We start from the raw sequence: 56378 nt of genomic DNA, 5'->3' as shown, positions 1-56378 counted from the left end.
CGCGTGGGCGATGATGGCGCGACCGAGCATCGGCAGCGAAGCCTTGGTATACACCGACATGCTGTAGGCGCCGTAGGTCAACAGCAGTCCGCTGGCGGTGAGCACGGTCAACACCATGCCGCGCAACAACAGGCCGCTGACGCGACGGCGCAGCGCCACGGCCGGATCGACCGGTGGCGGCGCGGCACGTTCTTCGCCCGCACGCCGCGCGGCGGCGCGACGCTCGTTGCGGGCCCGGCGCGCGTCACTCACAACAGCGCGCGCGCGTAATCATCGATGGCGCGCTCCATCGCCTCCTGGCCCGGCACGAAGGCCGCCACCACCACCTGGTGCACGCCGGCATCTTCGTAGCGCTTCAACATGTCGCGATCGCAGGCATTGCCATAGGGCGACACGGCAATCTGCACGTCCTTGATGTCGCGGCCTTCGCGCTCGCAATGCTCTTTCAACATCGCGAGCTTTTCCGGCACCTGTTCGGGCAGCACGTCGACGCCGTACCAATGGCCGAATCGCGCCACGCGGCGCAGCGCCACGTGCCCCTCACCGCCGAACCACAGCGGCGGATGGGGACGCTGCACCGACTTCGGATACTGCCAACACTCGGGCAGGGTGTAGAACTCGCCCTCGTAACTGGCGGTGCCCTCGGCCCACAGCTTCTGCATCATGCGCAGGTAATCGTCCGAGCGCGCGCCGCGTCGCTCGAAAGGCACGCCCAGCGCTTCGAATTCTTCCGCCAGCCAGCCAACCCCGATGCCGAAATCGAAACGGCCGCCCGACAGCACGTCGAGATCCGCCGCCTGCTTGGCGGTCAGGGCCGGATTGCGCTGCGGCAGCACCACCACGCCGGTGGCGAGGCGGAGATGCGTCGTATGCGCGGCGATGAAACACAACAGGCCGAAGGGTTCGAGGCCGAGCAGCTTGGGGTCGACCGGAAAAGATCCGTCCTTGGCATAGGGGTAGGCGGAGGAGATGACCTTGGGAATGAGTATGTGGTCGACCGCCCACACCGCATGGAAGCCGCGCTCTTCGAGGCCGCGCGCGATACGCGCGACGTAATCCGGTGCCGATGTTTCTCCGCCGAACAGCGGCATGACGCCTACTTGCATGATGATGGCTCCCCTTGAACTGCCATGGACCAGCGTCGAAGTCTGCCGCAAGCGCCGCCTTCGTGCACGCGCTCGGGCTGCCGGGATGCGCGACTCGCGTTAGAATCCGCCGGCGTTCAATCCAGCAGCGAGAATCCCATGTCCCAGTTCGACAATGTCAGCGTGATCAAGAAAGCCAACGTCTATTTCGACGGCAAGTGCGTCAGCCACACCGTGATGTTGGCCGACGGCACCAGGAAATCCGTGGGCGTGATCCTGCCCGCCACCCTTACCTTCTCGACCGGCGCACCGGAAGTGATGGAACTCGTGGGCGGCCGCTGCCGCGTGCGCCTGGCGGGTGATGCGGCGTGGAAGGACTATGCGGGTGGCCAGAGCTTCAGCGTGCCGGGCAACAGCAGCTTCGATATCGAGGTGTCGGAGGCGGTCGATTACGTGTGCCATTTTGGGTGAGGCGGCATCGCCCACGTGAGTAATGTCAGATTGAAATCGCACCTACAGAAACCTAAGCCGTGGGCGAGACTGACCCGCCTGTGAGGTTCGAGCCTTTATTTGGTCGGACTTCAGTCTGACGCCCTCGCGACTACAGCTTCCCCGCCTCGCGCAACGCCCTGACCTCGGCATCCTGCGCCATCGCGCCGCTGGCATAGAGCGCCGCAATCTGCTCGGCGCTGTAGCCCAGCTGCCCCGCCAGGATCTCCTCGTTGTGTTCGCCAAGGTAAGGCGCGCGAAACGGGATGGCCATCTCCAAGGTCGACAGCCGGAACGGCGAGCGCGCCACCGGCGTCGGGCCGAGCACGGGATGCGGCAGGTCCTGGAACACTTCGCGCGCGGCGTGCTGCGGATGCTTGGGCACGTCGACGATGTCGAGGATCGGCGCCGACGGCACGCGCGCTTCGGCCAGCGCCGCCAGCGCCGCGGCATCGTTGTCGAAACTCTGCAGCCAGGCTTCGACGATGGCGCGCACTTCCGGGCGCCGCGCGCAGCGCGCCACCTGGGTCGCGTAACGTTCATCGGTTTCGAGATCGGGCCGGCCCATGGCGCGCACCAGCGCCGGCCATTGCGGCTCCAGCACCGCCAGCACCACGTAACCGTCCTTGGAGCGGTAAGTGCCGTAGGGACAGATGGACCAGAAGTCGCCGCCGAAACGCGTGGGCTGCATGCGCCCTTCGCTCATCATCGCGAGCGGAATGTTGATGTAGTCCATGTACACCAGCGCTTCGAGCTGCGAGATGTCGATGTACTGCCCTTCACCGTGCAGCGCGCGATGGTAGAGCGCGGCGGCGATGGCGAAGGCCGCGTGCACGCCGGCATTGGGGTCGCCGAAATAATTGCCGACGTATTGCGGCGGGCCGTCGGGGTCACCGGTCATGGCCATCACGCCGCTCTGGGCCTGGGCGATGATGTCGAAGCTGGTGAAGTTGGCGTAGGGCCCCTCCTGGCCGAAGCCGGAAATGGAACACATCACGAGCTTGGGATTGATGGCCTTCAAGGTCTCGTAATCAAAACCGTATTTCGCCATCACGCCCGGGCTGTAGTTTTCGATCACGACGTCGGCGTCGCGCACCAGTTCGTGCACCAGCTTGCGCACCTCCGGCTTGGCGAAATCCACCGCCAGGGATTTCTTGCCGGCGCAGGCGGCGAGAAAGAACGCGCTGACGCCGGGCGCCACGAAATGAATACGTCGACCATGATCGCCGCCCGGCGCGCGTTCAATCTTGATGATGTCGGCGCCGAACTCGGCCAGCAGACGGGTCGCGGCCGGGCCGGCCAGGTACTGGGTGAAGTCGAGCACCTTGATGCCGGACAGCATCTTGCGAACGGGTGACGCGGCGGACATGGCACAACCTCGGGCAAATGGGGCAGCGCCGTCGATTATGCGTGGCACGGCCGCGCGTCATCAAATGCCGGTGCGCGACACACACCATCCGGTGGGTCGGGCGCGCCGATCATGCGCCTGACAATCGAAAACCCGGCCGTATAATCGAAGCGCGACATTCAATGGGCCAGCCGTGAGGAGAAGCACCGTGAGCACGAGACTCGATGAGCATTTGTCCAAGGCCGTGGCGAGCGGCGCGGTGCCGGGCGTGGTCGCCCTCGCCGCCGATGCCAAGGGCATCATCTACAGCGGCGCCTTCGGCCAGCGCGGCCCGACCGATAGCGGCGCGATGGCGCTCGACACCGTGTTCCGCATCGCCTCCATGACCAAGGCCATCACGTCGGCGGCGGCCATGAAACTGGTCGAGGAAGGGCGCATCGCGCTCGATCAGCCGATGAAGGAAATCGCCGCCGAGATTGGCGAGGCCCGCGTGCTGGAAGGCTTCGATGCCAACGGCAAACCCGAGACCCGCGCGCCGAAGCGCGACGTGACGCTGCGTCATCTCCTGACCCACACCTCGGGCTATTCCTACGACCTGTTCAATACCCAGGTCGGCAATTACATGCAGTACCACCAGCTGCCGTCGATCGCCACCTGCAAGTACGATTCCCTGAAGGCGCCGTTGGTGTTCGATCCGGGCGAACGCTGGGAATACGGCATCGGCATCGACTGGGCCGGTCGCATCGTCGAAATCGTCAGCGGGCTGAAACTCGCCGACTATCTCGACAGGCATTTCTTCAAGCCGCTGAAAATGAACGACACCAGTTTCGTGCTGCGCGACGACATGAAGGCGCGCCTCGTGCAAGCCGCGGCGCGCACGCCCGACGGCGTGCTGTCGCCACTCGACTTCGAGTTCCCGTCCGATGGCGACTTCCACATGGGCGGCGGCGGTCTGTATTCCACCGGTCCCGATTACCTGCGTTTCACGCGCATGATTCTCGGCGGCGGCACGCTGGACGGCGCGACGGTGCTGAAGCCGGAAACCGTCAAACTGATGGGCCAGAACGCCATCGGCGACATCGCCGTGCCACCCTTCGTCAGCGACAACCCGGCCATGGCCTTGTCGGCCGATCTCTTTCCGGGCCAGGTAGCGCGCTGGGGCTTGTCCTTCGTCATCAACACCGAGGACATTCCCGGCTGTCGCGCCGCCAACAGCCTGGCCTGGGCCGGCGTGCACAACACTTTCTACTGGATAGACCCGACCAACCAATTGACGGCGGTGCTGATGATGCAGCTCTTGCCGGCCAACGATCCCAAGGTGCTCGGCACCCTGGTCGGTTACGAACAGGCGCTCTACGCATCACGCGCCTGAGTTTGATGATGGGCGACGCGTGTTCGATGCGTGGCCCGCACGAGAGGAGAACAATCGATGTCGATCACCAACAACAGCGTTGGCGTATTTCTTTATCCGGATAATTTCTCAGGTGCGGAACTGGCGGAGGCCGCGCGGCGCATCGAGGCGCTGGGCTACCAGTCGATCTGGTACCCGGAAGTGTATTACTACGAGAGCTTCACGCTCGGCGGCTTCCTGCTGAGCCACACGCAGAACATCACGGTGGCGAGCGGCATCGCCAACATCTATGGCCGCGACCCCATGACCTGTGTGCAGAGCGGCCGCAGCCTGCACTCTTTCTATGGCGACCGCTTCGTGATGGGTCTCGGCGTCTCGCACCCGTCCATCGTCAGCGGCGCCCATGGCCATGAATACGGCAAGCCGCTCACCACCATGCGCAACTATCTCGACGACATGGAGCGCGCCAAGGCGCACCTGCGTGGCAGCGACCCGGAGATGGTCATCGGCGCCATGGGCTGGAAGATGATCGAACTGTCGGGCGAGCGCACCGCCGGCGCGCATCCCTTCAACTCGCCGCCCGAACACACCCGCCGCTCACGCGAGATCCTCGGCCCCGACAAGTGGCTGTGCACCGCCCAGCACGTGATCTGGACCACCGACGCCAAGGCCGCACGCGCCGCCGCGCGCAAGGCGCTGGAGTTCTATTTCGTCACGCCCAACCACTACAACAACTGGCTCAGGCTCGGCTACACGCGCGAGGATCTCGAGCACGGCGGCAGCGATCGCCTGATCGACGCGCTGGTGGTGTACGGTACGGAAGCGCAGATCCGCGATCGCGTGCAGCAGCATTTCGATGCCGGCGCGACCCAGGTGATCTTGAACACCATCCGCCTCCTGCCGCCCGAAGAAACACCGAAGGTGCTGGCGGCGGGCGTCAATTACCAGTCGATACCGGATTGGCAGGCGCTGGAGGCGTTGAAGCCGAGATAGGCGGTCAATCTCGGCTTCATTGTGGGTCAGACTTCAGTCTGACATTCGATCCAGAGGCACTCGTGAATGTCAGACTGAAGTCCCTGCTTCACCTTGCGCTGCGCCGGCCCCTTCTTCGCGCGCCAGCGATTCATGCCTTCCAGCCAGCGGTCGATGTTGCTGACCTTGCGCTGCATGTAATCACGCACCACCGGGTGCGGCAGCATCAGGAATTCTTCCTTGGCCATGGTCTCGATCACGCAGTCGGCGAGCTGCTCGGGCTCGATCATGCCATCGACGCTCGCCACCGAGGCGCCGTCGGGCCGGTCGGTCATGGGCGTGCGCACCGCCTGCGGCGCCAGCACCGACACGCGTATGCCTTGGTCGCGATACTTGATCGACACCCATTCGGCGAAGGCCACCGCCGCATGCTTGGTGGTCGAATAGGTGGCCGACTGGATATGGCTCAACAGGCCCGCCGCCGACGCGGTGTGGATGAGATAGCCGCCGCCGCGCGCCACCATCTTCGGCGCCACCGCGCGCACCGCGTAGACATGCGCCATGACGTGGATATCCCAGTTCAGCTGCCACTCCTCGTTCGGCACGTCTTCATCGCCGAGCCGTGCAATGCCGGCATTGGAGACGAAGATGTCGATGGGACCGAGTTCGGCTTCGACGCGCGCGACGAGGTTCTGGATCTCGCTTTCCTTGGCGACATTGCATGGCACCGCCAGGCCGCCGATGTCCGCCGCCACCTGCCGCAAGGCGTCGACCTGCAGGTCGGCCACCGCCACCGCCTTGGCGCCCTCGGCGTGAAATCGTCGCGCCAGGGCCGCGCCTATGCCGCTCGCGGCGCCGGTGATGACGGCAATCTTGTCTTTGACCTGCATGCGGAATCCTTGGGTACGGTGCGATCTTGGCAGCGATACGGTGAACGGTCGGGCGCGGCGCCGCGACGGGCGCCGCGCCGCGTGACCCGCTGTTACGGGCAGGTGGCCGCGAGGTGCTTCATGGCGCTGATGCTCATGGTATGCACGGCCGCGTCGGCGCCCTTGACGGTGGTGCCGGTCAACTCGACCTTGTGGCCGACGTGACCGGCCAGGTCGACGCTGGAGGCGGCGATGGACACGCTTTTCGGGCCGTCGGCCAGGCCGAGATCGGTCAATTCGTAGGTGCCGGCGGCGGCGCCCTGGCGCAGGCAGCCGGTCATGCCGTGGGGCGCCTCGTCGGCCGCCTGGGCGAGACCACTGATGGCGAGCGCGCCGGCAATCAGGCCCGCGCGAGTAAAGTTCGAATATCGCATGGCGAAGCTCCTTGAATGGGGACCAAAGACATGCGCGACGCGGACGCAATGCCGGCGCGGCATGGACGCTGGAGTATAGCCGCTCAGGCCTGGTAAAAAATCAGCGCCGCGGTCTCGGCATCGGCGGGATAGAAAGCCTCGATGTGCAAGTCCTGCAAGGTGATGTCCTGCGGGCCGGACAGCGTGGTCATGGTGCTGAACATGCGCGCGTTGCGCGCGTTGTGCGCGGCGCCGAGCAGGGTCTTGGCCACTTCCTGCCAGTTGACGATGACCTTGCGCAGCGGCCCGTCCTCGAAAATGAGATGCAGCACGTTCAAGCGCGGCGCGGCCAACACCTCGTAGGGTGAGAGCCCCGCCGCGCGCGCACCGACGGTATATCGCAGGAAGGCCAGGTAGGCGTCATTGGCCATCACCAGGTTCCAGTAACGGTCGCAAGCGAAGGCGCTGTACGGCTCGTGCTGCCGCAAGATCAGGGGGGGGGGGGGGCGGGCGGCGGGCGGGCGGGGGGGGGGGGGCGCCGGCCGGGGGGGGGGGGGGCGGGGGGGGCGGGGGGGCAAACAGGGCGGGGGCGGCGGCGGCCCCGGCGGGGGGGGCGGGGCGCGCGCGGGGGGGGGCGGGGCGGGCCGGGGGCGGCGCGGGGGGGGCGGCGCGGGGGGCGGGGGGGGGCGGGGGCAGGGCCCCCGGGCGCGCGCGGCGGCGGGGGCGGGCCCCCCGGGGCGGCGGGGGCCCCCGGCCGGGCCGGCCCCGGGGGGGGCCGCCCCGGGGCCCCCCCCCCCGGCCCCCCCCGCCCCGGCCCCGGGGGCCGGCGGGCGGGGCCGGGGGGGGGGCGCCGGCGGGGGGGCCGGCGCCGCGGGGCGGCCCCCCCCCCGGGGGCGCCCCCGGGGGGGGGCGGGCGCGCCCCCCGCGGGGGGGGGCGGGCCCCGCCCGCCCCCGGGGGGGCCGGCGGGGCGGCGCCGCCCCCGGGGCCCCGCGGGGGGCCCGGGGGGGGGCCCCCGGGCCGCGCCCCCGGCGGGGGGGGGGCGGGGCCCCCGGGCCCGCGGCCCGGGGGCGCGGGGGGCGGGGCGGGCCGGGGGGGGGGGGGGGCCGATGGGCGCGGGGGGGGGGGGGGGCGGGGGGGGCGGGGGGGGGGGGGGGCGCCGGGGGGGGGGGGGGCGCGCGGGGGGGCGGCCCCCCCCCCCGGGGGCCGGGGGGCCGCCCACTCAATGACGCGCGAGGTCATGTCGCGCCGTCGGCGGCGCCGCGATCGGCGGCCCAGTAGCAAGCGTGCTCGGCGCTGGTACCGCCGAGCCGGTCGAGCGCGGTCAGGCGCCGCAGCTGGCGTCCGAGGGCAAGCTCGGCGGTCAGGCCGATGGCGCCGTGCAATTGCACCGCCTGGCGCGCCAGCGCCCGCCCCTCGTCGCCGCAGGCGGCCTTGGCCGCGGCAATGAAGGGCGCCGCCTGGCGCGGTCCGAGTTCGTCGCAGCGCGAGCGCGCGACATCGAGCAGCGATTCGAGACGCGTGAGCGTCAGCAGCATGTCGACCAAGCGATGTTGCAGCACCTGCATCTCGATGAGCGGCCGACCGAACTGGGTCCGCTGCACAAGGTACTCGTGACTGGACTTCAGCATCGCGCGCAGCACGCCCACCGCTTCGGCGCTGAGCAGCAGCGCGTGCAGCCACGCACTGTCGGCAAGCACACTCGCCACGTCACGGGCAAAGCCCAGGCGCGCATCGGCATCGACGCGCACATCCTCGAGCGTGACGTCACGGTGGCCGCGGCCATCGATGCTGTCGCGTGCGGTCAGGCGCAGGCCGGGCCGTGACGCATCGATGATGAACAGCGCCGTCTGCCCGTCGTCGTCCGTGGCCGACACCAAGAGGCTGTGCGCGATGCCGGCGTCCAATGCCCGTGTCTTGTGTCCTTTGATGACATGGCCGTCGGCCACGCGGCGACAGCGCGTGTCGAGGGTCGCCGTATGCCACGGCGTCGCGTAATGCTCGGCGTGGGCGAGCGCCAGCAGCCGAGAGCCGGCGCGCCACGCGGCCAGTGCCTGGTCGCGTCGCGCAGCGGGGCGCGCCGCGTCCAGCACGTAAGCCACTTCGGCCCACTGCGCGGACAGCGGTTCGGCGGGCACCGCCGGCGCCAGCGTTTCCACCACCGCGCTCACTGTCGACCACGGCAGGGCGAGGCCACCGCTCGTATCCGACAAGGGCGCCGCCAACCAGCCGAGCTCGGCGAAGTCGCGCCACAGCGTCGCATCGAAAGGCCGCGCTTCGTTGGTCTCGTAGCGCTCGCGCGCCAGACGCGCGGCGCTGTCGGCGAGGGCCAGGCGTTCTTCCGACGGCGCGTAACTCGCGTGGGTCATGGCTCAGCCCCACGCGCGGCGCATTTCGCGAAACACGAGATTGCGCTGCACTTCGTTGGAGCCGCCGTAGATGGTGGCGGCGAGATTGTTGAAATAGCTGGCCAGCGCACCCGGCATGCCGATCTCGCCTGCTTCCAGCACGCTGTGGTCGGCGTGCAGGGCGGCGGCGCCGGCCAGCTCCATGTCGAGTTCATCCATGCGTTGCAGCAGCTCGGTCCATTCGATCTTGATGAGATTGGCGGCGGCGCCCTGCATCGCGCCGCCGAGATTCAGACTGCCGAGCCTGAGCTCGGTGTGCTCGTAGGCCAAGAGATCGCGCGCGAGACGCGCGAGGCGCGCATCCGTCACCGCATCACAGTGCGCCGCCCGTGCACGCGCCTCGATGCGGCGCAAGCGTCGGCGCAGGCGGCCGCTGAACACGAACGAGCCGCGTTCGATCTCGAGCAGGAAGCGCGCGATCGCCCAGCCCTGGCCTTCGTCGCCCAGGCGATCCTCTTCGCCCACCTCGACCTCGTCGAAAAACACCTGGTTGAATTCATGATCGCCGGTCAACATGCGGATCGGCCGCACGCTGACGCCGGCGGTCTTCATGTCGACCAGGAAGAAGCTCATGGCATCGCGCGAGTCGTCGCGGCGCGTGCGCAACAAGAGAAAAATCTTGTTGGCATGATGGGCATCGGTGGTCCAGATCTTCGAGCCGGTGATGACATAGCCACTGCCGCGCCGTTCAGCGAAGGTCGCGACGCGCGCGAGATCCGAGCCCGCGCCGGGCTCGGAAAAGCCCTGGCACCAATGGTCGCGGCCATCGAGCAGCGGCGGCAGGAAACGCGCCTGCTGGGCGGGCGTGCCGTAGCGTATGAGCGTCGGCCCGACATAGGCCAGGCCCATGGGCGGCGGCGCCGGCGCGCCGGCCAGGCCCTGTTCGTATTGCAGGATGTAGTTCTCGATCGGCGCGAGACCTGCGCCGCCGTGCTCGCGCGGCCACAGCGGCGCGTGCCAACGCCGTGGCCGCAGCCGGTCTATCCAGCGGTTGCCGCGTGCGTGATGGGCCACGAAGCTGCGCTGGTCATCGTCGGCCGCGACCAGCGCCGGCTCGAGTTCGGCGGCGAGGAAGGCGCGCACCTCGTCGCGAAAGGCACGTTGGTCCGCGCTCAAGCTCGCCAGACAATGCATGGGCTTGGCCTCAGTTGCCGTCGCCGCTCTTGATGCCCAGCGCGCGGCGCGTCGCTTCCGGCAGGCCGCTCGGGTCCATCAGGAAATCGTAGAGTTTCAGCCAGTGGGTGTGGGCGAGCTGGTGCAGATGGAAGGCGTTCTGCATGGCGACATCGCGGCCCTGCGCATCCTGCGCGCCGTTGATGGCCTTCTTCGCCATCTTCAGCGCGAAGCGCGACTTGGCCGCGCACTTGCGCGCCATCACCAGCGCCGCTTCCTCGAGTTCGGCGCGCGGCACGATTTGATTGACCATGCCGAGCCGCAGCGCGTCCTCGGCGCTCAAGGCGTCGGACGTGAACAGCATTTCCTTGGCCTTGCGCGCACCGACTTCCCACAGGTGGTTGAAGAACTCGACGCCGCCGACGCCGAAACTCACGGTCGGGTCGGTGAAGCTGGCATCGTCACTGGCAATGATGAGATCGCAGGGCCACGCCAGCATCAAGCCGCCGGCGATGCACTTGCCCTGCACGGCGGCGATGGTGGGCTTGGGGATATTGCGCCAGCGCTCGCTGAAACCGATGTAGATCTCTTCCTCGCGCGCCATCTGCGCCTCGGCGCCGGCGCAGGTGAAGCCACACATGGTGCCGACGGTCGGGTAATCGTGCATGGCGGCGTGCCAGTTCTTCTCGCCGAGATCATGGCCGGACGAGAAATGCTTGCCGCGCGCGGCGAGAATGATGACGCGTATGTCCTCGTCGTGGGCAGCCTGGTCGAAAGCCGCGTTCAATTCGTAGAGGAAGCGGGTGTCCTGCGCGTTGGCGGTTTCCGGCCGGTTGAGCCAGATGCGCGCAATGCCATCCTCGGGCGTCTCGTACTGGATGAAGGTGAATTCGCTGATGGTGTTCAAGACCGTGCTCCCGCGTGTGTCAAGGCGTGCCCTTAATGTACACGCTCGCGGCGCGGCGCTGGACCGCCCGTGCGCCAGCATCAATAATCCGCGCTGATCCCTTCGTGTCGCGGAGTCAGCGTGCAGTCCGGTCTGTTACATCGTTTCCTGTTCGAAGGCCTGCCGGTGCGCGGCGCGCTGGTGCGCGTCACCCACGCGTGGCGCGAAGCGCTGACGCGACGCCAGGTGAGCGGCGGCTATCCCGCGCCGGTGCGCGCGCTGCTGGGCGAGATGGCGGCCGCCGGGCTGCTCATGCATTCCAACATCAAGTTCGACGGCGCCTTGATCCTGCAGCTGCACGGCCTGGGCGCGCTCAAGCTGGCGGTCGCCGAAATCAATGCGGACCTCACCTTTCGCGCCACCGCGCAGGTGACGGGCGAAGTGGCCGACGATGCCGACCTGGCGCAACTGGTGGACCACGGCGGGCGCTGCGCCATCACGCTCGATGCGCGCGACCGGCCGACCGGCACCCTGCCCTACCAAGGCATCGTGCCGCTGTACGGCGACGAGGGCCAGCCGCTGCACGCCATCGCCGAAGTGCTGGAACATTACATGCTGCAATCCGAGCAGCTCGACACGCGCCTGGTGCTGGCCGCCAATGACGACATCGCCGCCGGCCTGCTGTTGCAACGCATGCCGCGCGGTGGCGCCGCCAATCTCGGCGACGAGCGCGACGAAGACAGGATCGGTCTCGACGAAGACTTCAATCGCATCGCCCATCTCGGCAGCTCGTTGAGCCGCGAAGAACTTCTCGGCCTCGACGCCGACACCATCTTGCGGCGCTTGTTCTGGCAGGAAGACCTGCGCCGTTTCGAAGCGCAGACCGTCGGCTTCCGTTGCACCTGCTCGCGCGAACGGGTGCAGGCCATGCTGCTCGGCCTCGGCCGCGCCGAGCTGGACGGCATCCTCGCCGAACGTGGGCATGTCGAAGTGGGCTGTGATTTCTGCGGCCTGCTCTACCACTTCGACAACATCGACGTCGGCGGCATGTTCACGCCGGCGGTGGATTTGTCGGCCTCGCCCGGCACGCTGCAGTAAGCGCGCCTCACTGCCGCGCCGGTCGCCGGCGCAGGCTGGCGCTGACGACGATATCCACCGACTCGGTGTTCGCATCGAACACGATGCGCGCTTCGCCGCGTTCGAGCTGGCGCAACACCTGTTGCACCTTGTCTTCCAGGCTATGGTGGGTCTCGCCGTAATCAGTGCCTTCGCGCAGTACGAAGGCTTCGATGACACCGCGTAGCGCGCTGTCCGACAGTTCGCGGAACGGGATCTCCAGCGCCTCGGCGGCCTGTTCGGATTCGCGGGTGTAAGTCATGAAAGAGAGCGGGCAGCCTCGGGCAACTGGCGCGCCGCGCACAAGGATGTGCGGCCGTGGATGGGTTGGCGCAGTCTACCCGACCACCAATTACCGCAGTAGCGCCGCGCCTACAGCGCCGGCTTTTTCCTGCGCCACGGCTTGGCCTGCTCGAAGGCGCTCGCGGCGCGAAACACCCGCAGGTCGTCGAAGGGCCGCGCGACTATCTGCATGCCGGTCGGCACGCCGGATTTGCCGAAGCCGGTAGGCACGCTCATGGCCGGGCATTGGCTGACGAGGTTGAAGCCGTGGGTCATGATCCAGCCGACGTAGGCGTTCACCGGCTTGCCGTTGATGGTGTAGCTGCTGCTGAATTCGTCGTGGTCGGTCTTGACCGCCGGCACCGCCAGGGTCGGGCACAAGAGCACGTCGTACTTGTTGACGATGGGCGCGAGCTTGCGCCACATCTCGCCACGCTTGAGATTGCACTGGTACAGGCGCATGCCGTCGTGGCCACGGCCCTTGTCGAGCAGGTTGACGACGAAGGGATCCATTTCATAGCGCCAGCGCGGCAGGTATTGCGCGGCGACGCCGGCAAAGAGGCCTTCCCACCAGGTCAGCCAGCAGTCGAGCACGCCCCAGTCCCAGCCGAGATCCACTTCCTCGACCGTGCAGCCGAGCTTGCGAAACACCTCGGCGGCGGCGCGCGTGTTGCGCTCGACTTCCGGGTCGACCTGCACATAGCCGAGATCGATCGACAGCGCGACCTTCCAGCCCTTCAGCCCGTCGAAGGACTCGGGGATGACGAGCTTGTCGGGCAGCGAACACAGGTCGTCGGCATGCGGGCCGGACATCACGTTCTGCATCAAGGCCGCGTCGGCCACGCTGCGCGTGATGGGGCCGTAATGCAGCAGTGATTCGAGGGGATGATCGCGATCGAGGGGATTGCGACCGAAAGGCGCCTTGTAGCCGACCACGCCGCAGGCCGAGGCTGGAATACGGATGGAACCGCCGCCGTCGGTGCCGTCGGCGAGCGTGGTCATGCCGGACGCCACCATCGCGCCGGCGCCGCCCGAGGAGCCGCCGGACACGTAGTCGAGATTCCAGGGATTGCGCGTCTGCCCCCACAGCGGGCTGTGGGTGTTGCCCGAGTAGGCGAACTCCGGCGTGGTGGAGCGCGCATGCATGATGGCGCCGGCCTTGAACAAACGCTCGACGGTGGCGGCGGTGTAGTCGGGCCGATTGTGTTCGAAGATCCTGGAACCGAAAGTGGTGATTTCACCTTTGACCGGATGGAAATCCTTGATCGCGACCGACACGCCTTCCAGCGCACGCGGTCGCGGCTTGCGCGCCGCGTAGACCTTCTCCGCCGCGCGCGCCTGCTTCAAGGCGCGCTCGTAGAAATCGTAGGTGATGGCATTGACCTTGGGATTGACCGCCTCGCAGCGCGCAATCACGGCCTGCATGAGTTCCACCGGCGAGAGCTTCCTGTCCTTGAAAGCCGCCAGTGCTTCGGTGGCGGTGAGATAGCAGAGATCGGAAGTCGAGGTGGCCATGCGCATCACTCCCCCAAGTCAGCGTCAAGCTCGATGCAATACAGCATGGTGATGATTGGAATTCAAGACCGAAGCTTTTGTGGGTCGGACTTCAGTCTGACATTGAACTTGGTATTTCGACTCGAATGTCAGACTGAAGTCTGACCCACAAGGCTTTGCCCCTCATGGAGCCACGCCACCCCCCAACGCCTGCATCAGGGCCGCGCTCGCCGCGAGGCGACGGCCTTCGATCGCCAGCGCGCCGCGCGCGGCCTCGAGGGCGTTGGTCTGCGCCGTTACCACGTTGAGATAGCTGACGGTGCCGGCCTTGTATTGATTTTCGGCGAGCTGCCGCGATTCGGCGGCACTGGCGGCGGCGCGTGCCTGCACCTCGGCTTCGACCGCCAGCACGCGCAAGGTCGCGAGCTGATCTTCCACTTCGACGAAGGCGTCGAGCGCGGTCTGGCGATATTGCGCGGTGGCCTGTTCGAACGTGGCCACGGCCTCGGCCTTCTGGCCTTTGCGCAAGCCGCCATCGAACAAGGTGCCGGCCAGCGCCGGGCCGACCGACCAGAAGTGATAGGGCAGCGACATCACGTCGATGAGATTGGAGTGTTGAAAGCCGGCCGAGGCGCCGAGACTCAAACTCGGAAACCACGCCGCCTCGGCGATGCCGATGGCGGCATTGGCGGCCGCCACGCGCCTTTCGGCGGCAAGGATGTCGGGCCGGCGTTCGAGCAGGGTCGACGGCACCGTCGCGGCGATGGCCGGCACCGCCGGCGGGCCGGTGCCCTCATCCAGCGTGAACGCGGCCGGCGCCACCCCGACCAGGTTGGCCAAGGCATGTTCAAGCGTGGCAAGGCGCACGCCGACATCGACCGCCTGGGCTTCGGTGCTGGCGAGCTGGGTTTCGGCCTGGCTCACATCGAGGCGCGCCGCCACGCCAACGCGGTAGCGGTTGCGCGTGATGTCGAGCGCGCGTCGCAGCGCGCGGACATTGTCTTCGAGCAGACGCCTTTCGGCCTGCGCCACGCGCAACGCGAGATAGGTGCTGACCGTCGAGCCGCGCAGGCTCAACTGCAAGGCGGCGAGATCGGCGGCGCTGGCGGCGGCGTTGGCCTTGGCCTGTTCGACGCTGCGCCGCACGCGGCCCCACAGGTCGAGTTCCCAACTCAGCGAACCGGCGACCCGCGCCAGCGTGCGCGCGCTGGAACCGCCGCCGGCGGTGACGGCGTTGCCGCTGTTCTGCGCGCCGCGACTGCGCGTCAGTTGCACATCGGCACCGACGCTGGGCAGCCACGCCGCGTGCGCGGTCGCGACCGCCGCCTGCGCGGCGCGATGGCTGGCTTCGGCGGCGGCGAGCGACTGATTGGCCAGCGTCACGCGTTCGATGAGTGCATCGAGCGTCGCATCGGCATAGGTGCGCCACCACTCGCCGGGCGGCGGCGGATTCGACTGCGCCGGCTGCCACGCGCCGCTTTCCTTGTAGGCCGCCGGCGTCGCGAGCGTCGGGCGCTGGTAATCGGGTCCCAGGGTGCAGGCGCCGAGCAGCGTCGCCAGCGCCATCAAGCTCAGCCGTGCGCGCCTCATGCCCGCGCGCTCCGCGCCCGGCGCGCCGCGAACACGCGTTGCGGCCAGTTCGCCAGCCGGTCGAGGTAAAGATAGATCACGGGCGTGGTGTAGAGCGTCAGCACCTGGCTCAAGGCCAGTCCGCCGACGATGGACACGCCCAGCGGCCGGCGCAATTCCGCGCCATCGCCCGCGCCCAGCGCCAACGGCAGGGCGCCGAACATGGCGGCGACGGTGGTCATCAGTATCGGCCGGTAGCGCAGCACGCAGGCTTCGCGTATCGCCGCTTCAGCGTCGAGGCCGCGTTGATGGCGTGCGTCCTGCGCGAAGTCGATCATCATGATGGCGTTCTTCTTGACGATACCGATGAGCAGGATCACGCCGATCAGGGCAATCAGGCTGAAATCCATGTGATACAGCTCCAGCGCCAGCAACGCGCCGACGCCGGCCGACGGCAGGGTCGACAGGATCGTGAGCGGATGGATGTAGCTCTCGTAGAGGACGCCGAGCACGATGTACACGCTCACCAGGGCCGCGATGATCAACAGCACCTGGTTGGCGAGCGCATCCTGGAACACCTTGGCCGTGCCTTGGAACGAGGCCTCCATGCCGGCCGGCAGCGCAAGCCGGGCGAGCGCCTGGTGGATGTCGCGCGTGGCATCGGACAGTGACGCGCCCGGCGCCAGGTTGAAGGTGAAGGTGGTGGCGGCGAACTGGCCCTGGTGGTTGACGTTGAGCGAGGTCGGCGACGACTCGACGCGCGCCACTTCACGCAGCGCGATGGTGTCGCCATTGGCGGTCACGAGATGCAATTGCTCGAGACTCGCGCTGCTGGCGGTGACGGCACGCTCGCCCTCCAGCACCACGCGGTACTGGTTGCCGGGCGTGTAGATGGTCGACACCAGGCGTTGGCCGTAGAGATCGTTCAGCGTTTCGTCAATCTGGCGCTGCGTGATGCCGAGGCGCGCGATGGCGTCACGGTCGACCACCACTTGCACTTGCTCGGCGCGGTCCTGTTGATCGGAATTGAGATCGGCCAGCGCCGGCAGCTTGCGCAGCGCTTCCAGCACGCGCGGCGCCCACACGCGCAAATCGTCGACGCTCTGCGCACGCAGCGTGTACTGGTATTGCGCATTGCCGGCGCGACCGCCGGCGCGCACGTCCTGCACACTCTGCAGATACAGGGTGGCGCCGGCCACCTTGGCGAGTTGCGGGCGCAGGCGCGCGATCACTTCGCTGGCGCTGTGCTCGCGTGCCGCCAGTGGTTTCAAGGACACGAACACCAGCCCACCGCCGCGTTGCCCACCGACCACACCCATGGAAGTTTCCACTGCCGGGTCGCGGCCGATGATATCCAGCATGGTGGTCAGCTTGTCGCGCATGGCCTGGAAGGAAATGCCCTGGTCGGCCTGCAGGGAGCCGAACACCTTGCCGGTGTCCTGCTCGGGCATGAAGCCCTTGGGCACCGCGGTGTAGAGATGCACGTTGAAAGCCACCGTCGCGAAAAAGCTCAACAGCACCAGGCGGCGATGCGCCAGCGCCCAATCGAGGCTGCGCCGGTAGCCATCGAGGCTTCGTTCGAACAGCCACTCCAGCGCCGCCATGCAGCGGCCCTGCGGCCGGCCATCGTGGGCGCGCAACAGCCGCGCGCACATCATCGGCGTGGTGGTGAGCGAGATCACCAGCGATACCAGCACCGCCGCCGCCAGCGTCACCGAGAACTCGCGCAGCAGGCGCCCGACCAGGCCGCCCATCAAGAGGATGGGAATGAACACCGCGACCAGCGAGGCGCTCATCGAGATCACCGTCGATGCCACTTCGCGCGCGCCCTTCAGCGCCGCGTCGCGCGGGCTGTCACCGGCATCGATATGGCGCGCGACGTTTTCCAGCACCACCACCGCGTCGTCCACCACGAAGCCGGTCGCGACCGTCAGCGCCATGAGCGAGATGGTGTTGAGGCTGAAGCCCGCGACCTGCATCACCGCGAACGTGCCGAGCAGGGACACCGGCACCGCCACGCTCGGGATCAAGGCCGCGCGACCATTGCGCAGGAACAGGAACACCACCGTCACCACCAGCACCGTCGCCAGCGCCAGGGCGTGTTCGACTTCGTTGAGCGAGGCGCGGATGGTCGGCGTCCTGTCCATCACCACCGACAAATCGACGTCGGCCGCGATCATGGTGCGCAGTCGCGGCAAGAGTTCGCGCACGCTGTCCACCACCTCGATGATGTTGGCGCCCGGCTGACGGTTCAGGATCAACAGCACCGCGGTGCGGCCCTCGGCGAAGCCGGCATTGCGCAGGTCCTGCACCGAGTCTTCGACTTCGGCGACATCGCCGAGGCGCACCGCCGCGCCCTGCCGATAGCTCACGATCACGTTGCGGTAGTCTTCGGCGCGCTCGAGTTGCGTATCGGCTTCGAGCTGCCAGCGCCGCTCGTCATCGGACAGCGCGCCCTTGGGCAGGTTGACGTTGGCGCCGGTGATGGCCTGCCGCACGTCGGCGGTGCCGAGACCGAGATGATTGAGCGCGGCCGGCTTCATCGCCACGCGCACCGCCGGCAGGGCGCTGCCGCCGACCGTCACCTGGCCGATGCCTTCGACCTGCGAGATGCGCTGCGCGAGCACGCTGGCGGCGATGTCGTAGAGGCGGCCCTGGGTCACCACCGAGGACGTGAGGGCCAGCACCATCACCGGCGAATCGGCGGGGTTGATCTTGCGATAGGTCGGATTGTTGGGCAGGCCGCTGGGCAGCAGCGCGCGCGCCGCGTTGATGGCGGCCTGCACGTCATTGGCGGCGCCCTCGATGTCGCGCTCGAGATCGAACTGCAGGGTGATGTTGGTGGTGCCGAGCGCGCTGGACGACGTCATCTCGGTGACGCCGGCGATGCGGCCCAAGGTCCGTTCCAGCGGCGCCGCCACGGTCGAAGCCATGGTCTCGGGATTGGCGCCCGGCAAGGCGGCCTGCACCATGATCGAGGGAAAATCGATCTGCGGCAGCGGCGCGACCGGCAGCTTGAGGAAAGCCAGCACGCCCGCCACCGCGATGCCGAAGGTGAGCAAGGTGGTCGCCACCGGCCGCGCGATGAACAAGGCAATGAAGTTCATGCGCGCGCCTCCGCCACCGCGCGCGGCGAGGTGTAGCGCGCGAAACAGAGATAGATGACCGGCGTCGTGAACAAGGTCAGAAGCTGGCTGACGAGCAGCCCGCCAACCATGGTCAGGCCCAGCGGCTGGCGCAGCTCCGCGCCCACGCCCTGGCTCAGCATCAGCGGCAGCGCCGCCAACAGCGCGGCGAAGGTGGTCATGAGTATCGGCCGCAGGCGCAGCAGGCAGGCTTGGTGGATGGCCTCGCGCGGCGCGAGCCCGCGTTCGCGCTCGGCCACCAGCGCAAAGTCGATCATCATGATGGCGTTCTTCTTGACGATGCCGATCAGCAGCACGATGCCGATCACGGCGACGATGCCGAGCTCCGAGCGCGCCGCCATCAAGGCCAGCAGCGCACCGACCGCGGCCGACGGCAAGGTCGAAAGGATGGTGATGGGGTGGATGTAGCTTTCGTAGAGCACGCCCAGCACGATGTACATCACCACCACCGCGGCCAGCACCAACAACAGCGTGCTGGACAGCGACGCGTCGAAGGCCAGCGCCGCGCCTTCCAGTTCAGTTTCGATGCTGGCCGGCAGCGCAAGCTCGCGCTTGACGCTGTCGATGGCGTCGAGCGCCGCGCCCAGCGCCACGCCGGGCGCGAGATTGAAAGAAATGGTCGCGGCCGGAAATTGCGCGCTGTGATTGATGGCCAGCAAACCCTGCCGTTCCTCGATGCGCACCAGCGACGACAGCGGCACCGCGCGGCCGTCGCTGCCGACCAGGTGCACGTGCTCGAGCGCCGCCAGGCCCTGCTGCCAGGGCGGCGCCACTTCCAGCACCACGCGATACAGGTTGTTTTGGGTGAAGACCGTCGACACCAGGCGTTGACCGAAGGCGTTGTACAACGCGTTGTCGATGTCCGCCGAGCTGATGCCGAGACGACTGGCGGTGTCGCGATCGATGGCGAGGTGGGCGATGAGGCCGTCGTCCACCAGGTCACTCGCCACGTCGGCCAGTTCCGGTCGCGCGCGCAGGCGCTCGAGCAGCGGCGGCACCCACTGCGACAACTCGTCGAAGCTGCCGGCGCGCAGGCTGAATTGATACTGGGTGCGTGACACCCGCGTCTCGATGGTCAGATCCTGCACCGGCTGCAAATAGACTTCGATGCCGGGCGCGGCAAGCAGCGCCGCGTCGAGGCGATGCATGACGGTCAGGGCATCCTCGGCCCGCTCGGCGCGCGGCTTGAGATTGATGAGCATGCGCCCGCTGTTGAGCGTGGGGTTGTTGCCGTCCACGCCGACCAGCGACGACACGCTCGCCACCGCCGCGTCGGCCAGCACGATGCGGCTCACGGCCTGGCTACGTTCGGCCATCGCCGCAAACGAAATGGAGGCCGGCGCCTGGGTGGTGGCCTGCAGCAGGCCGGTGTCCTGGATGGGAAAGAAACCCTTCGGTACCGCCAGGTAGAGCAGCACCGTCACCGCCAGCGTGGCGACCGCCACCAGCAAGGTGACGACGGAATGATCGAGCACGCCGTGCAAGGCGCGGCCGTAGCCCGCGGTGAGACGCGCGAACGCGCCGTCATGCCGCGCGTGTCCGTCGGTCCGTGCGCGCAGGAAACGCGCGCACAGGGCCGGCACCAGGGTCAGGGCCAGGAACGCCGAGATCAGGATGGCCATGCCCAGTGTCGCGGCGAATTCGAAGAACAATCGCCCGACCACGTCCTGCATGAACAGCAGGGGGATCAGCACCGCCAGCAGGCTCAAGGTCAGCGAGATGATGGTGAAGCCGATCTCGCCGGCGCCGTGCAGCGCGGCTTCCAGCGGCGATTCGCCGGCCTCGACATGACGCGCGATGTTCTCGATGACGACGATGGCATCGTCGACCACGAAGCCGGTGGCGATGGTCAGCGCCATCAGGGTCAGGTTGTTGATGCTGAAGCCGGCCAGGTACATGCCGGCGAAGGTGCCGATCAGCGACAGTGGAATGGCGATGCTTGGAATGAGCGTGGCCGGTGCGCTGCGCAGGAACAGGAAGATCACGCCCACCACCAGCGCGATGGACAGCAGCAGTTCGTGGCGCACGCTGTCGATCGAGGCGCGAATGGTGAGCGTGCGGTCGGACAACACCTCGAGCTTGATGGCGGCCGGCAGGCTGGCGGCAAGCTGCGGCAACAAGGCCCGGATGCGGTCGACCGTGGCGATGACATTGGCGCCGGGCTGGCGCTGCACGTTCACGATCAGGGCCTCGGCGCCATTGGCCCAGGCCGCGAGCTCGGCGTTCTCGGCGCCGTCGCTGACACTCGCCACGTCTTGCAGGCGCAGCGCAGCGCCATCGCGATAGCTCAATACCAGCTTGCGGTACTCCTCGGCGCTGCGCAGCTGATCGTTGGCGTTCAGGGTCGCGGCGCGCAGGGGGCCATCGACGCTGCCCTTGGGCGTGTTGACGTTGGCATCGACGATGGCGGTGCGCACGTCGTTGAGATTGAGGCCATGGGCGGCCAAGGCGCGCGGATTCAATTGCACGCGCACCGCCGGCTTCTGGCCGCCGGCCAGGCTCACCATGCCGACGCCCGAGACCTGCGCGAGCTTGGGCACCAGGCGTGTATCGATGACCTCGTGCACCTTGGGCAAGGGCATGCCCTCGGCGGTGATGGCAAGTGTCAGGATCGGCGCGTCGGCGGGATTGACCTTGTTGTAGACCGGCGGCATGGGCAGGTCATCGGGCAGGAAGCTGGTGGCGGCATTGATGGCCGCCTGCACCTGTTGCTCGGCGACATCGAGGGCGAGGTTGAGGGTGAAGGTCAGCGTCACCACCGAAGCGCCGGCCGAACTCGTCGACAGCATCTGCTTCAGGCCCGGCATCTGGCCGAACTGGCGTTCCAGCGGCGCGGTGACCGTCGAGATCATGACCTCGGGACTCGCGCCGGGATAGAGCGTCGTGACCTGGATGGTCGGGTAGTCGACCTCGGGCAGCGCCGCGCTCGGCAGCAGGCGATAGCCGATGAGCCCGGCCAGCAGGATGCCGACCATCACCAGCGATGTGGCGACCGGCCGCAGGATGAAGGGACGCGAAGGATTCACGGCGCTTTGGCTGCGGCTTCCTCGTTACGGGTGGCGCGTGCCACCTGCATGGGCGTGGCGGCGACGGCGATGCCGTCACGCAGCTTGTCGACACCTTCCACCACCAGCGCTTCGCCTGCCTCGAGGCCGCTCTCGGCCACCACCTCGTCGCCCATCGCGGCGCCGGTCACTATCGGGCGGCGGCGCGCCAGTCCTTCCTCGTCGACCACGTAGACGAAAGCGCCGCCCTGGCCGCGCTGCACGGCGGCGCTCGGCAGCAGTACCACGCCCTGGCGCGTCTCGACATGCAGCGCGACGTTGACGAACTGGTTGGGGAACAAGGCGTCGTCGTCATTGGCGAATTCCGCCTTGAGCTTGAGGCTGGCGGTGGTGGTGTCGATCTGGTTGTCGAGACTGGCGAGACGGCCGCTGGCCAATTGTCGCGCGCCATCGCGATCGAGCGCCTCGACGTTCAACACGGCGCCGGCGCGCAAGCGCGCACGAATGGCCGGCAGTTCATCGGAAGGCACGGCGAACACCACGCTGATGGGACGGGTGGCGGTGATGACGGCCAGTCCCGTGCTGTCGCTGGCGCGCACCATGTTGCCGGCATCGACCAGGCGCAGTCCGATGCGCCCGGCCAGCGGCGCGCTGATGCGCGAGTAGTCGAGCTCGAGACGCGCGTTGTCGACGGCCGCGCGGTCGGCCTGCACCACGCCCTCGTATTGATGCACCAGCGCGACCTGCGCATCGACCTGCTGGCTGGCGATCGAATCCTGTTTCAGCAGTTCGCGGTAGCGCGCGACATCGAGGCGCGCGTTGTCGAGCAGCGCGCTGTCGCGCGCCAGCTGCCCCTCGGCCTGGGCCAGCGCGATCTGGAAGGGGCGCGGGTCGATCTCCGCCAGCAGATCACCGGCCTTGACCTCCTGCCCTTCGCGAAAATGCACGCGCAACAGTTGTCCGTCCACGCGGCTGTGCACCGTCACCGTGTCGCGCGCGGTGACGGTGCCGAGCGCGGTGACGATGATGTCGACATCGCCACGACGGCTGGGCGCGACGCTCACCGCCAGGCGTCGCGCGGGGGTGGCGGCGACAGCCGTGGACGGCGCCGCGTCGGCGCCCTCGAATGGAGACTTCAGCAGCAAGGTGGCACCCACCGCCAGCAGCGCGACGAGGCCCATGACCAGGGCCGCGCGGTTCCGAGTGAATTTCATGCGGACTCGTTTATTCTCCCGATTGAGGGCAGACCGCGGGTGCACGGCGTGTGTTCCTGCGGAGGGCCTCGAAGCATGCAGTATCCATGAATGGCCTGCGCGCGTCGTGCCGGATGAGGCCAGGCCACGCCAGCATAGAAAACGAGGATGGACAAATGGTGAAGATGATCGTGTGCGCAGTGCGCAAGGCCGGCATGAGCCACCAGGAATTTGATCGCTACTGGCGCAACCAGCACGCGGCGGTGATCAAGAGCGTGCCGGAATTCACGCGTCACGTGCGCCGCTACGTGCAGTGTCACCTGGCTGACAAGGACACGCCGTTCCTGGCCGCGAGCGGCTACGACGGGGTCGCCGAACTGTGGTTCGACGACGTCGCGGCGGTCAACGCCGCTTTCACCGAACCACGATATCTTGAGGTGGTACGCGCCGACGAACTCAAGTTCGTGGATATGGAGCGTACGGTGTCGCTGATCACCGAGGAGCTGGAGGTGATCTGAGCGCCGGACCTGGCTCGTCCTCAAGCCGCACCCGCCGCTGCCGTTATCTTACCAATCGCGCGAGCAGCGTCTCCCAAGCGTTGATTCTTGCTGATAAAAATACTGGCAGGGCGAGGCCGTGCGGCGCATAATCGAAGGCATCAAACAAGAAGGAGCCCGGTATGAACCTTCGCACCCTGACCCTCATCTCGGCCGTGAGTGCGGCGAGTTTCACAGCGTCGATGGTGTCGGCCGCGCCGCTGACCGATCTCGGCAAACCGCACGACTCCACCCACGTCTTGCCGGGCGAGCGCTACATCGTCGGCCCGGAGCGCGACGTGGCGCTGCTCAAGCGTGCCGCCACCGACACCATCACCACGCCGGTCACCATCGCCCACCAGGTGCGCGATGAATACCAGAGCTACGGTCCCCTCGGCGTCATCAGCGGCGCGGTGCGCGGCGGCATCAAGGGCGGCATCCAGTTGCTGGGCGGCGCCGTGAAAGGCACGGTCGGCATCTTCGATGTCGTCACCGAGCCGATAGGCGGCATCGAAAACTAGGGTGGGGGCCCACGTGCCGCACTCAAGAGGTGCGGCCCAATCTGTTGTTTCAAGCAACGCCGGCATATCGCCGGCGTTGTCGTTTGCGCGTGCGATTGCTGGCGTCCTTACCCGTCGTGACGTTGCGGCGCGCCGGTCATCCCGATATGGTCTCGCGCTCGATTCGAATTCAAGCCAGCGGGGAGCGCGACAGTGGCAGGCATACTCAAAGACAAGGTAGCGGTTATCACCGGCGGCGCGAGCGGCATCGGCCGCGCCACGGCGCTGGCGATGGCGGCGGAAGGCGCGCGCATCGCCATCATGGATCTCGGCGCCGAACGTGGCCAGGACGTGCTCGCGGCGATCGCCGCCAACGGCGGTGAAGCACGCTACTACCCGACCAATGTCGCGCTCGCCGACGAGGTCAACGCGAGCTTCGACCGCGTCATCAAGGATTTCGGGCGCATCGACTGCGCGTTCAACAACGCCGGCGTGGCTGGCGACAATGCCATGCTGGCCGACACCAGCGATGAAGAATTCCAGCGCGTGGTGGGCGTCAACCTGAGCGGCGTGTTCCTGTGCATGCGTCGCGAGATCCAGGAAATGCTGCCGCGTGGCGGCGGCGCCATCGTCAACACCGCGTCGGTGGCGGGCCTGGTCGGCTGGAAGTTCGCGGCCGCCTATTCCGCCACCAAGCACGCGGTGATCGGCCTCACGCGCTCGGCGGCGCTCGAATACGCCAAGCGCAACATCCGCGTCAACGCGGTATGCCCGGGCGTAATCGAGACGCCGATGGCGGCCTCGGCCCAGGACGACGAAACCATCCGCGGCATCATGATTGCCAAGCACGCCACCGGCCGCCTCGGCAAGCCCGAGGAAGTGGCGGCGGCGGTGCTGTGGCTGTGCTCGCCGGCGGCGTCGTTCATCCACGGCCACGCGATGGCGGTGGATGGCGGTTACGTCGCGCGCTGAGTTCGTGGTCGTGCCGCGCGCCCGTTCCCATGTCGCAGCAAAGTGCGACCCACAAGGTTTTCCGTTTGGCGAATAAGCTATGAGCGTCATGAGTTCCGGCCCGACTTCCCACACCTTCTTCTCGCAGCGCCTGCGCCTGCACTACGTGGACTGGGGCAACCCCAGCGCGCCGCCGCTGCTGATGGTGCACGGCGGACGCGATCACTGTCGTAACTGGGACTGGCTGGCGGAACGCCTGCGCGATCGCTGGCATATCATCGCGCCCGATCTGCGCGGCCATGGCGACAGCCAGTGGTCGAGCGAAGGCAGCTATCGCATGGACAACTACGTCTACGACCTCGCGCAGCTGATCCATCAGCAACAGTTGGCGCCGGTCACCATCATCGCCCACTCGTTGGGCGGCAACATCGCGATTCGCTATACCGGCATCTACCCGGAAACCGTCAAGCGGCTGGTCGCCATCGAAGGCCTCGGCGCGTCACCGCGCACCGTGCAGGAACGCGCCAAGCAGCCGCTGGACGAGCGCATGCGCATCTGGATAGACGAGCAGCGCAAGCTCGCCGGGCGCCTGCCGCGCCGCTACCCGTCGGTCGAAGAAGCCTTCAAGCGCATGCAGGACGAGAACAAGCACCTGTCACCAGAGCGCGCGCGCCATCTCACCGAGCACGGCGTCAACCAGAACGAGGACGGCAGCTTCTCGTGGAAGTTCGACAACTACGTGCGTTCGTGGCCGGCCTATGACATGGCCGTGGCGGAAGTCGAGCAGCTATGGTCGCGCATCAGCTGCCCGACCTTGCTGGTGTATGGCTCGGAAAGCGGCGCGTCGAACCCGAGTGTCGATGGCCGCGCCAGGCATTTGCCGAACGCGACGGTGGTGAGCATCGACGGCGCCGGACACTGGGTGCACCACGATCAGTTCGAGATCTTCACCAAGCTGGCTTCGGACTTCATCGACGGCGATTGATAACGGTCCTGTAGGTGCGATTTCAATCGCACATCGGGACGCTGCACCGCGCCCTTCAATGTGCGAATAAATTCGCACCTACAAGAGAGCCTTACCCCACCCGCGCCAGGAACTCGCGCAGGTCGGCATTGAAGGCCGGCGGCTTCTCCAACTGGCAGAAGTGCCCGACATCCTTGTAGACCTTGATCTTCGCGCCGGGGATGTTGTCGGCCAGGAACTGGTTGTGGGCAACGGAGGTCGCGCCGTCTTCCTCGCCGGCGATGACCTGGGTCGGGGCCTTGATGTTCTTCAGCCGGTCCGAGATGTTCCAGTTGAACACGCCGTTCGGATCGGCGGCGCTGGCCCAGAACACGCCCTCGGTGAAATTGGTCTCGTTGCGGAAGCAGCCTTCCATGAAAGCCTGGATCTCGGGACGCTCGGTCTTGGACTTGGCCGAGATGGCCGAGGCCAGCAGGGCGCTGAACACCGCGCGCCAATCCTTCTGCATCGCCTCGCCGACTTCCGGCGGCGTGTCGGCGCCGATATTGGTGCCGCTCGACAGGATCAGGAGACCCGCGACGCGCGCCGGCGCGTCGAGCGCGGTCTGCATGGCGATCATGCCGCCGATGGAATTGCCGACCAGTACCGCCTTGTCGACCTTGGCGTCGTCGAGGATGGCGACCACGTCGGCGGCCATTTCACCGATGGCGTAGCCGCTGGTGGGCTTGTCGGACTGGCCATGACCGCGGTGGTCGACCACCAACACGCGGTGGTCCTTGGCGAAATCGTTGACCTGGTAGGCCCAGATGTAATGGTTGGTGGTCCAGGGGTGCAGGAACACCAGGGTGCGGGCGCCTTGGCCGAAGCTTTCGTAAAAGACCTTGACGCCGTTGCGCGTGATATGGGGCATGTCGGGGACCTCGCTGTCGTATTGTTGTGACGCGCCGCGCGTTGCGCGGGGCCGGGCCGGTGATGATCGACCGAATCGCGGCCCGTGGAAACTGCCCGATAGGGGCATCGCGAATTGCATGGCGGCACGCGGCACGGCACTATCGACGATGCCGCTGGCGCGCCGGTCCCGGCGTGGCCCCGCATCCCATGAGAACCACAGCCGAGAGGCCCTTGCCGTGTCCGCACTCGATCAATTCCGCGCCGAAACGCGCGCCTGGCTGGAAGCCAACTGCCCGGCGTCCATGCGCACCCCCATGCCCGAGGATGAACGGGTATGGGGCGGGCGCAATGCGCGCTTCAGCAATCCCGACAGCAAACTGTGGCTCGCGCGCATGGTGGAACGCGGCTGGACCGTGCCCGGCTGGCCCAAGGCCTACGGTGGCGGCGGCTTGTCGCGCGACGAACTGCAGGTCTTGAAGGAAGAGATGAACCGCCTCGGCTGTCGCTCACCGCTGTTCAGCTTTGGCATCAGCATGCTCGGCCCGGTGCTCCTGAAGTACGGCACCGAGGAACAGAAGCAGGAGCATCTGCCCAGGATCGCGCGCGGCGAGATCCGCTGGTGCCAGGGCTACAGCGAACCGGGCGCCGGTTCCGATCTCGCCGCGCTCGCCACCCGCGCCGAGGACCAGGGCGATCATTACCTCGTCAACGGCCAGAAGATCTGGACCTCCTACGCCAACTACGCCGACTGGATCTTCTGCCTGGTGCGCACCGACACCAGCACCAAGCAGGCCGGCATCAGCTTCCTGTTGTTCGACATGCGGAGTGAAGGCGTGGAGACGCGGCCCATCACCCTCATCAGTGGCGCCTCGGTGTTCTGCGAAACCTTCCTGACCAATGTACGCGTACCCAAGGGCAACCTGGTCGGGCGCCTCAACGGCGGCTGGGAGATCGCCAAGGAACTGCTGCAGCACGAGCGCGGCATGATTTCCGACATCGGCAAGTCCATCGGCGGCATCGTGCCGGACGTCGACGTGGTGGCGAAGAAATATCTCGGCGATGCCGACGGCCGTATCAGTGACCCGGTACTGCGCGACGCGGTCGCGCGCCATGTCATGGACGACCGCGCCTTCGGCTTAACCATGCGCCGCGCCGCGCAGGAGTCGGAAGCCGGCACCGCCAACGGCGGCGTGTCATCGATGTTCAAGCTGTTCGGCACCGAGCAGAACAAGCGCAAGTTCGAATTGATCTTGAAATGCGCCGGCACCGATGCGCTCGGCTGGGAAGGCGCACCGTTCAGCGAAGAGGCCTTGACCTTGTGCCGCACCTGGCTGCGCTCCAAGGGCAATTCCATCGAGGGCGGCACCTCGGAGATCCAGTTGAACGTGATTGCCAAGCGCGTGCTTGGCCTGCCGGATTGAGGATAGCGACGATGAACCTGACACTGAACGAAGAACAAACCATGCTGAAGAACGGCGCGCACGAGTTCTTCAAGGAACGCATGCCGGTCAAGGCGCTGCGCGAACTGCGCGACAAGGACGTGCCGGACGGTTTCGATCGCGCCCTGTGGGGAGAAATGGCCGGCCTCGGCTGGGCCGGCATCCTCATCCCCGAACAGTTCGGCGGCGCCGACTTCGGCTACAAGGGCATGGGCCAGGTGCTGGAGGAAGCGGGCCGCTGTCTGGCCGCCTCACCATTATTTTCCAGCGCGGTGCTGGCCGCGCCACTGCTGCTGAAAGCCGGCACGGACGAGCACAAGCAGGCCCTGTTGCCGACGCTGGCCAGCGGCGAACTGCTGATCGCGCTCGCCCATGACGAGTCCCCGCGCCACGCGCCGACGCGCATCGCGACCCGCGTCGAACAAAGCGCCGACGGCCTGGTGCTGAACGGCGCCAAGACCTTCGTGGTCGACGGCCATGTCGCCGATCGTTTCATCGTGGTCGCGCGCAGCAGCGGCGAGCGCGATGCGCGCGACGGGCTGACACTGCTGCTGGTCGATGCCAAGGCGCCCGGCGTCAGCGTCACCCGCATGCGCATGGTCGACAGCCGCAACGCGGCCGCGGTGCGCTTCGACAAGGTCGCGCTCGGCGCCGATGCCTTGCTGGGCAAGATCGGCGAGGGCCATGCGCCCTTGGCCGCGGTGCTGGACGGCGCGCGCGCCGTGCTCGCCGCCGAAATGCTCGGCAATGCCAGCGAAGCCTTCGAGCGTACGCTCGCCTATCTCAAGCTGCGCAAGCAGTTCGGCGCCGTGATCGGATCCTTCCAGGCCTTGAAGCACCGCGCCGCGCACATGTTCTGCGAGCTGGAATTGACGCGCTCGGCGGTGCTCGGCGCGCTCGATGCCTTGGACAGCCGTCATGCCGACAGCGCCGCGCTGTGCAGTCTCGCCAAGGCCAAGGCCTGCGACACGCTGGAACTGGTGAGCGCCGAAGCGGTGCAGATGCACGGCGGCATCGGCATGACCGACGCCGAGGAGATCGGCTTTTTCTTGAAGCGTGCGCGCGTCGCGCAGCAGTGGCTGGGCGACGCCAGCTTTCATCGCGATCGCTACGCCACCCTCAAAGGCTTCTGAGCGCATGAACGAATACGAGGTCACCATCGTCGAGAACGGCCAACCGCGCCGCGAGACGGTGATGGCGGCCTCGGCCACTGCCGCGCGTGACGAAGTCGAGGAACGCTCTGACGGCGAGGTGACGGCGGTGCGCTTCGTGCGTGCCGTCGGCTTCAGCTGCGCCATTCGCGACGGGCGCTGAAGATCACGATCTCCTGTAGGTGCGAATGAATTCGCACCTACAGGAGAAGCGCCGGGCGAAGGTGGCGCCACCACCCCCAATCCGCGAATTGCCCGCCCCCGGCCCGCCATGCTCTGATCGCTCCTCGCGTATCGCAACGAGGGTGAGCCCATGAAATTCGGTGTGTTCTACGAACATCAGCTGCCGCGGCCGTGGACCGAGCACTCGGAATACGAGCTGATGCAGAACTCGCTGACCCAGGTCGAACTGGCGGACAAGCTCGGCTACGACTACGCGTGGCAGGTCGAGCATCACTTCCTCGAGGAATACTCCCACGCCTCGGCGCCGGAAGTGTTCCTGGCCGCCGCCAGCCAGCGCACCAAGCGCATCCGGCTCGGGCACGGCATCATTCAGCTCACCACCAATCAACCGCATCGCGTCGCCGAGCGCGTGGCTACGCTCGACCTGGTTTCCAACGGCCGCGTCGAATTGGGCCTCGGCGAGGGCGCGGGGCCGGCCGAGCTGCATCCGTTCAACGTGCGGGTGCGCGACAAGCGCGAACGCTGGGAAGAGGCGGTACGCGCCATCATCCCGATGTTCACCAGGACCGACTGGGAGTTTCACGGCCAGTATCACGACTTCGGGCCGCGCAACGTCATTCCCAAACCGCTGCAGAAGCCGCACCCGCCGCTGTGGGTGGCGTGCTCGAACATCCAGACCATCGCCGAAGCGGGCGCCTGGGGCATGGGCGCGCTGGGCTTCTCGTTCGTGTCACCCGATGCCGCGCAGGCCTGGGTCAATCGCTACTACAACACGCTGTTGAACCAGCCCAATCGGCTCGCCGATTACCCCGCCAATCCCAACATCGCCATCGTCAACGGCTTCATGTGCGCCGAGACCGACGAGGAAGCGCTGCGTAAGGCCTCGGGCTGGACCTTCTTCATCTTCGCGCTCTCCCATTACGGCCGTAAGGGCATCAGCGCGCCCGGCACCGGCAACCTGTGGGACGAGTTCCAGGCCTGGCGCGAGACCGACAAGGCCAAGGCCGCGCTGAGCAATGGGCTCATCGGCTCGCCGGAGACCATACGCAAGCGCCTGCGCCAGTTCCAGGCTGCCCACGTCGACCAGGTCATCCTGCTCAACCAGGCGGGCAAGACCAGCCACGAAGACATCTGCGACAGCTTGAAACTGTTTGCCGAGGAAGTGATGCCGGAATTCCATGCCGACGAGGAAGCGCATGCCATTTGGAAGCGGGCGGTGCTGAATCGCGGCATCGTGCTGCCGGAACTCGACACCACGCCCTACGATCTGTACAGCCACCAGAACGAGGACATCGTGCGCGAGAGTCCCGCGCAGTTGAAAGCGCGCATGGCGGCCAAGGAAGCGGCGCACCAGCAAGCCGGCGGCTGACGGGCGCACCTGGCGGCCGCCCGCATCGCGCGCGACGATGCGGCGGCGCTCAGGCTCGACTCAACCCTGCGAGGGGATGACGGTGCCGAGACCGCGCAACAGCCCGGCGGCCGTGTGGTTGTCGACGAACTGCCTGCAGAACTCGACCAGCTTCAACTGGCGCGCGCGCGCCGCGAACAGCACCATTTCGAACGCTTCGGTTTCCTCGATGCCATGGCGTTCCATGGCCATGCCCACCGCCACGCTGACTATCTTCTTGAGGTTGAAGTCCGCCGACAGCCGCTCGACGCTGCGCTCGAGCTTGTAGGTTTCGCGCGCGCGCACCAGCGCCACGTCGACCGCCAGGCTGAGCTGCGCAGTGCTGCTCGGCTTCAGCAATACGTTGAACGCACCGGCGGCTATCGCGCGGCGCAGGATCTCGGGGTCGTTGCCATCGGCCAGCAGCAGGAAGGGAATGCGTCGTTCCTGGCCGAGGTGCTGGCCGAGCACCAGCGCATCGCCGTCGGCGAGGGCGGTATCGACCAGGGCCAGGTTGACCACCCGCGAGGCGGCCACGCCGCGCGCGGCGGCGGCGCTGGATACGACATGGTGGCGATGTCCGGCGGCGCCCAGGGCGGACAGGATCTCGGCGCGCAGGTGGGCATCGTCGCACACCACCAGCACCACCTTGTCGACGCCGTCGCCAAAACCGCCGGCCACTTGTTCGAGTGTCACAAACTACTCCTTTGTCACCGATATTGAGCGCGGCCCGCGCAATGGGGACCACGAACAGGTGCGGAAGCGGAGTTGCGGCTTCGACCCAAAATTGTGCAGGGAAGCCTACCGTTACGCTCGGGACTTGCCTAGGGAGTGCCCAGGAAATATGTAAGAGAATTCCCAAAAATTTTGACAGGCACTGCTGACATTCCCTTTTCGGGGGATGTCCCGCCCCGGCTAGGCGCTGGGGTCGGGCGGCGATATTCTCGGCCTCCCGGGTCGACGCCGACCCGCCTCGCACAGGAACCCGCAGGATGATCAAAGGTATCGCTCTCGCCGTACCCAAGGCCGGCATGTCGGCCGAGGCCTTCCATCGCCATTGGCGCGACGTGCACGCGCCGCTGGCGCTGCGCATCCACCAGATCCGCCGCTACGTGCAGAGCCATCGCAAGGCGCTCGCGGTGCCGGGCTTCGACGAGGTGCGCTACGGCGGTGTGGCCGAGGTGTGGTTCGACACCCTGGCCGCTCTTCATGAGTTGCCCGCCATCCCCGAGTACATCGCGGGCGCGCAGGCCGATGAGCCCAATTTCCTCGACATGGCGGAACTGAAATTCCTCGCCACCCGCGAACACGTGTTCATCGATGAAATCGATATCAAGAAAGACACGCCGCTGACCAAGGCCATCTTCCTGCTGCGCCGGCGGCCCGACATGAGCGTGGCCGAATTCCAGGACTACTGGGTGACCGCGCATGCCCCGCAGATCCCGCGCGACGCCGGTGTATTGCGCTACGTGCAATGTCACCAGGTGGCGGAAAGCTATGCCGATGGCGAACCGCCCTACGACGGCGTGGCGGAATTGTCTTTTGCCGACGACGACGCCTTTCTCGCCTACTGGACCAGCCCACGCATCCAGGCTGTGTTCGCCGCCGACGCGCCGCGTTTCCTCGATGGCGCCCGCTGCACCGCGTTTCTCGCCGAAGAGAACCGCGTGCGCTGGCCGAGCTGAGCACGCCGCCATGGCCCGCGTACCCTATCTCGAAGCCAAGGACCTCGCGCCGCAGAATCACGATCTGCTGGCGCGCAACCTCAACCTGTACCGCGCGCTGGTGAACAGTCCCGACACCGCGCGCAGCTTCATGGCGCTGGGCCTGCACATCCGCTTTCACATGAAGCTCGACGCGCGCCTGCGGGAACTGGCGATATTGCAGGTCGGTTACACCACGCGCTCGCCCTACGAGTACGCCCATCACGTCGAGCTCGGCAAGCAGTTCGGCGTGAGCGATACCGACATCGCGGCCATCGCCATGGAAACGCGCGGCGAGAGCAGCAGTCTGCCGGCGCTCGATCGCGCGGTGCTGCGCGCGGCGCGCGAACTGACCACCGGCACCACGGTCAGCGACGAGACCTTCGCCGCGCTGCGCGCCGGTCTCGACCATGAGCGCGTGACCGATCTCATCGTCACCATCGGCTTCTATTGCGGCGTGGTGCGCGTGCTCGGCGCGCTGCAAATTGACGTCGAGCCGGAAGCGCAGCCGATCCTTAAGGACTACCCCCTGCCGTCCGCCTGAGCGGCGCCGCGGCATGCATGCAAAGTGATCCTGCCCGCTGGCGGAGCACCGTCCCTCGGTTACCATGGGCCAGGACTTTCGCGCACAAGACAGCCTCATTTTGACTTCCGACACCCCGAGCGCCGTGCCGCCGGCATCGCGCCGCCTGCTCATCGCCATCCTGCTCGCCTCGGTTGCCTACGGCCTGCTGGCGATGACCGCCTGCCTGCCGTCCATGCCGAGCTGGGCTGGCCTGTTCGGCGTCGAACAGGCCAGCGTGCAGCTGACGTTCTCGGCCTTCGTCATCGCCTACGGCGGCGCGCAGGTGTTCTATGGTCCCTTGTCCGATCGCCACGGCCGGCGACGCCTGCTGTTGTTGGGTTTCGCCCTGGCGGCGCTCGGTTCGCTGGCCTGTGCGCTGGCCACGCAGCTGCCGATGTTGATCGCGGCGCGCGCGCTGCAAGGCGTGGGCGCGGCGGCCGGCATGGTGATCGGGCGCGCCATGGTGCAGGATTTTTTCAGCGGCGCCGACAAGCCGCGCATGATGGCCTATACCGGCATGGTGCTCGGCATGTGTCCGCCGACCGCGACGCTGCTTGGCGGACAGATGGAAGTGCATTTCGGCTGGCGCGCCAACTTCGCGGTGCTGACCGTGCTGGCGCTGGTGCTGCTGGTGGCGGCCTGGCGCGTGCTGCCGCGCAGTGAGCGCAAGGTCAGCGTGCATGAACACTGGCTGGCGGAGATGTTCGCCGCCTACCGCGCACTGGCGAAGCAACCGGTGTTCCTGGGCTATGGCGTGATCCTCGCCATGTGCACCGGATCGTTCTACGTGTTCCTGGCCGGCACGCCGCTGGTGCTGGCGAGCTACGGTGTCGGACCGGCGCGCGTCGGCCTGTTCATCATGGCGGTGCCGCTGTCCTACATCGCCGGCAATTTCGTCGTCAGTCGCCTGCTGCATGCGAAGAACGAAGCGCGGCTGGCGCTCATCGGTCAATGCGCGGCCTGCGCGGGGCCGCTGCTCGCGCTGGCGCTGGCGCTGGCCGGGGTGCGTTCACCCTTGGCGCTGGCCTTGCCCTTGACCCTGCTCGGCTTCGGCCACGGCCTGCTCATGCCCTCGACCCTGAGCGGCACCATAAGCGTCATCCCGACGCTGGCCGGCTCGGCGGTCGCGGCATCCGGGACTGGCCCAGCAACTGTTCGGCGCCCTCGGCGGCTGGCTGGTGGGCCTCGTGTCCCATGACGATGCACGCTACATGGCCGCCATGATGCTGGTATTCATGTCGCTGGCGCTGGTGATGCAGGTGCTGGTGATGCGGCTGAAAGCGGCAGCCTCGTGGGTGCAGACTGAAGTCGGACCCACGGCATGGTGAGAACTCTGGGTCGGACTTCAGTCTGACTGATGAAGCCGCATACATTTCGAGCCATCCTATTGCTGGAGCCGTGCCATGAAACACATCGTCGTCGTCCTCACCGAACCGACCGCCGGCCGCGAGGCCGAATACAACGATTACTACGAGAAGCTGCATCTCGATGAAGTGCTGGCCACCACGCTCATGAGTTCGGCGCAGCGCTTCAAGCTCAGCGACGAACAGGGCGCCAAGTGTCCGCTGCCCTATCTTGCGCTGTACGAAGTGGAAGCGGACGAGCCCAAGGATGTACTGACCAATCTCAATGCCACGCGCGGTGAACGCGTGCAGAGCGATGCCTTGAACAAGCGCACCGCAGGCGTGTGGGTGTTCAGCGAGATCGGGCCGCGCCACCAACGCGATTGAGCGCCCACCTCACTGATAGCGTGTCGAAGCCGCGCGGGAAAGCTGGCACCATGCCGGCCATGCGCGTCGGCCTTCGCGGCGCGACGAGGAGGGACACCCATGCGCTTCGGCTATACCGACGAACAGGAACAATTCCGCGACATCGTCGCGCGCTTCTTGCGCGAACGCTCGCCGACCAGCGAAGTGCGCAAGCACATGGCGAGCGACGCCGGTTACGACCGCGCGCTGTGGCGGCAACTCGTCACCGAGCTCGGCTTGACCGGCGTGCATGTGCCGGAGTCGCTGGGCGGCCAGGGCTTCGGTTACGTCGAGCTCGGCATTGCGTTGGAAGAAATGGGGCGGGCCTTGCTGTGCGCGCCGTACTTCGCCTCCAGCGTGCTCGCCACCGAAGTGCTGCGCACCGTCGCCACCGAGACCGAGCAGGCCATGCTGCTGCCGGCGCTGGTCAGCGGCGAAAAGCTCGGCACGCTGGCGTGGGTGGAACGTGGCGGGCAGTGGGACGTGGCGGCCACCACGCTCACGGCCCATGGCCAGGGTGAGGCCTGTCGCCTCGATGGCCACAAGAAATTCGTGCTCGACGGTCATCACGCCGACTTGTTGCTGGTGGTGGCGCGCACCCGCGGCAGCGTCGGCGATGCCGGGCTCGGCGTGTACGCCGTCGATGCCGAGGCCGTCGGCATCACGCGGCGCCAGCTTGCGACCATCGACAGCACGCGTCGCCAGGCCGAGATCACTTTCAGCGACACCCCCGCGCGACGCCTAGGCGGCACCGAATCGGCGGCCGTGAAACTGCGCCAGAGTCTCGATCGCGCGACCATCGCGCTGGCCTGCGAGATGGTCGGAGGCGCACGCGCGCTGCTCGATTCCGCGGTCGGGTACGCCAAGCTGCGCATGCAGTTCGGGCGCCCCATCGGCTCCTTCCAGGCCATCAAGCACAAGTGCGCGGAGATGCTGTTGGAAGTGGAGCTCGCGAGCTCGGCGGCGCGTTACGCGGCGGCGGCCATCGACGACAACGACAGCGAAGTGCCGGCGCTCGCCTCGCTGGCCAAGGCCATGGCCGGCGATGCCTACATGCACGCCGCCATCGAATGCATACAGATCCACGGCGGCATCGGCTTCACCTGGGACGAAGACACGCACCTGTGGTTCAAGCGTGCCAAGAGTTCGCAAGTGATGTTGGGCGACGCCAGTCACCATCGCGAGCGCTACATGGCGCTGACGGAGGCGAGCGCATGATCACCCACGACGAAGCAGAAGTACGCGCCGAACTGCGCGACTGGCTGCGCGCGCACTGGGACGTCAATCGATCCTTGGTGGCGTGGCGCAACCTGCTGGTCGATTCGGGCTGGGGCATGCCCCATTGGCCGCGCGCCTGGCATGGTCGCTCACTGCCGATGGCCTTGCTGCCCGCGGTGGAAGAAGAATTCGAGGCCGCGCAGGCGGTCGGCGTGGCGCGCATCGGCATTCGCCTGCTGGCGGCGGCGACGCTGCTCGAACATGGTTCGAATGCGCACAAGGCGCGTTTCCTGCGCCGCATCCTGACCGGCGAAGACACCTGGTGTCAGCTCTTCAGTGAACCCGGCAGCGGCTCGGACCTGGCCGGCGCCACCACCCGCGCCCACAGCGACAGCGATGGCTGGGTGATTAACGGTCAGAAACTGTGGACCACCAGCGCCCATCACGCCGATTGGGGCCTGCTGCTGGCGCGCACCGACTGGGATGCGCCCAAGCACAGCGGCATGTCGTACTTCATCATCGACATGACCCAGCCCGGCGTCGAAGTGCAGCCCCTGAAGCAGATGAACGGCCACGCCTCGTTCAACCAGGTGTTCTTCACCGATGCCAAGGTGCCGGCGGAAAACCTGGTCGGCAAGACCGGCGACGGTTGGAAGATAGCCATGACCACGCTCGCCCACGAGCGCCGCAATGCCGACGCCTTGCGCCGCTGGGGCCATGCCTCTCCCTACGCGGGCGCCATCTACGACCAAGAGCGCGCCGAGATAGCGACGGTGATGGAACCCTACAAGTGGTATCCGCAGCGCGCCGGTCGCGTCGACTTGATCATGAGCCGCGCCCGCGAAACCGGTCGTCTCGCCGATCCCGCGCTGCGCCAGGACATCGCGCGCCTCATGATGCTGTCGCGCAGCGCCGAATGGCTGGCGCACCGCGCACGCCAGGCCAAGGTTGCCGGCAAACCGGAAGGTCCGGAAGGCTCGCTAGGCAAACTGGTGGCGAGTCACGTGGCGCGCGCGGCGTCCCACGTGCATACCCTCATCAGCGGCGCGGACGCGATGCTGGCCGGCGCGGACGGTCCTCACGACGGCCTCATCGCCGAGATCCTGTTATCGGTGCCGGCGACTTCGATCGCCGGCGGCACCGATGAGATCCAGCGCAACATCATCGGCGAACGCGTATTGGATCTGCCGCGCGAACCGCGCATGGATACCGGCCCGTTCCGCGATGTGCCGAGGAATCCGACGCGCGGACGCTAGGGCGCATCGAATGTCAGGCTGAAGCCTGACCCACAGCACTGGCCGATGTATTTGTGGGTCAGGCTTCAGCCTGACATTCCTGCATAGCGCGAACGCTGCACCTGTAGGTGCGAATTCATTCGCGCACTTGGAGATGCCGCAGCTTGTCCGGATTCCTCTGCACGTAGATGGCGGCGATGCGGTCCTGCGTATCGAGTTCGAAGGCCATGGTCTGCAGCACCTGGCCGGCCTCCGCAGCAGGCCCGTGCCGTTCACCCGACGAACTCCGCAGTCCCCCCTGGCAAGCCCATCGCCGGCAATCGTCGCCGCCCACAAGGGCAACACCGCCGCGACCTTGCCCCGCCATCAGAGAACACCGCGTCCTGGCCAGTAGCGCCTCAGTCTCGGTCGCCGCCGACCCCGGCGAATGCCGCAGGCGCCGGCCGTCTCGCGCGCGACAAAGCGCGCGCGCTCCGGATGTGCTGGCGTGCCCTGCAGTTGGCGCCCCCGCAGGGTCGCGGCGAGGTGTCGAAATCGACATCGAACACGTCGAACAGGAACGCCCCCGCAGGCTGTCGAGCGTGCGCAACAGGGCAAAGTCAGGTCACGCGCCAATTCATGGGCGACTTCCGACCGGCTGCCAGGCGTCAGCTGGCCAGCAAAGGTTCGGGCAACCATTGGCCGACGTACTGCTCCCCCCCCTCGGCGATCCAGGCACAGGTGTGACCACCCCAGGTGCGCCGATTTCCCCCCCGCCCCCAGCGCAGCCCCCCTGCACGATGTCGTCGGCATCCCGCCCAGCGCGATAGGCAAGTCCACGCAGTCGCGCGCGATGACTTTCGAAATCGACCCCGTGTGGATTGTCCATGACGCTCCTCGCACGCCACGCGTCATGCCGACGCGAACAAGGTCGGGGCGACGCTGTGTCCGCCGACCTCGACCGGCCCAGGCGGCGCCGAGCCCCGCAGCGTCGGTAGACGCGCGTTGCGTGATGAGCGCCAGCGACACCACCCGCCTCACCCCACCCGCACCGCCTGTCGTGCAGCCAATCCGGCGCCCAGCAGCACCGCCCCGCCAGGGCCAACAAGGTCTCCTCGTCGAGCGCCGCCTCGTCACCGGCGATGATGGCACGCACGGTGGTGCCATCGACGCCGGCCTCTTCGGCCATGCGCACCACCAACTGCGTGCAGGGACCACAATCTTCAAAGAGGGTGGCGGCGATGCGCGCAACCACCCCGGCCCCCTCGCACCGCGAAGCCGAGAACAGGAAGCGCAGGAACGCCCCTCCCCCCGCTAGTCTAGTGCTTTTCTGAAGCCGCCCACGCGGCGAGCAGCGGCAGCAGCAGTACACCCGGCGCGTCTGTCACGAGGTGTTCCACGGCGTGCACACCGGCCGCGACTTCGAACACGTGGATGGCGCCATGGGCGAGCAGGAAGGCGCTGGCCGCGCGCGCATAGTCACGCGCCGCGGCGGTCACGGCGAGCGCCATGAACGCAAGGCCGCCGAGTGCATAGACGGCGCCGATGTCACGGATGAAATGCGCGTTGAAAGGGCCGCTGTCCATGACACCCGGCACCGCGCCGTACCAGTGGCCCGGCGCGATGAGCATCGCGAGGCCGTTGACGGCGAACAGCAGGCCGAGGACGAGACGAAGGTGCTTCATGATGCTGGCATCTGCCCGCCGCGCCAGGATGGGCGGCTTCAAACACCAGACGAGACAGCGCGCGACAATGTGACATTGCCGCGCGCTAGAGCATCGAGCCTGTCCTCAGGCGTTGAAGTTCAAACGCAGACCCGCGCGCGGGCTGTCGTAGGCCACCAACTTACCGGTGCCGGACAAGGTCGCGTAGGCGGTGCGCATGTCCTTGCCGCCGAAGCACACGTTGGTGGTCAGGGGATCGGGCAGCGGCGTGTGTTCAATCTTCTTGCCATCGGGCGAAATCGACGTGATGCCGCCGTTGATGATGGTGGCGACGCTCACCCAGCCTTCGGCATCGACCGCCAGTGAGTCGAGCAATTGGTAGCCCGGCAGGCCGGTCAACAAGGTTGCGCCGCCCGGTCCTTCCAGCAGCGGGCCACCGACGCCGGCCACGCGCTTCAATTCGCCGGGGCCGCTCACTTCCCATTGCCACACGCGCGCGGTGAAGGTCTCGGCGACGTACAACATCTTGTCGTTGGGGCCGAGACCGATGCCGTTGGGGCCGTCCATGGGGAACACCACTTCCTTGATGAACGAACCGTCGGTCTTGGCGTAGAAGATGCCGGTGCGATCGCGCGAGCGGTCATAGGTCTTGCCGAAATCGGTGAACCACATGCCGCCGTGTTTATCGAACACGATGTCATTCGGGCCTTTCAAGGCATGACCGTCGCACTGGGTGTAGAGCACTTCGACCTTGCCGGTGTTGAGGTCGACGCGCTGGATGCTGCCGCGCGTGTAGCTGTGCGGGGTATGACCCGGCACCGTCATGCCGTCCATTTCCATCCATTCGAAGCCGCCGTCGTTGCAGATGTAGCAGGCGCCGTCGGGGCCGATGGCCGCGCCGTTGGGGCCGCCGCCGACATGGGCGATAATCTGCTGCTTGCCATCGGGTTTGACGCGCGTCAGCGTGCCGCGCTTGATCTCGACCACCAGCACACTGCCATCGTCCATCGCGACCGGACCTTCGGGGAACTGCAAGCCCGAAGTGATTTCACGTATCTGCGCCATGCTGTCTACCTCTCCCTCTTTGGATTTCCGAACAGCCGGCGACAGGGCCGGCGATGACGACGCGTGGGCACGCTTCGTGTGCGCCTGACGTTGCGCGCGCGGCGTCGCAAAAGCAAGGGAGGCGGCCACCTGCCGGATAGTGAGGCGCTGTCACCGCCTCACGACCGCAAGGCTGACCTCGCGCTCAATACGCCGGCCCGGATCTGCCGAGTTCCAAGGCGCCATCGCGCTTGGCCTGCTTGCGCAGCGTGCCGAACAACTTCGCGTCCAGCGTATCGCTGGCGCCGCCGGACTTCGCGACCTGTTCGCCCAGCCACGCATCACGCTTGGCGGCGACGTCTGCCATCTCTTTTTTGATCTGCGCGCGCTTCGCGGCGTGCTCGCGCAGGTAGCTCGATTGCGCTTCCGGGGCCATGGCCTTGAGCGGCGCCGGCAGTTCATCCTGGCGAATGTCCTCGAGTCGCACGCGGCCGCTCGCCACCCCGTCCACCAGTTCGCGGTCGCCGAGCAGGTTGGCGGCGCCGCTCGCGGAGGCATTGAAGGCCGCCCGTCGCGCCTTCACCGCCGGCGAAGCGGCCGCCTCGAGCTTGCTGGTGGCGGCCAGCTTGGCGCGCTTCTCGGCCTGCACTTTCTCATCGCCGTAATAGAGCCGGGTTTCGTCCAGCCTCGCCGACAAGCGCGCCAGCGTGTCGTCGAAAGGCGTATTCAAGGCCAGCGCGCCACCATCCTGGTCGACCTTCAGATAATCGCCGGCGCCGAGCGCCGCGATCTGCCGCCACGGCTGCACGGTGTCACCTTGATTGCCGCACTGGATGGTGTTGATGACGATGCCGCGTTGGCGCGCCAGCGCCACCGTGGCCGGAAACTGCACGTCGTCCTGGTAATCGAGGTGCGGCGGCGCGTCGCCGACCAGGAACACCGCCTTGTAGGTGCCGGCTTGCGTGTTCCAGCTCATGCGCGAGACCGCATCCTGCAGGGCCTGGTTGACCGCCTCGGGCCCGTCACCGCCACCGTCGGCCTGGAAGTCCATGAGATGCGCATACATGGAATCGAGATCCGTGGTCAGGTCGAACACCTGGGTGACATAGCGGTCACCGCGATCGCGATAGGCCACCAGGCCGATGCGGATCTCGGGCGCCGGCTGCGCGCGTGCCATGGTGGTGGCGATGGACCAGATCTTGTCCTTGGCGGTCTGGATGAGTCCGCCCATGCTGCCGGTGGTATCGAGCACGAATACCAGGTCCACGCGCGGCCGCTGGCTGGCGGGCGGCGTCGCGGCCGACGTGATGGGCTGGCCGACGACGGGCGGCGCGGCGGCCTCGGCGTCGTGCAGGCGCGGGTAGCCGATGATCGCGGCGAGGGTGAGGCTGGCCAGGGTGAGGCCGAGTAACTGCTGTTTCATGGTGAATATTCCTCGTTGATGAAAGAGCGCGCGCCGCTCAGCGCGCGCGCTCGAAGGCACGCAGGGCCTGTTCGGCGGCCCGCGCGGCATGGGTGAAAGCCTGGTCGGCGTCGTGCCGCGCGACCGGGCGTGGCTTAAGTGGCAACAGGCTGCAGGCCGCCTGCACGAGGCCGAGGCTCCATAGCCCGGCGAACACGCTGGCGGTCTCGACGAAAGCCCAGCAGCCGGCGGCCAGTGACAAGCCGCACAGCAGCAGGTCCGCCATCGCGGTGAACACGCTGGTGTGCATGAGCAGGGCGCGTGTCAGCCACACCAGCGTGAGATGGGCGGCGACCATGCTGAACAGCGTCGGGCACAACAGCGTGATGGCGACGGCGGCGAGCGCCCACGCGGCAAGCAGCGTCACGCGGCCATGGTGATGACGACTGCGCGCAAGCAGGAACAGCACGTAGGCGAGCGCCAGCAACAGGCACAAGGCGCGCGATACCAGCGTCACGCCGAACAGCGGTGTCAGCACCGCGGCGAGCACCGCACCAACCACGCTCAAGGCCAATGCCGTGATTGCCGCTTCGATGAAAGTCAGGCGCTTCACGGGCGCGCCCTCCGCTGCCGCTCGCGCAGCAGCGCGACCTCGATCTCGGCGGCACTGACGGGCTGCGTGAGCGTTGCCGCGCCAGCGGGCTCGCCACTGGCGGCGGTAGCGAGCGCATCGTGCAGGCTGGCCTGCTCGCGCAGCGCCTGCAGGCGCTCTGCGTGTTCGACGATGCGCGCCTCGAGGCGCTGGTGAGCCTCGCGCAACGCCTGCTGCCGCTCGCCGAGTTGCGCGGCATGGCGCGCGGTCTCGAGTTTGCGCCGCACGAGATCACGCGCCAGTGCGTCCTGCTCGGCGTCGAGACACAGGCCGAGCTCTTCATCGAGCGCGGCGAGACGCACCTGGCATTCCTGCAAGGCCTGCGCGACGCGCTGCATGTCGTCGCGCAAACGCGCGGCTTCGCCGTGCTCGACGTCGAGCGCGCTCTGCATGTCGCGCACCGCCTGGCGCAACAGGCTGGCCGGTTCTTCGAGGCCGTCGATGACGGCGTTGAAATCGGCGCGCAGCAAGCGGCCGAGTCGGGTGAACAAGGTCATGGGCTCTCCTCCGTGGGACGAGGTGAGCACTCTAGGTACGGCGCGCGCGGCGTGGCAGGCCACTTTTGGTAAAAGCGCGGCGCGCGTGTTTACATGGCGTTTACAAGCGCGCGGGCGGCTTCTTGTTATGCTCGCGGCCCGGGTCATCCGTCACATGGCAGCGACATGAGTTCCAAACCGCGCATCCTCATCGTCGAGGACGAGGCCGCGATACGCGGCGGCCTCATCGACGTATTCACCTACCACGGCTTCCAGGTCGACAGCGCGGCCGATGGCAACGACGGCTGGCACAAGGCGCAGCGCGGTCCCTACGACATGGTCCTGCTGGACGTGATGCTGCCGGGTGTGGACGGCTTCGAGATCTGTCGGCGCTTGCGCGACCTCGACCGCGAACAGGCCATCATCCTGCTCACCGCGCGCGGCACCGACGACGACATCATCCACGGCCTGTCGCTGGGCGCCGATGATTACGTCGCCAAGCCGTTCTCCGTCGCCGAGCTGGTATTGCGTGTGAACGCGGTGCTGCGCCGCGCACGCGTGCTGCCGGGCGTGACGTCGGTGCTGGAATTGCACGACGACGTCAAGATCGATCCCGGCACGCTGCAAGGCCGACGCGGCGATGCGACGCTGTGCTTCACACGTCGTGAGATGGACGTGCTGCAATATCTTTTCGCCCATGCCGAGCGCGCGGTATCGCGCGAAGAGCTGCTGCACAAGGTGTGGGGCTACGCCAACGCGCTGGCGCTCGAAACGCGCACCGTCGATATCCACGTCGCCAAGCTGCGGCGCAAGCTCGAAGCCGATCCGGCCGCGCCGCGCGTGCTGTTGACGGTGCGTGGCGCCGGCTACCGCCTGTTGCGCGCATGAGCGATCTCGCTCGCCTGCGCCTGGTGCTGGCGCTGTTCTTCGTCGCGCTGGCCATACCGACCGCCGCCTTGATCCACCAGGCCTATCAGCGCCTGCAGTGGGAGAGCTTTCACCAGCACCAGGGACTCGCCGAGGAATTCACGAAGCGCGTCGAGCAGCGCATCGATGACTTCATGGCTGTCGAGCACGCGCGGCCGTTCACCGAGTACAGCTATTTCAACCTGGTCTCGCCGCTCAGCACGACCGTGCTGCAGCGCTCGCCGCTCGCCAGCCTGCCGCCGGCCAACGCCGTGCCCGGCCTCATCGGGCATTTCCAGGTGGATGAACAGGGCCAGTTGAGCCTGCCCTTCCAGCCGCCGCCCGACAGCAGCGAGTTGCAGAGCGGACTGACGGACACGGAGCGACGCGAGCGCGACGCGCTGGCGACACGCCTGCACGGGATCCTGGCCAGCAATCGCCTGCTGGGCGGTGCGCCGGCACTGAAGAAATGACCAGGTCGATGCCGTGGCCAGCGACACGCCGCGCGTCGGAGAGCAAGCGGCCGCGCCCACACCCGCGCGCCGCGACAGCGCCGCCAAGGCCCTCGGTCGGTCGTGGCCGATCTCAAGCTCGAGCAGAATTTCCAGGGCGCGCCGGTCATGGCCGAAGCGGCGCCCGCCATGCCCGACAAGCGCGCCGCCACCGATGCCACGCGCGCGCTGCGCAAGGAGCAGGGCGCGCTGCCGATGCTGGCCGAAGAGCACAAGCGCAAGCAGGGCGGCGCGCGCCAGCGCCTCGACGACGCGGCGCCCATCCACACCTTCGAAAGCGAAGTGGAGCGCTTCGAGAGCAGCCTGCTCGCCAGCGGTGAACTGGTGCTGTTCCGTAACGTGTGGCGCGACGGGCGGCGTTACGTGCAGGGCCTGGTCATCGACCGCGAGGTGTTTCTCCGTGAACTCGTCGGTACGCCGTTTCGCCTCGGCCAGCTGGCGCGCAGCAGCGGCCTGGTGGTGGCGCGCCACGGTGACGTGCTGCTGCGTGACGACGGCGACGCGGCGCGCGGCTATGGCAGCGCGCCCGACCTGCGCGGCACCTTGCTCTACCAGTCACGGCTGCCAGCGCCCTTCAGCGATTTGGAATTGATATTCAGCGTCACCGAACTACCGGCCGGACCGGGCGCACGCGTCATCGGCTGGCTGGCGGCGCTGTTGTCGCTGGTGCTGGGCGGCGGCCTGTGGCTGGCACTGCGCCTCGGCACGCGGCAGATCGCGCTGGCGCGCCAGCAGCAGGACTTCATTGCCGCCGTCAGTCACGAGCTCAAGACACCGCTGACCTCGATACGCATGTACGGCGAGATGTTGCGCGAGGGCTGGGCGCCGGACGCCAAACGCCAGGAGTATTACCAGTTCATACACGACGAGGCCGAACGGCTCACGCGCCTCATCAACAACGTGCTGAACCTGGCACGCATGACGCGCAACGAACTCAAGGTCGAGATGCGCGAGGTGACGGCCGCGGAACTGCTGGACGTGCTGCGCTCGAAGCTCGAATCGGTGGTCCAGCATGCCGGCCGGCGCTACACGCTGGACTGTCCCGCCGAGCTCGCCAGCGCGCGTTTGCGGGTCGACATCGATTGTTTCACGCAGGTGATGCTGAACCTGGTCGACAACGCGCTGAAATTCACCAGCGGTGACGAGCCGCTGCAACTGGCCGTGCAGGGCGGCGACGGCAGCCATGTCGAATTCGCCGTGCGCGACTTCGGCCCCGGCGTCGCCGGCGAGCAGATGTCGCGCATTTTCGGACTGTTTTATCGCGGCGAGAACGCCTTGACGCGCGCCACCGCCGGCACCGGCATCGGTCTCGCGCTGGTCAAACGCCTGGTCGAAGTGATGGGCGGCAAGGTATCCGTGGCCAACCGCGAGCCGGGCGCCGAGTTCACGGTGACGCTGCCGCGCGCCGGCCCGTGAGCCGGCGCGTCGTCACCACATCAGGTCGTCGGGCACCTTGTAATCGGCATAGTCGGGATCTTCCTGGATGTCGGGCTCGGTGCCGTCGCGCAACACCAGCACCGTGCGCGCGTCGCGCTCGGCGACCCGCTCCGCCACTTCGCGCGTCACCACCGCCAGGCCTTCACGGAAACGCACCACCGCCAGCGTGCCCTTGACCAGCGCGGCGTGCTGCTCGGCGGTCACGTAGATCTTCTTGATCTTGCCCTTGATGACGAAGCGGAACGGCGTCTCGCCGGCCTTGGTGTCGAGCTTGGCGCCGTCGATGATCTGTTCCAGCTGCACGATGATGGCGCGGCGTTCGCGATCGGCCTGGCGCTGGCGGTTGAGTTCACGATCGCGCGCTGCCTTCTCGTCCTGGGCCTTGCGCGCTTCGAGCTGCGTGGCGGTCAAGGGCCCCTTGACGGTCGCCTTGGGCTTGGGCTGCTGACGGGCCTGCTTATGCTTTTCCTTGTCCGCCTGGTGCACCTGTTTCTGCTTGACGAGGCCCGCGGCCAGCAGCTGTTCTTTGAGAGATTTGCTCATCCAACTATTCCAACATCGTTACGCGTTCGGGCGGGCCGACACTCAAGTCGAGTGGGCCGCCAGCACCTCATCAATCAACTGCCGCCATTGCGGCACCGCCGGCAATTCGTAGCCGGGGTTGTTTGCCCAGATCTTCTCCAGCGTCACGCGCGCGGCGGCGCGATCGGCTTTCTGCTCGAGCACACGATACATGTACACGAAAGCCGACGCGCGCGAACCGGCGTAACAATGCACCAGCATGCGTTTGCCTTTGAAACGTTCCATGGCCGCCAGGAAACTCTCGACATCGGCGCGCGGCGGCTTGTCCCAGTCGACGGGAATGTGCACATACCCCATGCCGAGCTTGCCAACCACCTCGGCCTCGTCCGCCAGCGCGCCGGGATCGGTGACCGGCGCGAGATTGATCACGGCTTCGACGCCGGCCTTGGCGATGGCGGGAAACTGTTCGCGGGTCGGCTGCCCGGCGGACAGCAGCGCCGGTGAATACTCGTAGTAGTTGTAGAGTTCGAGCAGGCCGACGGTCGGCGCATCGGCGGCGCGCGCGAGGCACGTGAGCAGCATGAGACCGAGCACGGCCAGGCATCTTTTCATCAGTTTGATCTCGCGGTCAGTGGTCGGGCGAAGGACAGCTCGTTGCCGTCCGGGTCGTGTACATGAAAATAGCGCTCGCCCCACGGGGCGTCGGCAGGCGTGGTGACGGTGGCATAGCCGGCGGCCCGCACCCGTGCGTACATGGCGTCGACGTCGGACACGTACAGGATGGCGCGCCCCCACGGACGCTCGGGCGGCTGCCCGACGGCCACGTTCAGGTAGCCGCTGCCGGCGCGAAAACTCGTGAAGCCCGACGCCGCGCCGCCATGGCAGGGCAACATGCCGAGCGCTTCGTAGAACGCCACGGCGCGCGCCATGTCGCGCGTGAAGACGGTCACGGCGCTGATGCTCTCGACGCGGGCGGAGTGTTCACTCATGGCGGCAATGTAACGGATGACGGCGCCGAGGTCTGCCCCGTGCCGGGCAGACGCAATGCCTTGTGGGTCAGACTTCAGTCTGACGGATGACGCTCGGCGGCCGTCCCATCACGCCGCTGAATGTCAGACTGAAGTCTGACCCACAGCGTCCTGCCTCAGGTTCACGTCGTGCGCCGCCACCTCCTTGCGCACCCGCGGCAACACTTCGCCGCTCAACAGTTCCATCGCCTGGCGCACCTTGGCCGGCGACAGGCCGCCGATGCGGGTCCAGCACAACAGTTCGTCGAAGCCGAATTCGGTGGCGGCGCGGCTGAGTTTCTCGACGCAGTGCTCGACGTCGCCGCACACCACCGCGGGTGTGTCGACGATGTCGTCGAACTCGAGCCTGCGCACGAATTCGCGCGAGCGGGCGTAATACTCGTAGGACTTCACATAGCCCTGCTCGGGGGCGACGTAGCGCGCGATGGTGCGGTAATACCAGTTCACCGGCTCGCGAAATTCCCGGCGCGCGGCCTCCATGCTGCGGCCCGGGTAGACCATCATGAGACAGGTCTTGCGCCCGCCGCGCGGGTCGAGCCCGGCCGCGCGGCGCCCGGCGCGCCAGGCGTCCATGCCTTTGCGCGCCCCGTTGTAGGTCAGGCCGAAGGCGAAACCCATCAACAGGTGATGGCCGTTGCGCCCGGCGAGTTCGAAGGTGTCCGGCGAGATGCAGGCCATGTGTATGGGCGGATGCGGACGCTGCAGCGGCTTGGGCCTGACCTCGACATCGTCGACCTGCCAGTACTTGCCCTTGAACGTCACGCGCTCGCGGCTCCAGCACTCGACGATGAGGCGCAGGGCTTCGTCGAACATGTCCCGCGACTGGGTCTGATCGAGATTGAAGCCCTGGTACTCGAGCGGTTGGTAACCGCGCCCGACGCCGAACTCCACGCGACCGTGGGACAAGAGGTCGAGAAACGCCAGGTCCTCGGCCACGCGGATCGGATTGTGAAACGGCAGCACCAGGATGCCGGTGCCGAGACGGATGCGCGAGGTACGCGTGGCAATCGCCGCCAGCGACAATTGCGGTGAGGCGCACCAGCCGTATTCGGAGAAGTGATGCTCGGCCGGCCACACCGAATCGAAGCCCAGGTCCTCGGCGGCCAGCATGAGTTCGGTCTGCTCGTGGATGATGTCGAGTTCCGACTTGCCGGCCGGATTCTCGAAAAAATGCAGCATGCCGAGTTTCATCTGGGCCCCCCTCTGGAAGGGGGATGCTGATTGGCGCCAAGAGCCGCCCACTTGATCTACATCAAGGAATTTTTTGCGGCCCCCGGATTTTTCTTTCCCTCCCTACTTTCGAGGCCCCCCTTTCGGGTGGGCAGCGCCGCCAGCCGATCCACCATCGGCCAGCGGCGCGCGGACTATTTCAGCCCTCGCACATAGGTGGCGACGCTCTTGACCGCCTGCTCGCCCAGGGGCTCGGGATATAGCTTGGGCATCTTGGCCGACGGGTTCTTGATCCATTCGATGGTCTTGGCCTCGTCCATGCGCGTGGCGAGCCCCTTCAAGGCCGGCCCGTTCACGCCTTCGCCGTTGCCGCCGTGGCAGTTCGCGCAGATCTTGCCGTAGATCTCCGCGCCGCTGGCGGTGGCCAGCGATGGCGCCGCCACCGCGGACGCCACCGGCGCCGCGCCGCCCTTGCCATTGCCACCGAGGGCGTAGATCAGGAGCGTCGGGCTGCCGGTCACGCCGAAGGTCAGGCGCGACACGTTGCCGGCCACCGCCGCCACGTACTGGCGCCCTTTACGGTTGTAGCTGATGACACCGCCGGCCATCGCGCCGCCGGCCTGGGCACGGTAAAGCTCCTTGCCGTCGGCGGCATTGAGGGCGAAGAAATTGCCCTTCATGTCCCCCGCGAAGATCACGCCGCCGGCGGTCGGCACGATGCCCGACACCATCGGCCCCGGCGTTTCGAACTTCCAGCGCACCGCGCCGATGTCGGCGTCGAGCGAAGTGATCCAGCCGCGCGCGACGTCGGAAAACTTGAAGGTGCCGCCGAGGTTGAACTGGCCGGGCTTGAACTTGAAGCCTTCCTCGGCAGTTTCGATCGCGCACCAGTCGACGGCGCCGACCACGATGGCCTTGTTGGGGCGATCAAAAGCCGGGCCATTCCATTCCACGCCGCCCAGCGGCCCGGGACAGATCTCGACGCCGGTCGAATTGGCGCGCACGCCAGCGTTCTTGATGGTGGTGACCGGGGTCTTGAACACGCGCTGCTGGTTTTCGCGGTTGACGCCGTACACGTAGCCGTCCTTGGAACCGAGCGCGACCATGCGTTCGCCCTTGCTGTTGTAGTACAGCATCGGGGCGGCGCCGAGATCGAGATCCTGGCCGTCGTTCGACAACAGCTGGTGATACCACTTCAATTTGCCGGTGGCGGCGTCGAGCACCACCATGCTGTCGGTGTAGAGATTGTCGCCAGGCCGCAGGTGCGGCAGCAGATCGGGCGTCGGGTTGCCGACCGGCACGAACACTTCACCCGAGGCGTGGTCGAGCGTGTAGGTGCTCCAGGAACCGCCGCCGCCGGTCTGCGCGCTCTGCTGGTCGTGCCAGGAGTCGGCGCCCGGCTCGTCGCCGCGCGGAATGGTGTAGAAGCGCCACACCTCGCGACCGCTCTTGGCGTCGAAGGCCATGATGCGGCCGCGCGTGCCCCAGTCACCGCCGGCCGCGCCGATGATCACGAGGCCCTGGTAGATCTGCGGCGCGGAGCTGAAGAATTCGCCCTGCTGGGGTTCACCGACCTGGTATTGCCACAGGGTCTTGCCGCTCGCCATGTCGATGGCGAGCAGGCGCGAATCGAGCGTGCCGCGGTACAACACGCCGTTGGCGTGGGCGAGGCCGCGGTTGACCTTGAGCGGCGTGCCGCTCGGGTCCTCGGCTTCGTAATGATGACGCCAGCGCACGCGGCAGTTGGTGGCGTCGACCGCCAGCGTATCGCTGGCGGTGGTGAAATACAGCAGGCCGTCCAGCTCCAGGATGCCAGTATGGAAGGCGCCGGTCTCATCGACCTTGAGCCGGCACACTTCGCCGATCTGCGCGGCATTGGCCGGCGTGATCTGGTTGAGATTGACGAAACGCTGGCCGTTGACGTTCTCGTTGTAGCTGGTCCAGTTGGTATCGGGCTGCGGCTGCACGGCGGCCTCTTCGGCCTGCGCCGCCAACGTGCCGAGCAAGCCCAGCAACGGCCAAACCTTCGTACGCGAAAAAATCATCTCCCCTCCTGATCAAACTGCGGTGATGGCGCCGCGCTTCGGGCGCGGCAGGCGCGGCGGATACTATCACCCCGCGTCACGGCCGCGCGTGGGCCGATGGCGGTGACTGGACCGTGACGCGGCCGCGGCGCATCATCGCCACGCCTCACATTGCGGACCCACAGCATGGCCACCCAGCCCGCGCGCCGACGGCGCGTACCGACCGCGCTCTTTCCCGCCATCGAGCCCTATCGCAAGGGCTTGCTCAAGGTCTCGGACCTGCACACTATCTATTTCGAAGAATGCGGCAACCCGCGCGGCCGCCCGCTGGTGTTCCTGCACGGCGGACCGGGCGGCGGCTGCGATGCCATGCAGCGGCGCTATTTCGATCCGCGCAAGTGGCGCATCGTGCTGTTCGACCAGCGCGGCTGCGGGCGCAGCCGTCCGCATGCCGAACTGCGCGAGAACACCACCTGGGACCTGGTCGCCGACATCGAACGCCTGCGCGAACACCTCGGCATAGCGCAGTGGCTGGTGTTCGGCGGCAGCTGGGGCAGCACGCTGGCGCTGGCCTATGCCGAGAGCTTCCCCAAGCGGGTGCGCGCGCTGGTGTTGCGCGGCATCTTCCTGCTGCGCGCATCGGAGATCGCGTGGTTCTACCAGGACGGCGCCAGCCAGCTGTTTCCCGACGCTTTCGAGGCCTATGTCGCGGCGATTCCCAAGCGTGAACGGGGCGACCTGCTGGCGGCCTATTACAAGCGCCTGACCAGCCGCGACCGCGAGCGGCGGCGGCGCGCCGCGCGCGCCTGGTCGGTGTGGGAAGCGAGCACCAGCAAGCTCGTGACCGATCCCGCGCTGATCCGCAAATTCTCCGGCGGACGCTTCGCCGAGGCCTTCGCGCGCATCGAAGCCCATTACTTCATCAACCGCGGCTTCTTCGAACACGATGACCAGCTGCTGCGCAACGCGCGGCGCCTGCGCGACATCCCCGGCGTGATCGTGCAGGGCCGCTACGACGTGGTGTGCCCGATGCGTTCGGCCTGGGATCTGCATCGCGCCTGGCCTACCGCCGAGCTGGTGGTGGTGCCGGACGCCGGCCACTCCATGAGCGAGGACGGCATCCGCGCCGCCCTTATCGCGCATACCGACCGCTACGCATGAGCGGCCGACGGCGCGCGCTTCGGTGCTAAACTTTCGCCGCCTTCAACGAATGCCTTCGAGAGCCATGATCGAGCCCGCCCGCCCCATGCTGTCGTCACGCCGCCCGGTCGTCCTCGGCCTGTGCGGTCTCCTGTTGCTGCTCGGCGCCGGGCTGCCGTGCGCGAGCCGCGCCGACACCGAGCAGATGAATGGCAACTGGGTACTCGACGAAGAGCGCTCGGAGTCCTACCAGGATGCCGTGCGGGTGACCAAGGAGCAGTTGATGAAGCTGCGCAAGCGTCACAAGAAGCAGCAGTTCAGCGCCGCCGGCGACAAGGGGCAAAGCAGCAACAAGTATTACCAGCAGCTACACAACTCCAACCAGCTTCGCGCCGAGGACACCATCGACGTGGACTGGTCGCTGCCCGGCGACCTTGAAACGGTCATGGAAGCCAAGACCCTCAAGATTTACCAGGCGCGCATGTGCGCCATCCTGTACGACAAGAAGTTCAAGCGCCTGTTCGCCATCAACCCGGAAGGCAACTCCTACTCGGCCAAGGGCACCGAGTTCGCGCACGATGATCTTGGCCGTACCTTCGGCTACTTCGAAGGGCAGGTCTTGATCGTCGATACCGACATCAAGGGCGGCGACCGCCTGCTGGAAAAGATCTCGCTCGACGACAGCGCCAACGAGCTGCATATCGAAACGCGCTACCGGCGCAGCGACCTGGCCCGTACGCTGACCTACAAGCGCATCTTCCGGCGCGGCGAATAGCCTCGACATGGCGGCCAGCGCGAGCCAGGCGCGACGCGCGGTGCTGCTGGCGCTCGGCCTGCTCGGCGCGTCCGGCGCATGGGCGGACGTCACCAGCATCGCCGACTGGCCGTGCGCCGAATGGCAGCAGCGGCGCGCCTCGGGCGAGCGTGTCGACGCGCCGCAGATGTGGCTGTCGGGCTACATGACCGGGCTCGCCATCGCGCGCGACACCGACGTGCTGGCCTTCACGCATCCGGGCAAGCTGTTCGAAGCGATGGACAAGTTCTGCGTCGCCCATCCGGAACAGCACATCTCGGCCGGCGGCATCGCCATCTTCGACCAGATCCTGCACAGCCTGCCGACCACGCCACCGCGCGCGCTGTAATGCCGGCGCGGCATGGGCGCGGCCCGGCGCCTCGCATACACTCTCGGGCGCGGGCGTGTCGCCCGCCCCCCGGCAACCGCACAGACAGGCACCCATCATGACCCACACTCCGCTCCGCTTCGGCACCGCCTTGCGCTCGCCCTACGAGGTCGCCGCCTCGGCACGCTACATCGAGGAACTCGGCTTCGACGTCGTCGGCTGCGGCGAACACGTGAGTTTCTACGGCGACACCGCCAACGGCTTCGTGTCCTTGAGCGTCGCGGCCGGTGCCACCAGCCGCATCCAGTTGATGAGCGCCATCACGCTCGTGCCGCTGTACCCCGCCGCGTTGCTGGCCAAGCTCGGCGCGGCGCTGGATGTCGCCAGCAACGGTCGCTTCATGCTCGGCGTCGGCGTCGGTGGCGAATATCCGAACGAGTTCGAAGCCTGCGGCGTGCCGGTCAAGCAGCGCGGTTCACGCACCGACGAGGCGCTGGAAGTCCTGCACCGCACCTGGTCGGGCACCGACGTCACGTTTCACGGGCGCTACACGACCATGAACAATTTCAGCTTGAAGCCCTTGCCGGTGCAGAAGCCGCGCCCGCCGATCTGGGTGTCGGGCCGCAAGGACGCCGCCATGCGCCGCGCCGCGCGCTTTGCCGATGGCTGGCTGCCCTACATGTACACGCCCGAGCAGCTCGCCGAGAGCATTGCCAAGATCAAGCAATTCGGCGAGGAATGCGGCCGCGACCTGAGTACTTTCACGCCCGGCATCTTCCTGTTCACCGCTGCCCACGAAGACCAGGCCGCCGGCTTCAAGATGGCCAACGACAAGCTCTCGGTGCAGTATTCCCAGGACTTCACCAAGCTGGTCGACAAGTACACGCTGGCCGGCACGCCCGAGCGCTGCCGCGCGCGTTTCAAGGAATACCTCGATGCCGGCGCCCGCTTCGTGTTCCTGTCGACGGCCTGCCCGGACGATTACATCGACACCAATCTCGCCATGATCGCGCGCGACATCGTCGCGCCGAGTCGCGGCGCCTGAGGCGCCGTCACTTGGGCGCCGCCAGCTCGAGCTGGCTGTCGAGGTTGGTGATCATGGCATTGGCGAGTTCCTGCTCGCCGTAGAACACGCCGCCGACGCGCTCGCGCTGCATGAGCTCTGCCTCCTCGTCGCTGTGCACGCGAGCGATGGAGCGGATCTCGGGATTGAGGATGCGCGCGATTTCCAGCATGCGCACACTGCGCGTGGCGTCGGGCATGGCCACGATCAGCATCGCGGCGCGCGCGATGTGGGCCTGGATCAGGACTTCGGGTTCGATGGCGTCGCCGGCCACCGCCGGCAAGCCGCTGTCACGCAGGGTCTCGACCGTGTCGCGACTGACCTCCACCACCACGTAACGCACGCCGCGTTCCATGAGGGCGCGACCGATGCGTCGCCCCACGCGTCCGTAGCCGACCAGCACCACGTGGCCGGTCAACTGCTCGGAGGTGAAGGTCATGGGCAGCATCGCCAGCGGATCGGCCGGGCGCTCGAGATAGCGCGCGAGGCGCGAGCGGCCGCGGATCCAGCGCTGCAGCGGCCCGACCGCCAGCGACAGCAGTGGATTGACGGCGATCGAAATCATCGAGCCGGCGAGGATGAGATTGAGACCCTCCTTGGGCAACAGCTCGAGGCTGATGCCGAGACCGGCGAGGATGAAGGAGAATTCGCCGATCTGGGCGAGCCCCACCGCCACCGTCAGCGCGGTGTTGAGCGGGTAGCGGAACAGCATCACCAGGGAAAACGCCGCCAGCGGCTTGCCGAGCATGATGACCGCCACCACCGCCAGCACGCCCAAGGGATCGTCGACCAGCACGTGCGGATCGAACAGCATGCCGACCGACACGAAGAACAGCACCGAGAACGCGTCGCGCAAGGGCAGTGATTCCTGCGCCGCGCGATAACTCAGGCTCGACTCACCCATGACGATGCCGGCGAAGAAGGCGCCGAGCGCCAGCGACACGCCGAACAGCTGCGAGGACGCGTAGGCCACGCCGATGGCGCCGGCGATCACGCACAGGGTGAACAGTTCCCGCGAGCCGGTGTGGGCGACCGCCCACAGCAGTTTCGGGAACAGGCGCTTGCCCACCACCATCATCAACACCACGAAGGCCGCGACCTTCAACAACGTGATGAGCACGGTGCTGGCCACCGGGTGGCCGGCGACGCCGTCGCCATGACCGCCCAGGGCGCCGGCCAGCGGCGGCAACAACACCAACACCAGCACCATCACCAGGTCTTCCACCACCAGCCAGCCGACCGCGATGTGGCCGGTGATGGATTCCAGCAGGCCGGCGCGCTCCAGCGAGCGCACCAGCACCACGGTACTCGCCACCGACAGGCTGAGACCGAACACCACGCTGGCGCCGAAGCTCCAGCCCCAGCTGCTCGCGACCGCCGTGCCGAGGCTCGAGATCAGGAGCATCTCCAGCAGGGCGCCGGGCAGCGCGATGCCGCGCACCGCGAACAGCTCTTCCAGCGAGAAATGCAGGCCCACGCCGAACATGAGCAGGATGACGCCGACGTCGGCCAGTTCGTGCGACAGCTCGACATTGGCCACGAAGCCCGGCGTGGCGGGTCCCAGCACGAAGCCGGCCAGCATGTAGCCGACCAGCACCGGCACGCGCAGGCGCGCGGCAATGAAACCCAGCACCAGCGCGAGCCCGAGGCTGGCGGCGATGGTGACGATCAGGGTCGGCGGATGGGCCATGCGCTAAGAATGCCTTGCGAACCGCGGGAGGTCGGCCATTGTGACCTATCACGGCCTCGACTCAAGCGTGCGCGGGCCGTGCCTACTCGCGTCGTTCCAACCAATCGTGTTCGAGCATGCGCAGGCGCGAGGTGACGGACAACAGGAAGGCGGTCGACCATGCCAGCAGGATCACGCCGTTGGCCGCCTCGATGGCCGCCACCAGGCGCCAGCGCGGCGAGATCAGGATGTCGCCGTAGCCGACCGCGGTGAACGTGGTGGTGGAGAAATACAGCGCCGATTCGAAATTCGGCACTTCGCCGAGCACACGAAACAGCGCCGCGTACAGCCAGATATGGATGGTGACCAGCGCGAAAATGCCGAACACCACGAAAATGATCAACACCGCCTGGTGGATGCGGCTCTCGTGCGGACGCAGACGATGGCGCGACTCGCTCATCACGTAGGTCAGCAGCAACAATCCCCAGAAATGAATCATGACCGTGACGGAGACCATCACGCTTGCCAGGCCGAGATTGGATAGCAATTGAATGGTTTGCAGGTTCATAGGGCTTGGGAGACTGGCCGCTTGCCTCTCATGTTAGCGGCAGGAGCGCCGCCGATCGCAGTCCACCACGGCGGCGCTTGAGAGATATCAAGTAAGCGCCCGCCGGGCGGTGCGCGACGGGATGGCCGGCGCGGGACAGGAGTTGCTAGCATGGCGCAACCCGATAGCGCCGGAGTCGCCGATGTCCGCCCTCACCCGTTGTGTGCCCCTGCTGTGCGTGCTGGCCCTGGCTGGCTGTTCGGGGGATCAGCAAAACAAGATCTCGCGCGTCGGCGTGTCGTGGCTGGATGGCGATTACCGTGTGACCTATGCCTTCGGCGAGCACGTCAAGAGCTGGGAAGTCATCGACGGCAAGGTCACCAGCGATTCGCAGAAGGGTTACTACTACTTCTGGGCCACGGTCGACGGCAAGAAAGTCTATGTGCAGACGCCGATCGGGCATACCTATGTCGAGGAGATGCCCTGAGCGCGGCGCGCGGCGCGAATCCATTCGCACACCCACTGCCTACCAACCCCGCGCCGTCGCCACCAGGCTGATATTCGCCACGCCATCGTCACCGGTGGCGAGGCTCACCGCCTTGCCGCGCACCGCCTTGGCGAACAATTCCACTTCGCCGCCATAGGTATCGAAACCCGGCACCGCGATGCTGCGCGCATCCTGGCCCTTCACGCCGCTTTCGAGTTCACCCGGCATGCCGAACAGGCCACCGCGCAGGATGAAATAGCCCTTGGTACCGTAGAACTCCACGCGCGGCGCGCCGCCCGCGGCACCGGTGCAGGCAGTGATGTTGCC

Annotated in this window: 57 protein-coding genes (2 of these 57 cut by a window edge); 27 read left to right on the top strand and 30 right to left on the bottom strand. The window is 67.1% G+C overall.

Features of this window, described 5'->3' with window-relative positions; translation table 11 throughout:
* Nucleotides 1–252 carry the 5' portion of a hypothetical protein gene (locus IPM80_07525; GenBank protein ID MBK8958275.1) on the bottom strand. 117 nt of this gene lie to the left of the window's left edge, so the window shows 252 of its 369 coding nt (coding positions 1–252); it begins with the start codon at nucleotides 250–252; its stop codon lies off the left edge, out of view.
* Complete coding sequence (locus tag IPM80_07520; protein ID MBK8958274.1) at nucleotides 249–1106, bottom strand: LLM class F420-dependent oxidoreductase; 858 nt, start codon at nucleotides 1104–1106, stop codon at nucleotides 249–251. The genes IPM80_07525 and IPM80_07520 overlap by 4 nt, the downstream gene beginning before the upstream one ends.
* Before the next feature lie 138 nt (nucleotides 1107–1244).
* Between IPM80_07520 and IPM80_07515 the strand changes: the two genes are divergently transcribed.
* The gene (locus tag IPM80_07515; protein MBK8958273.1) at nucleotides 1245–1556 is read left to right on the top strand and encodes a pyrimidine/purine nucleoside phosphorylase; all 312 of its coding nucleotides are present in this window, start codon (nucleotides 1245–1247) and stop codon (nucleotides 1554–1556) included.
* A gap of 130 nt (nucleotides 1557–1686) precedes the next feature.
* Here IPM80_07515 and IPM80_07510 read toward each other — a convergent pair whose 3' ends face one another.
* A complete protein-coding gene (locus IPM80_07510) occupies nucleotides 1687–2943 on the bottom strand; it encodes a CoA transferase (GenBank protein MBK8958272.1) in 1257 nt (418 codons plus the stop codon).
* Nucleotides 2944–3130: 187 nt separating this feature from the next.
* On the opposite strand from IPM80_07510, the gene IPM80_07505 reads away from it, so the two are divergent.
* Complete coding sequence (locus IPM80_07505; GenBank protein ID MBK8958271.1) at nucleotides 3131–4294, top strand: beta-lactamase family protein; 1164 nt, start codon at nucleotides 3131–3133, stop codon at nucleotides 4292–4294.
* Between the two features lie 57 nt (nucleotides 4295–4351).
* Complete coding sequence (locus IPM80_07500; protein MBK8958270.1) at nucleotides 4352–5266, top strand: TIGR03620 family F420-dependent LLM class oxidoreductase; 915 nt, start codon at nucleotides 4352–4354, stop codon at nucleotides 5264–5266.
* Nucleotides 5267–5292: 26 nt separating this feature from the next.
* Here the strand turns inward: IPM80_07500 and IPM80_07495 are convergent, their stop codons facing one another.
* The 6 genes from IPM80_07495 to IPM80_07470 form a co-directional block, all read right to left on the bottom strand.
* On the bottom strand, nucleotides 5293–6135 hold the full coding sequence (locus IPM80_07495) for an SDR family oxidoreductase (protein ID MBK8958269.1): 843 nt from the start codon (nucleotides 6133–6135) through the stop codon (nucleotides 5293–5295).
* Nucleotides 6136–6227: 92 nt separating this feature from the next.
* A complete protein-coding gene (locus IPM80_07490) occupies nucleotides 6228–6548 on the bottom strand; it encodes a hypothetical protein (GenBank protein MBK8958268.1) in 321 nt (106 codons plus the stop codon).
* Between the two features lie 83 nt (nucleotides 6549–6631).
* Nucleotides 6632–7015, bottom strand: a complete 384-nt coding sequence (locus tag IPM80_07485; protein ID MBK8958267.1) for a hypothetical protein — start codon at nucleotides 7013–7015, stop codon at nucleotides 6632–6634.
* Between the two features lie 748 nt (nucleotides 7016–7763).
* Complete coding sequence (locus tag IPM80_07480) at nucleotides 7764–8894, bottom strand: hypothetical protein (protein MBK8958266.1); 1131 nt, start codon at nucleotides 8892–8894, stop codon at nucleotides 7764–7766.
* Nucleotides 8895–8897: 3 nt separating this feature from the next.
* Complete coding sequence (locus IPM80_07475) at nucleotides 8898–10067, bottom strand: acyl-CoA dehydrogenase family protein (protein ID MBK8958265.1); 1170 nt, start codon at nucleotides 10065–10067, stop codon at nucleotides 8898–8900.
* A 10-nt stretch (nucleotides 10068–10077) separates the two neighbouring features.
* Nucleotides 10078–11034 carry an enoyl-CoA hydratase gene (locus IPM80_07470; GenBank protein ID MBK8958264.1) on the bottom strand — a complete coding sequence of 319 codons (957 nt, stop codon included), beginning with the start codon at nucleotides 11032–11034 and terminating at the stop codon, nucleotides 10078–10080.
* A 39-nt stretch (nucleotides 11035–11073) separates the two neighbouring features.
* Between IPM80_07470 and IPM80_07465 the strand changes: the two genes are divergently transcribed.
* Nucleotides 11074–12030 (top strand): Hsp33 family molecular chaperone HslO, encoded by a 957-nt coding sequence (locus IPM80_07465; GenBank protein ID MBK8958263.1) that lies wholly within the window; start codon nucleotides 11074–11076, stop codon nucleotides 12028–12030.
* Nucleotides 12031–12037: 7 nt separating this feature from the next.
* On the opposite strand, the gene IPM80_07460 is transcribed toward IPM80_07465, so the two are convergent.
* The 6 genes from IPM80_07460 to IPM80_07435 all read right to left on the bottom strand — a co-directional run bounded on the left by IPM80_07460 (nucleotide 12038) and on the right by IPM80_07435 (nucleotide 22758).
* On the bottom strand, nucleotides 12038–12271 hold the full coding sequence (locus tag IPM80_07460) for a YheU family protein (GenBank protein ID MBK8958262.1): 234 nt from the start codon (nucleotides 12269–12271) through the stop codon (nucleotides 12038–12040).
* A 149-nt stretch (nucleotides 12272–12420) separates the two neighbouring features.
* Nucleotides 12421–13845, bottom strand: a complete 1425-nt coding sequence (locus IPM80_07455) for an amidase (GenBank protein ID MBK8958261.1) — start codon at nucleotides 13843–13845, stop codon at nucleotides 12421–12423.
* Nucleotides 13846–14007: 162 nt separating this feature from the next.
* The gene (locus IPM80_07450) at nucleotides 14008–15414 is read right to left on the bottom strand and encodes an efflux transporter outer membrane subunit (GenBank protein ID MBK8958260.1); all 1407 of its coding nucleotides are present in this window, start codon (nucleotides 15412–15414) and stop codon (nucleotides 14008–14010) included.
* The gene (locus IPM80_07445) at nucleotides 15411–18500 is read right to left on the bottom strand and encodes a multidrug efflux RND transporter permease subunit (protein ID MBK8958259.1); all 3090 of its coding nucleotides are present in this window, start codon (nucleotides 18498–18500) and stop codon (nucleotides 15411–15413) included. The genes IPM80_07450 and IPM80_07445 overlap by 4 nt, the downstream gene beginning before the upstream one ends.
* Nucleotides 18497–21565 carry an MdtB/MuxB family multidrug efflux RND transporter permease subunit gene (locus IPM80_07440; GenBank protein ID MBK8958258.1) on the bottom strand — a complete coding sequence of 1023 codons (3069 nt, stop codon included), beginning with the start codon at nucleotides 21563–21565 and terminating at the stop codon, nucleotides 18497–18499. The genes IPM80_07445 and IPM80_07440 overlap by 4 nt, the downstream gene beginning before the upstream one ends.
* Nucleotides 21562–22758: an MdtA/MuxA family multidrug efflux RND transporter periplasmic adaptor subunit gene (locus IPM80_07435; GenBank protein ID MBK8958257.1), complete on the bottom strand. Its 1197-nt coding sequence runs from the start codon at nucleotides 22756–22758 to the stop codon at nucleotides 21562–21564. The genes IPM80_07440 and IPM80_07435 overlap by 4 nt, the downstream gene beginning before the upstream one ends.
* A 155-nt stretch (nucleotides 22759–22913) precedes the next feature.
* Between IPM80_07435 and IPM80_07430 the strand changes: the two genes are divergently transcribed.
* From IPM80_07430 to IPM80_07415, 4 genes are all read left to right on the top strand, one after another.
* Nucleotides 22914–23255: an EthD domain-containing protein gene (locus tag IPM80_07430; GenBank protein ID MBK8958256.1), complete on the top strand. Its 342-nt coding sequence runs from the start codon at nucleotides 22914–22916 to the stop codon at nucleotides 23253–23255.
* A gap of 161 nt (nucleotides 23256–23416) precedes the next feature.
* On the top strand, nucleotides 23417–23794 hold the full coding sequence (locus tag IPM80_07425; protein ID MBK8958255.1) for a hypothetical protein: 378 nt from the start codon (nucleotides 23417–23419) through the stop codon (nucleotides 23792–23794).
* 192 nt (nucleotides 23795–23986) lie between these two features.
* The gene (locus IPM80_07420; protein ID MBK8958254.1) at nucleotides 23987–24745 is read left to right on the top strand and encodes an SDR family oxidoreductase; all 759 of its coding nucleotides are present in this window, start codon (nucleotides 23987–23989) and stop codon (nucleotides 24743–24745) included.
* 79 nt (nucleotides 24746–24824) lie between these two features.
* Complete coding sequence (locus IPM80_07415; GenBank protein MBK8958253.1) at nucleotides 24825–25709, top strand: alpha/beta hydrolase; 885 nt, start codon at nucleotides 24825–24827, stop codon at nucleotides 25707–25709.
* Nucleotides 25710–25800: 91 nt separating this feature from the next.
* Here the strand turns inward: IPM80_07415 and IPM80_07410 are convergent, their stop codons facing one another.
* A complete protein-coding gene (locus tag IPM80_07410; GenBank protein MBK8958252.1) occupies nucleotides 25801–26598 on the bottom strand; it encodes an alpha/beta hydrolase in 798 nt (265 codons plus the stop codon).
* A gap of 217 nt (nucleotides 26599–26815) precedes the next feature.
* On the opposite strand from IPM80_07410, the gene IPM80_07405 reads away from it, so the two are divergent.
* From IPM80_07405 to IPM80_07390, 4 genes are all read left to right on the top strand, one after another.
* Nucleotides 26816–28000, top strand: coding sequence for an acyl-CoA dehydrogenase family protein (locus IPM80_07405; GenBank protein ID MBK8958251.1), 1185 nt, complete (start codon nucleotides 26816–26818; stop codon nucleotides 27998–28000).
* Nucleotides 28001–28011: 11 nt separating this feature from the next.
* On the top strand, nucleotides 28012–29151 hold the full coding sequence (locus tag IPM80_07400) for an acyl-CoA/acyl-ACP dehydrogenase (GenBank protein ID MBK8958250.1): 1140 nt from the start codon (nucleotides 28012–28014) through the stop codon (nucleotides 29149–29151).
* A 4-nt stretch (nucleotides 29152–29155) separates the two neighbouring features.
* Nucleotides 29156–29332, top strand: coding sequence for a hypothetical protein (locus tag IPM80_07395; protein MBK8958249.1), 177 nt, complete (start codon nucleotides 29156–29158; stop codon nucleotides 29330–29332).
* A 150-nt stretch (nucleotides 29333–29482) separates the two neighbouring features.
* A complete protein-coding gene (locus IPM80_07390) occupies nucleotides 29483–30721 on the top strand; it encodes an LLM class flavin-dependent oxidoreductase (GenBank protein ID MBK8958248.1) in 1239 nt (412 codons plus the stop codon).
* Between the two features lie 60 nt (nucleotides 30722–30781).
* Here the strand turns inward: IPM80_07390 and IPM80_07385 are convergent, their stop codons facing one another.
* Nucleotides 30782–31435, bottom strand: coding sequence for a response regulator (locus IPM80_07385; protein ID MBK8958247.1), 654 nt, complete (start codon nucleotides 31433–31435; stop codon nucleotides 30782–30784).
* A gap of 296 nt (nucleotides 31436–31731) precedes the next feature.
* Here IPM80_07385 and IPM80_07380 point away from each other — a divergent pair, with 296 nt between their 5' ends.
* From IPM80_07380 to IPM80_07350, 7 genes are all read left to right on the top strand, one after another.
* On the top strand, nucleotides 31732–32424 hold the full coding sequence (locus IPM80_07380; GenBank protein ID MBK8958246.1) for an EthD domain-containing protein: 693 nt from the start codon (nucleotides 31732–31734) through the stop codon (nucleotides 32422–32424).
* A 10-nt stretch (nucleotides 32425–32434) separates the two neighbouring features.
* Nucleotides 32435–32986, top strand: a complete 552-nt coding sequence (locus IPM80_07375; GenBank protein MBK8958245.1) for a carboxymuconolactone decarboxylase family protein — start codon at nucleotides 32435–32437, stop codon at nucleotides 32984–32986.
* Between the two features lie 100 nt (nucleotides 32987–33086).
* Entirely contained in the window at nucleotides 33087–34205 is a 1119-nt protein-coding gene (locus IPM80_07370; protein MBK8958244.1) for a Bcr/CflA family efflux MFS transporter, read from the top strand.
* A complete protein-coding gene (locus tag IPM80_07365; GenBank protein ID MBK8958243.1) occupies nucleotides 34195–34335 on the top strand; it encodes a hypothetical protein in 141 nt (46 codons plus the stop codon). Before IPM80_07370 ends, IPM80_07365 begins: the two co-directional genes overlap by 11 nt.
* A 75-nt stretch (nucleotides 34336–34410) precedes the next feature.
* Nucleotides 34411–34737: a hypothetical protein gene (locus tag IPM80_07360; GenBank protein MBK8958242.1), complete on the top strand. Its 327-nt coding sequence runs from the start codon at nucleotides 34411–34413 to the stop codon at nucleotides 34735–34737.
* A 99-nt stretch (nucleotides 34738–34836) separates the two neighbouring features.
* On the top strand, nucleotides 34837–35973 hold the full coding sequence (locus tag IPM80_07355) for an acyl-CoA dehydrogenase family protein (GenBank protein MBK8958241.1): 1137 nt from the start codon (nucleotides 34837–34839) through the stop codon (nucleotides 35971–35973).
* Nucleotides 35970–37229, top strand: coding sequence for an acyl-CoA dehydrogenase family protein (locus IPM80_07350; GenBank protein ID MBK8958240.1), 1260 nt, complete (start codon nucleotides 35970–35972; stop codon nucleotides 37227–37229). Before IPM80_07355 ends, IPM80_07350 begins: the two co-directional genes overlap by 4 nt.
* A 1277-nt stretch (nucleotides 37230–38506) precedes the next feature.
* Here the strand turns inward: IPM80_07350 and IPM80_07345 are convergent.
* The 5 genes from IPM80_07345 to IPM80_07325 form a co-directional block, all read right to left on the bottom strand.
* Entirely contained in the window at nucleotides 38507–38872 is a 366-nt protein-coding gene (locus IPM80_07345; protein ID MBK8958239.1) for a hypothetical protein, read from the bottom strand.
* 105 nt (nucleotides 38873–38977) lie between these two features.
* On the bottom strand, nucleotides 38978–39916 hold the full coding sequence (locus IPM80_07340) for an SMP-30/gluconolactonase/LRE family protein (GenBank protein ID MBK8958238.1): 939 nt from the start codon (nucleotides 39914–39916) through the stop codon (nucleotides 38978–38980).
* A 184-nt stretch (nucleotides 39917–40100) separates the two neighbouring features.
* Nucleotides 40101–41318, bottom strand: a complete 1218-nt coding sequence (locus IPM80_07335; GenBank protein MBK8958237.1) for a VWA domain-containing protein — start codon at nucleotides 41316–41318, stop codon at nucleotides 40101–40103.
* Between the two features lie 37 nt (nucleotides 41319–41355).
* Nucleotides 41356–41910: a hypothetical protein gene (locus tag IPM80_07330; GenBank protein MBK8958236.1), complete on the bottom strand. Its 555-nt coding sequence runs from the start codon at nucleotides 41908–41910 to the stop codon at nucleotides 41356–41358.
* Nucleotides 41907–42446, bottom strand: coding sequence for a PspA/IM30 family protein (locus IPM80_07325; protein ID MBK8958235.1), 540 nt, complete (start codon nucleotides 42444–42446; stop codon nucleotides 41907–41909). The genes IPM80_07330 and IPM80_07325 overlap by 4 nt, the downstream gene beginning before the upstream one ends.
* Nucleotides 42447–42611: 165 nt before the next feature.
* Here IPM80_07325 and IPM80_07320 point away from each other — a divergent pair, with 165 nt between their 5' ends.
* The 3 genes from IPM80_07320 to IPM80_07310 all read left to right on the top strand — a co-directional run bounded on the left by IPM80_07320 (nucleotide 42612) and on the right by IPM80_07310 (nucleotide 45259).
* Nucleotides 42612–43313, top strand: coding sequence for a response regulator transcription factor (locus IPM80_07320; protein ID MBK8958234.1), 702 nt, complete (start codon nucleotides 42612–42614; stop codon nucleotides 43311–43313).
* A complete protein-coding gene (locus tag IPM80_07315; protein ID MBK8958233.1) occupies nucleotides 43310–43804 on the top strand; it encodes a hypothetical protein in 495 nt (164 codons plus the stop codon). Before IPM80_07320 ends, IPM80_07315 begins: the two co-directional genes overlap by 4 nt.
* Nucleotides 43805–43906: 102 nt before the next feature.
* Nucleotides 43907–45259: a HAMP domain-containing histidine kinase gene (locus IPM80_07310; protein MBK8958232.1), complete on the top strand. Its 1353-nt coding sequence runs from the start codon at nucleotides 43907–43909 to the stop codon at nucleotides 45257–45259.
* Nucleotides 45260–45271: 12 nt separating this feature from the next.
* Here IPM80_07310 and IPM80_07305 read toward each other — a convergent pair whose 3' ends face one another.
* The 5 genes from IPM80_07305 to IPM80_07285 all read right to left on the bottom strand — a co-directional run bounded on the left by IPM80_07305 (nucleotide 45272) and on the right by IPM80_07285 (nucleotide 50045).
* Entirely contained in the window at nucleotides 45272–45823 is a 552-nt protein-coding gene (locus IPM80_07305) for a DUF2058 domain-containing protein (GenBank protein MBK8958231.1), read from the bottom strand.
* A 42-nt stretch (nucleotides 45824–45865) separates the two neighbouring features.
* A complete protein-coding gene (locus IPM80_07300; GenBank protein ID MBK8958230.1) occupies nucleotides 45866–46414 on the bottom strand; it encodes a protein tyrosine phosphatase family protein in 549 nt (182 codons plus the stop codon).
* A complete protein-coding gene (locus IPM80_07295) occupies nucleotides 46414–46791 on the bottom strand; it encodes a VOC family protein (GenBank protein ID MBK8958229.1) in 378 nt (125 codons plus the stop codon). The genes IPM80_07300 and IPM80_07295 overlap by 1 nt, the downstream gene beginning before the upstream one ends.
* A gap of 123 nt (nucleotides 46792–46914) precedes the next feature.
* Entirely contained in the window at nucleotides 46915–48021 is a 1107-nt protein-coding gene (locus IPM80_07290) for an LLM class flavin-dependent oxidoreductase (protein MBK8958228.1), read from the bottom strand.
* Nucleotides 48022–48194: 173 nt separating this feature from the next.
* On the bottom strand, nucleotides 48195–50045 hold the full coding sequence (locus IPM80_07285) for a PQQ-binding-like beta-propeller repeat protein (protein ID MBK8958227.1): 1851 nt from the start codon (nucleotides 50043–50045) through the stop codon (nucleotides 48195–48197).
* Nucleotides 50046–50210: 165 nt separating this feature from the next.
* Here IPM80_07285 and pip point away from each other — a divergent pair, with 165 nt between their 5' ends.
* From pip to IPM80_07265, 4 genes are all read left to right on the top strand, one after another.
* Entirely contained in the window at nucleotides 50211–51185 is a 975-nt protein-coding gene (gene pip, locus IPM80_07280) for a prolyl aminopeptidase (protein ID MBK8958226.1), read from the top strand.
* A gap of 64 nt (nucleotides 51186–51249) precedes the next feature.
* Nucleotides 51250–51939 carry a hypothetical protein gene (locus IPM80_07275; GenBank protein ID MBK8958225.1) on the top strand — a complete coding sequence of 230 codons (690 nt, stop codon included), beginning with the start codon at nucleotides 51250–51252 and terminating at the stop codon, nucleotides 51937–51939.
* 7 nt (nucleotides 51940–51946) lie between these two features.
* Nucleotides 51947–52306: a hypothetical protein gene (locus IPM80_07270; GenBank protein ID MBK8958224.1), complete on the top strand. Its 360-nt coding sequence runs from the start codon at nucleotides 51947–51949 to the stop codon at nucleotides 52304–52306.
* Between the two features lie 97 nt (nucleotides 52307–52403).
* Nucleotides 52404–53330, top strand: coding sequence for an LLM class flavin-dependent oxidoreductase (locus IPM80_07265; protein MBK8958223.1), 927 nt, complete (start codon nucleotides 52404–52406; stop codon nucleotides 53328–53330).
* Between the two features lie 7 nt (nucleotides 53331–53337).
* Here the strand turns inward: IPM80_07265 and IPM80_07260 are convergent, their stop codons facing one another.
* A complete protein-coding gene (locus IPM80_07260; GenBank protein ID MBK8958222.1) occupies nucleotides 53338–55038 on the bottom strand; it encodes a cation:proton antiporter in 1701 nt (566 codons plus the stop codon).
* Between the two features lie 82 nt (nucleotides 55039–55120).
* Nucleotides 55121–55585 (bottom strand): two pore domain potassium channel family protein, encoded by a 465-nt coding sequence (locus tag IPM80_07255; GenBank protein ID MBK8958221.1) that lies wholly within the window; start codon nucleotides 55583–55585, stop codon nucleotides 55121–55123.
* Nucleotides 55586–55766: 181 nt separating this feature from the next.
* Here IPM80_07255 and IPM80_07250 point away from each other — a divergent pair, with 181 nt between their 5' ends.
* Nucleotides 55767–56051: a hypothetical protein gene (locus tag IPM80_07250; GenBank protein ID MBK8958220.1), complete on the top strand. Its 285-nt coding sequence runs from the start codon at nucleotides 55767–55769 to the stop codon at nucleotides 56049–56051.
* Nucleotides 56052–56090: 39 nt separating this feature from the next.
* Here the strand turns inward: IPM80_07250 and IPM80_07245 are convergent, their stop codons facing one another.
* On the bottom strand, nucleotides 56091–56378 hold the 3' portion of the coding sequence (locus IPM80_07245; GenBank protein ID MBK8958219.1) for a Gfo/Idh/MocA family oxidoreductase. The gene runs 681 nt beyond the window's last position; the window shows 288 of its 969 coding nt (coding positions 682–969); its start codon lies beyond the right edge, outside the window — the gene reads right to left on this strand; the stop codon is at nucleotides 56091–56093.

The organism is Pseudomonadota bacterium (genome assembly GCA_016719885.1).
Classification (GTDB): Bacteria; Pseudomonadota; Gammaproteobacteria.
Note: the sequence above shows the minus strand (reverse complement) of the source record. Positions and strands in the feature narration are given on the sequence as shown.

Excerpts from the sequence above, each read along its gene's own strand:
- IPM80_07340 (MBK8958238.1), bottom strand. The coding sequence starts at position 39,916 with ATGGCGCAGATACGTGAAATCACTTCGGGCTTGCAGTTCCCCGAAGGT.
- IPM80_07480 (MBK8958266.1), bottom strand. The coding sequence starts at position 8,894 with ATGACCCACGCGAGTTACGCGCCGTCGGAAGAACGCCTGGCCCTCGCC.
- IPM80_07410 (MBK8958252.1), bottom strand. The coding sequence starts at position 26,598 with ATGCCCCATATCACGCGCAACGGCGTCAAGGTCTTTTACGAAAGCTTC.
- pip (MBK8958226.1), top strand. The coding sequence starts at position 50,211 with ATGGCCACCCAGCCCGCGCGCCGACGGCGCGTACCGACCGCGCTCTTT.
- IPM80_07470 (MBK8958264.1), bottom strand. The coding sequence starts at position 11,034 with ATGCTGGCGCACGGGCGGTCCAGCGCCGCGCCGCGAGCGTGTACATTA.
- IPM80_07275 (MBK8958225.1), top strand. The coding sequence starts at position 51,250 with ATGATCGAGCCCGCCCGCCCCATGCTGTCGTCACGCCGCCCGGTCGTC.
- IPM80_07435 (MBK8958257.1), bottom strand. The coding sequence starts at position 22,758 with ATGAAATTCACTCGGAACCGCGCGGCCCTGGTCATGGGCCTCGTCGCG.
- IPM80_07510 (MBK8958272.1), bottom strand. The coding sequence starts at position 2,943 with ATGTCCGCCGCGTCACCCGTTCGCAAGATGCTGTCCGGCATCAAGGTG.
- IPM80_07305 (MBK8958231.1), bottom strand. The coding sequence starts at position 45,823 with ATGAGCAAATCTCTCAAAGAACAGCTGCTGGCCGCGGGCCTCGTCAAG.
- IPM80_07425 (MBK8958255.1), top strand. The coding sequence starts at position 23,417 with ATGAACCTTCGCACCCTGACCCTCATCTCGGCCGTGAGTGCGGCGAGT.
- IPM80_07355 (MBK8958241.1), top strand. The coding sequence starts at position 34,837 with ATGCGCTTCGGCTATACCGACGAACAGGAACAATTCCGCGACATCGTC.
- IPM80_07315 (MBK8958233.1), top strand. The coding sequence starts at position 43,310 with ATGAGCGATCTCGCTCGCCTGCGCCTGGTGCTGGCGCTGTTCTTCGTC.
- IPM80_07375 (MBK8958245.1), top strand. The coding sequence starts at position 32,435 with ATGGCCCGCGTACCCTATCTCGAAGCCAAGGACCTCGCGCCGCAGAAT.
- IPM80_07335 (MBK8958237.1), bottom strand. The coding sequence starts at position 41,318 with ATGAAACAGCAGTTACTCGGCCTCACCCTGGCCAGCCTCACCCTCGCC.
- IPM80_07285 (MBK8958227.1), bottom strand. The coding sequence starts at position 50,045 with ATGATTTTTTCGCGTACGAAGGTTTGGCCGTTGCTGGGCTTGCTCGGC.
- IPM80_07255 (MBK8958221.1), bottom strand. The coding sequence starts at position 55,585 with ATGAACCTGCAAACCATTCAATTGCTATCCAATCTCGGCCTGGCAAGC.
- IPM80_07490 (MBK8958268.1), bottom strand. The coding sequence starts at position 6,548 with ATGCGATATTCGAACTTTACTCGCGCGGGCCTGATTGCCGGCGCGCTC.
- IPM80_07325 (MBK8958235.1), bottom strand. The coding sequence starts at position 42,446 with ATGACCTTGTTCACCCGACTCGGCCGCTTGCTGCGCGCCGATTTCAAC.
- IPM80_07250 (MBK8958220.1), top strand. The coding sequence starts at position 55,767 with ATGTCCGCCCTCACCCGTTGTGTGCCCCTGCTGTGCGTGCTGGCCCTG.
- IPM80_07350 (MBK8958240.1), top strand. The coding sequence starts at position 35,970 with ATGATCACCCACGACGAAGCAGAAGTACGCGCCGAACTGCGCGACTGG.
- IPM80_07300 (MBK8958230.1), bottom strand. The coding sequence starts at position 46,414 with ATGAAAAGATGCCTGGCCGTGCTCGGTCTCATGCTGCTCACGTGCCTC.
- IPM80_07320 (MBK8958234.1), top strand. The coding sequence starts at position 42,612 with ATGAGTTCCAAACCGCGCATCCTCATCGTCGAGGACGAGGCCGCGATA.
- IPM80_07260 (MBK8958222.1), bottom strand. The coding sequence starts at position 55,038 with ATGGCCCATCCGCCGACCCTGATCGTCACCATCGCCGCCAGCCTCGGG.
- IPM80_07345 (MBK8958239.1), bottom strand. The coding sequence starts at position 38,872 with ATGAAGCACCTTCGTCTCGTCCTCGGCCTGCTGTTCGCCGTCAACGGC.
- IPM80_07390 (MBK8958248.1), top strand. The coding sequence starts at position 29,483 with ATGAAATTCGGTGTGTTCTACGAACATCAGCTGCCGCGGCCGTGGACC.
- IPM80_07515 (MBK8958273.1), top strand. The coding sequence starts at position 1,245 with ATGTCCCAGTTCGACAATGTCAGCGTGATCAAGAAAGCCAACGTCTAT.
- IPM80_07380 (MBK8958246.1), top strand. The coding sequence starts at position 31,732 with ATGATCAAAGGTATCGCTCTCGCCGTACCCAAGGCCGGCATGTCGGCC.
- IPM80_07495 (MBK8958269.1), bottom strand. The coding sequence starts at position 6,135 with ATGCAGGTCAAAGACAAGATTGCCGTCATCACCGGCGCCGCGAGCGGC.
- IPM80_07395 (MBK8958249.1), top strand. The coding sequence starts at position 29,156 with ATGAACGAATACGAGGTCACCATCGTCGAGAACGGCCAACCGCGCCGC.
- IPM80_07450 (MBK8958260.1), bottom strand. The coding sequence starts at position 15,414 with ATGAGGCGCGCACGGCTGAGCTTGATGGCGCTGGCGACGCTGCTCGGC.
- IPM80_07400 (MBK8958250.1), top strand. The coding sequence starts at position 28,012 with ATGAACCTGACACTGAACGAAGAACAAACCATGCTGAAGAACGGCGCG.
- IPM80_07295 (MBK8958229.1), bottom strand. The coding sequence starts at position 46,791 with ATGAGTGAACACTCCGCCCGCGTCGAGAGCATCAGCGCCGTGACCGTC.
- IPM80_07445 (MBK8958259.1), bottom strand. The coding sequence starts at position 18,500 with ATGAACTTCATTGCCTTGTTCATCGCGCGGCCGGTGGCGACCACCTTG.
- IPM80_07455 (MBK8958261.1), bottom strand. The coding sequence starts at position 13,845 with ATGGCCACCTCGACTTCCGATCTCTGCTATCTCACCGCCACCGAAGCA.
- IPM80_07270 (MBK8958224.1), top strand. The coding sequence starts at position 51,947 with ATGGCGGCCAGCGCGAGCCAGGCGCGACGCGCGGTGCTGCTGGCGCTC.
- IPM80_07290 (MBK8958228.1), bottom strand. The coding sequence starts at position 48,021 with ATGAAACTCGGCATGCTGCATTTTTTCGAGAATCCGGCCGGCAAGTCG.
- IPM80_07265 (MBK8958223.1), top strand. The coding sequence starts at position 52,404 with ATGACCCACACTCCGCTCCGCTTCGGCACCGCCTTGCGCTCGCCCTAC.
- IPM80_07415 (MBK8958253.1), top strand. The coding sequence starts at position 24,825 with ATGAGCGTCATGAGTTCCGGCCCGACTTCCCACACCTTCTTCTCGCAG.
- IPM80_07500 (MBK8958270.1), top strand. The coding sequence starts at position 4,352 with ATGTCGATCACCAACAACAGCGTTGGCGTATTTCTTTATCCGGATAAT.
- IPM80_07430 (MBK8958256.1), top strand. The coding sequence starts at position 22,914 with ATGGTGAAGATGATCGTGTGCGCAGTGCGCAAGGCCGGCATGAGCCAC.
- IPM80_07360 (MBK8958242.1), top strand. The coding sequence starts at position 34,411 with ATGAAACACATCGTCGTCGTCCTCACCGAACCGACCGCCGGCCGCGAG.
- IPM80_07520 (MBK8958274.1), bottom strand. The coding sequence starts at position 1,106 with ATGCAAGTAGGCGTCATGCCGCTGTTCGGCGGAGAAACATCGGCACCG.
- IPM80_07475 (MBK8958265.1), bottom strand. The coding sequence starts at position 10,067 with ATGCATTGTCTGGCGAGCTTGAGCGCGGACCAACGTGCCTTTCGCGAC.